54 protein-coding genes and 1 pseudogene (1 of these 55 running past the window's edge) are annotated in these 56,008 nt (G+C 71.1%); 19 read left to right on the top strand and 36 right to left on the bottom strand.

The features are described from left to right. The first annotated feature begins 518 nt into the window (after positions 1-518). Positions 519-887 (top strand): tetratricopeptide repeat protein, encoded by a 369-nt coding sequence (locus REH65_RS30855; RefSeq protein ID WP_406690255.1) that lies wholly within the window; start codon positions 519-521, stop codon positions 885-887. A gap of 113 nt (positions 888-1,000) precedes the next feature. After that, positions 1,001-1,249, top strand: coding sequence for a CorA family divalent cation transporter (locus REH65_RS30850; RefSeq protein WP_406690254.1), 249 nt, complete (start codon positions 1,001-1,003; stop codon positions 1,247-1,249). A gap of 126 nt (positions 1,250-1,375) precedes the next feature. Here REH65_RS30850 and REH65_RS30845 read toward each other — a convergent pair whose 3' ends face one another. After that, entirely contained in the window at positions 1,376-1,750 is a 375-nt protein-coding gene (locus REH65_RS30845; RefSeq protein WP_406693271.1) for an MmcQ/YjbR family DNA-binding protein, read from the bottom strand. 680 nt (positions 1,751-2,430) lie between these two features. Here REH65_RS30845 and REH65_RS30840 point away from each other — a divergent pair. Next, positions 2,431-2,871, top strand: a complete 441-nt coding sequence (locus REH65_RS30840) for a GreA/GreB family elongation factor (RefSeq protein WP_406690253.1) — start codon at positions 2,431-2,433, stop codon at positions 2,869-2,871. Between the two features lie 27 nt (positions 2,872-2,898). Here REH65_RS30840 and REH65_RS30835 read toward each other — a convergent pair whose 3' ends face one another. Further along, entirely contained in the window at positions 2,899-3,525 is a 627-nt protein-coding gene (locus tag REH65_RS30835; RefSeq protein ID WP_406690252.1) for a hydrolase, read from the bottom strand. Between the two features lie 196 nt (positions 3,526-3,721). On the opposite strand from REH65_RS30835, the gene REH65_RS30830 reads away from it, so the two are divergent. After that, positions 3,722-4,084 (top strand): hypothetical protein, encoded by a 363-nt coding sequence (locus REH65_RS30830; protein ID WP_406690251.1) that lies wholly within the window; start codon positions 3,722-3,724, stop codon positions 4,082-4,084. Between the two features lie 82 nt (positions 4,085-4,166). On the opposite strand, the gene REH65_RS30825 is transcribed toward REH65_RS30830, so the two are convergent. The 15 genes and pseudogenes from REH65_RS30825 to REH65_RS30755 form a co-directional block, all read right to left on the bottom strand. Then, entirely contained in the window at positions 4,167-4,919 is a 753-nt protein-coding gene (locus REH65_RS30825) for an SDR family NAD(P)-dependent oxidoreductase (protein WP_406690250.1), read from the bottom strand. A gap of 117 nt (positions 4,920-5,036) precedes the next feature. Beyond that, positions 5,037-6,923: a GAF domain-containing protein gene (locus REH65_RS30820; RefSeq protein ID WP_406690249.1), complete on the bottom strand. Its 1,887-nt coding sequence runs from the start codon at positions 6,921-6,923 to the stop codon at positions 5,037-5,039. A 40-nt stretch (positions 6,924-6,963) separates the two neighbouring features. Next, positions 6,964-8,235 (bottom strand): bifunctional 3,4-dihydroxy-2-butanone-4-phosphate synthase/GTP cyclohydrolase II, encoded by a 1,272-nt coding sequence (locus tag REH65_RS30815; RefSeq protein WP_406690248.1) that lies wholly within the window; start codon positions 8,233-8,235, stop codon positions 6,964-6,966. After that, the gene (locus tag REH65_RS30810; RefSeq protein ID WP_406690247.1) at positions 8,232-8,738 is read right to left on the bottom strand and encodes a flavin reductase family protein; all 507 of its coding nucleotides are present in this window, start codon (positions 8,736-8,738) and stop codon (positions 8,232-8,234) included. The genes REH65_RS30815 and REH65_RS30810 overlap by 4 nt, the downstream gene beginning before the upstream one ends. 89 nt (positions 8,739-8,827) lie before the next feature. After that, positions 8,828-9,870 (bottom strand): annotated as a pseudogene (locus REH65_RS30805) (LLM class flavin-dependent oxidoreductase). 74 nt (positions 9,871-9,944) lie between these two features. Then, positions 9,945-10,370, bottom strand: a complete 426-nt coding sequence (locus REH65_RS30800; protein ID WP_281456809.1) for a nuclear transport factor 2 family protein — start codon at positions 10,368-10,370, stop codon at positions 9,945-9,947. 107 nt (positions 10,371-10,477) lie between these two features. Next, on the bottom strand, positions 10,478-11,197 hold the full coding sequence (locus tag REH65_RS30795; RefSeq protein WP_281456808.1) for an SDR family NAD(P)-dependent oxidoreductase: 720 nt from the start codon (positions 11,195-11,197) through the stop codon (positions 10,478-10,480). Further along, a complete protein-coding gene (locus REH65_RS30790; protein ID WP_406690246.1) occupies positions 11,194-11,994 on the bottom strand; it encodes an alpha/beta fold hydrolase in 801 nt (266 codons plus the stop codon). Before REH65_RS30790 ends, REH65_RS30795 begins: the two co-directional genes overlap by 4 nt. After that, positions 11,991-13,589, bottom strand: coding sequence for a long-chain fatty acid--CoA ligase (locus REH65_RS30785; RefSeq protein WP_406690245.1), 1,599 nt, complete (start codon positions 13,587-13,589; stop codon positions 11,991-11,993). The genes REH65_RS30790 and REH65_RS30785 overlap by 4 nt, the downstream gene beginning before the upstream one ends. Continuing rightward, complete coding sequence (locus tag REH65_RS30780; RefSeq protein ID WP_406690244.1) at positions 13,586-14,611, bottom strand: LLM class flavin-dependent oxidoreductase; 1,026 nt, start codon at positions 14,609-14,611, stop codon at positions 13,586-13,588. The genes REH65_RS30785 and REH65_RS30780 overlap by 4 nt, the downstream gene beginning before the upstream one ends. Before the next feature lie 121 nt (positions 14,612-14,732). Beyond that, positions 14,733-15,764 (bottom strand): phosphotransferase family protein, encoded by a 1,032-nt coding sequence (locus REH65_RS30775; protein WP_406690243.1) that lies wholly within the window; start codon positions 15,762-15,764, stop codon positions 14,733-14,735. After that, positions 15,761-17,128: an acyl-CoA dehydrogenase family protein gene (locus tag REH65_RS30770; RefSeq protein ID WP_406690242.1), complete on the bottom strand. Its 1,368-nt coding sequence runs from the start codon at positions 17,126-17,128 to the stop codon at positions 15,761-15,763. Before REH65_RS30770 ends, REH65_RS30775 begins: the two co-directional genes overlap by 4 nt. A 101-nt stretch (positions 17,129-17,229) precedes the next feature. Beyond that, a complete protein-coding gene (locus REH65_RS30765; protein WP_406690241.1) occupies positions 17,230-17,958 on the bottom strand; it encodes a TSUP family transporter in 729 nt (242 codons plus the stop codon). Beyond that, the gene (locus REH65_RS30760; RefSeq protein WP_406690240.1) at positions 17,955-19,394 is read right to left on the bottom strand and encodes an NAD-dependent succinate-semialdehyde dehydrogenase; all 1,440 of its coding nucleotides are present in this window, start codon (positions 19,392-19,394) and stop codon (positions 17,955-17,957) included. Before REH65_RS30760 ends, REH65_RS30765 begins: the two co-directional genes overlap by 4 nt. Before the next feature lie 138 nt (positions 19,395-19,532). Then, positions 19,533-20,984 (bottom strand): MFS transporter, encoded by a 1,452-nt coding sequence (locus tag REH65_RS30755; protein ID WP_406690239.1) that lies wholly within the window; start codon positions 20,982-20,984, stop codon positions 19,533-19,535. A gap of 97 nt (positions 20,985-21,081) precedes the next feature. Here REH65_RS30755 and REH65_RS30750 point away from each other — a divergent pair, with 97 nt between their 5' ends. From REH65_RS30750 to REH65_RS30730, 5 genes are read left to right on the top strand one after another with little or no spacing between them, the layout of a single operon-like run. Beyond that, a complete protein-coding gene (locus tag REH65_RS30750; protein ID WP_406690238.1) occupies positions 21,082-23,424 on the top strand; it encodes a glycoside hydrolase family 31 protein in 2,343 nt (780 codons plus the stop codon). Beyond that, on the top strand, positions 23,421-25,154 hold the full coding sequence (locus REH65_RS30745; protein ID WP_406690237.1) for an IlvD/Edd family dehydratase: 1,734 nt from the start codon (positions 23,421-23,423) through the stop codon (positions 25,152-25,154). The genes REH65_RS30750 and REH65_RS30745 overlap by 4 nt, the downstream gene beginning before the upstream one ends. 50 nt (positions 25,155-25,204) lie before the next feature. Then, positions 25,205-26,014 (top strand): SDR family NAD(P)-dependent oxidoreductase, encoded by an 810-nt coding sequence (locus REH65_RS30740; RefSeq protein WP_406690236.1) that lies wholly within the window; start codon positions 25,205-25,207, stop codon positions 26,012-26,014. Continuing rightward, a complete protein-coding gene (locus REH65_RS30735) occupies positions 26,011-26,634 on the top strand; it encodes a bifunctional 4-hydroxy-2-oxoglutarate aldolase/2-dehydro-3-deoxy-phosphogluconate aldolase (RefSeq protein ID WP_406690235.1) in 624 nt (207 codons plus the stop codon). The genes REH65_RS30740 and REH65_RS30735 overlap by 4 nt, the downstream gene beginning before the upstream one ends. After that, positions 26,631-27,500, top strand: coding sequence for an SMP-30/gluconolactonase/LRE family protein (locus REH65_RS30730; protein ID WP_406690234.1), 870 nt, complete (start codon positions 26,631-26,633; stop codon positions 27,498-27,500). The genes REH65_RS30735 and REH65_RS30730 overlap by 4 nt, the downstream gene beginning before the upstream one ends. Here the strand turns inward: REH65_RS30730 and REH65_RS30725 are convergent. The 7 genes from REH65_RS30725 to REH65_RS30695 all read right to left on the bottom strand — a co-directional run bounded on the left by REH65_RS30725 (position 27,483) and on the right by REH65_RS30695 (position 33,237). Next, positions 27,483-28,235 carry a FadR/GntR family transcriptional regulator gene (locus tag REH65_RS30725; protein ID WP_406690233.1) on the bottom strand — a complete coding sequence of 251 codons (753 nt, stop codon included), beginning with the start codon at positions 28,233-28,235 and terminating at the stop codon, positions 27,483-27,485. The two genes, REH65_RS30730 and REH65_RS30725, sit on opposite strands and share 18 nt — an antisense overlap. A gap of 102 nt (positions 28,236-28,337) precedes the next feature. Continuing rightward, on the bottom strand, positions 28,338-29,330 hold the full coding sequence (locus REH65_RS30720; protein WP_406690232.1) for a magnesium transporter: 993 nt from the start codon (positions 29,328-29,330) through the stop codon (positions 28,338-28,340). A 105-nt stretch (positions 29,331-29,435) separates the two neighbouring features. Continuing rightward, complete coding sequence (locus tag REH65_RS30715; protein WP_406690231.1) at positions 29,436-30,293, bottom strand: universal stress protein; 858 nt, start codon at positions 30,291-30,293, stop codon at positions 29,436-29,438. Positions 30,294-30,433: 140 nt separating this feature from the next. Further along, a complete protein-coding gene (locus REH65_RS30710) occupies positions 30,434-30,937 on the bottom strand; it encodes a flavodoxin domain-containing protein (protein WP_406690230.1) in 504 nt (167 codons plus the stop codon). A gap of 158 nt (positions 30,938-31,095) precedes the next feature. Then, positions 31,096-31,359: an SHOCT domain-containing protein gene (locus REH65_RS30705; RefSeq protein WP_406690229.1), complete on the bottom strand. Its 264-nt coding sequence runs from the start codon at positions 31,357-31,359 to the stop codon at positions 31,096-31,098. Positions 31,360-31,531: 172 nt separating this feature from the next. Next, complete coding sequence (locus REH65_RS30700) at positions 31,532-32,533, bottom strand: Acg family FMN-binding oxidoreductase (protein ID WP_406690228.1); 1,002 nt, start codon at positions 32,531-32,533, stop codon at positions 31,532-31,534. A 356-nt stretch (positions 32,534-32,889) separates the two neighbouring features. Further along, positions 32,890-33,237, bottom strand: coding sequence for a hypothetical protein (locus REH65_RS30695; protein ID WP_406690227.1), 348 nt, complete (start codon positions 33,235-33,237; stop codon positions 32,890-32,892). 269 nt (positions 33,238-33,506) lie between these two features. Between REH65_RS30695 and REH65_RS30690 the strand changes: the two genes are divergently transcribed. Further along, positions 33,507-33,947 carry a universal stress protein gene (locus tag REH65_RS30690; RefSeq protein ID WP_406690226.1) on the top strand — a complete coding sequence of 147 codons (441 nt, stop codon included), beginning with the start codon at positions 33,507-33,509 and terminating at the stop codon, positions 33,945-33,947. A 127-nt stretch (positions 33,948-34,074) separates the two neighbouring features. Then, positions 34,075-34,536 (top strand): universal stress protein, encoded by a 462-nt coding sequence (locus REH65_RS30685; protein WP_406690225.1) that lies wholly within the window; start codon positions 34,075-34,077, stop codon positions 34,534-34,536. Between the two features lie 41 nt (positions 34,537-34,577). Here the strand turns inward: REH65_RS30685 and ppk2 are convergent, their stop codons facing one another. Then, positions 34,578-35,402, bottom strand: a complete 825-nt coding sequence (gene ppk2 / locus REH65_RS30680; protein ID WP_406690224.1) for a polyphosphate kinase 2 — start codon at positions 35,400-35,402, stop codon at positions 34,578-34,580. Positions 35,403-35,696: 294 nt separating this feature from the next. On the opposite strand from ppk2, the gene REH65_RS30675 reads away from it, so the two are divergent. Next, a complete protein-coding gene (locus REH65_RS30675) occupies positions 35,697-36,692 on the top strand; it encodes an Acg family FMN-binding oxidoreductase (protein WP_406690223.1) in 996 nt (331 codons plus the stop codon). A gap of 47 nt (positions 36,693-36,739) precedes the next feature. On the opposite strand, the gene REH65_RS30670 is transcribed toward REH65_RS30675, so the two are convergent. The 8 genes from REH65_RS30670 to REH65_RS30635 form a co-directional block, all read right to left on the bottom strand. Beyond that, a complete protein-coding gene (locus REH65_RS30670) occupies positions 36,740-37,120 on the bottom strand; it encodes a hypothetical protein (RefSeq protein WP_406690222.1) in 381 nt (126 codons plus the stop codon). Further along, positions 37,078-37,833, bottom strand: a complete 756-nt coding sequence (locus tag REH65_RS30665) for a Vms1/Ankzf1 family peptidyl-tRNA hydrolase (protein WP_406690221.1) — start codon at positions 37,831-37,833, stop codon at positions 37,078-37,080. Before REH65_RS30665 ends, REH65_RS30670 begins: the two co-directional genes overlap by 43 nt. 20 nt (positions 37,834-37,853) lie before the next feature. Next, positions 37,854-38,441: a hypothetical protein gene (locus REH65_RS30660; RefSeq protein WP_406690220.1), complete on the bottom strand. Its 588-nt coding sequence runs from the start codon at positions 38,439-38,441 to the stop codon at positions 37,854-37,856. Between the two features lie 369 nt (positions 38,442-38,810). After that, on the bottom strand, positions 38,811-39,296 hold the full coding sequence (locus tag REH65_RS30655; protein ID WP_406690219.1) for a hypothetical protein: 486 nt from the start codon (positions 39,294-39,296) through the stop codon (positions 38,811-38,813). A gap of 119 nt (positions 39,297-39,415) precedes the next feature. Then, entirely contained in the window at positions 39,416-40,759 is a 1,344-nt protein-coding gene (locus REH65_RS30650; RefSeq protein ID WP_406690218.1) for a TIGR01777 family oxidoreductase, read from the bottom strand. Between the two features lie 72 nt (positions 40,760-40,831). Then, positions 40,832-42,133: a mannitol dehydrogenase family protein gene (locus REH65_RS30645; RefSeq protein ID WP_406690217.1), complete on the bottom strand. Its 1,302-nt coding sequence runs from the start codon at positions 42,131-42,133 to the stop codon at positions 40,832-40,834. Next, positions 42,130-43,629, bottom strand: coding sequence for a glucuronate isomerase (uxaC, locus tag REH65_RS30640; RefSeq protein ID WP_406690216.1), 1,500 nt, complete (start codon positions 43,627-43,629; stop codon positions 42,130-42,132). The genes REH65_RS30645 and uxaC overlap by 4 nt, the downstream gene beginning before the upstream one ends. 45 nt (positions 43,630-43,674) lie before the next feature. Further along, entirely contained in the window at positions 43,675-44,670 is a 996-nt protein-coding gene (locus tag REH65_RS30635) for a LacI family DNA-binding transcriptional regulator (RefSeq protein ID WP_406690215.1), read from the bottom strand. 183 nt (positions 44,671-44,853) lie between these two features. On the opposite strand from REH65_RS30635, the gene manD reads away from it, so the two are divergent. From manD to REH65_RS30600, 7 genes are all read left to right on the top strand, one after another. Continuing rightward, the gene (gene manD / locus REH65_RS30630) at positions 44,854-46,092 is read left to right on the top strand and encodes a D-mannonate dehydratase ManD (protein WP_281458752.1); all 1,239 of its coding nucleotides are present in this window, start codon (positions 44,854-44,856) and stop codon (positions 46,090-46,092) included. A 101-nt stretch (positions 46,093-46,193) separates the two neighbouring features. After that, a complete protein-coding gene (locus tag REH65_RS30625) occupies positions 46,194-48,713 on the top strand; it encodes a TIM-barrel domain-containing protein (RefSeq protein WP_406690214.1) in 2,520 nt (839 codons plus the stop codon). Positions 48,714-48,724: 11 nt separating this feature from the next. Further along, on the top strand, positions 48,725-49,762 hold the full coding sequence (locus tag REH65_RS30620; RefSeq protein WP_406690213.1) for a TRAP transporter substrate-binding protein: 1,038 nt from the start codon (positions 48,725-48,727) through the stop codon (positions 49,760-49,762). Then, entirely contained in the window at positions 49,759-50,271 is a 513-nt protein-coding gene (locus REH65_RS30615) for a TRAP transporter small permease (protein WP_406690212.1), read from the top strand. Before REH65_RS30620 ends, REH65_RS30615 begins: the two co-directional genes overlap by 4 nt. Then, entirely contained in the window at positions 50,271-51,575 is a 1,305-nt protein-coding gene (locus REH65_RS30610) for a TRAP transporter large permease (protein ID WP_406690211.1), read from the top strand. Before REH65_RS30615 ends, REH65_RS30610 begins: the two co-directional genes overlap by 1 nt. 151 nt (positions 51,576-51,726) lie before the next feature. Next, the gene (gene ilvD / locus REH65_RS30605) at positions 51,727-53,400 is read left to right on the top strand and encodes a dihydroxy-acid dehydratase (protein ID WP_406690210.1); all 1,674 of its coding nucleotides are present in this window, start codon (positions 51,727-51,729) and stop codon (positions 53,398-53,400) included. A gap of 131 nt (positions 53,401-53,531) precedes the next feature. Next, the gene (locus tag REH65_RS30600) at positions 53,532-54,299 is read left to right on the top strand and encodes a sulfite exporter TauE/SafE family protein (RefSeq protein ID WP_406690209.1); all 768 of its coding nucleotides are present in this window, start codon (positions 53,532-53,534) and stop codon (positions 54,297-54,299) included. A 27-nt stretch (positions 54,300-54,326) separates the two neighbouring features. Here REH65_RS30600 and REH65_RS30595 read toward each other — a convergent pair whose 3' ends face one another. The 3 genes from REH65_RS30595 to tcuA form a co-directional block, all read right to left on the bottom strand. After that, a complete protein-coding gene (locus tag REH65_RS30595) occupies positions 54,327-54,530 on the bottom strand; it encodes a hypothetical protein (protein WP_406690208.1) in 204 nt (67 codons plus the stop codon). Between the two features lie 104 nt (positions 54,531-54,634). Continuing rightward, positions 54,635-55,549, bottom strand: a complete 915-nt coding sequence (locus REH65_RS30590) for an SPFH domain-containing protein (protein WP_406690207.1) — start codon at positions 55,547-55,549, stop codon at positions 54,635-54,637. 170 nt (positions 55,550-55,719) lie between these two features. After that, on the bottom strand, positions 55,720-56,008 hold the final stretch of the coding sequence (gene tcuA, locus REH65_RS30585) for an FAD-dependent tricarballylate dehydrogenase TcuA (RefSeq protein WP_406690206.1). 1,202 nt of this gene lie beyond the right edge of the window; only the last 289 of its 1,491 coding nucleotides appear in the window; the start codon falls outside the window, past its right edge; its stop codon occupies positions 55,720-55,722.

The raw sequence follows: 56,008 nt of genomic DNA, 5'->3' as shown, positions 1-56,008 counted from the left end.
ATAGGCAACGCGTATGCGAGATCTCGCGAGCGGAACCGCGCACGTGTCCCTCGATAGCCGGCACCCGCTCCCTCCACCGCGATCCATGTCTGCGACACGCAGGGACACCTAACAGCGAGCGTCCCTTCGCGCGCCAATCCGACATTTTTCGCGGCTCACACGGAAAGCCCAGCCTGCCCCGGACCATGTCCCAGGAAGACTGGTGAAGGGACGGGCGGACACCGAAACCTCCTGCCTCAACCTGTTTCGGGAAGCAGAAGGCGGATGAATAGCGCGCAAGTCCGTCCTCGGACACAACATCAACCCCAGGTCCAGTCTTTGAACTGGGGTTTTGGTCTTCGTGTCGCGTGTCCGAGGGGAAACTTGAACACGCCAGCCGAACCGACCCAGGCTCTCGGCATGCCTCCAGGGCCGCAGGTCGGCACGCCGCTGCAGATGCCCCGCACGCCAATTGGCGCTCGCAAGACCGAAGCCGCTGCGTACCTGCGGTCGAATTGATCTAGCCATCGGCCCCACTCGTGTACGCTCGCACGTCGTCCTTCCCTACGGCCGAATCCCATTGCTCCGGCCACCCAGACACCCTGACTGCGCGGCGCGAACACGCACGCTGGCGCGGGCACGCCAGGGACATGCCGGGCGCTGCAGAGACTTTCGAAGAGGTGCTGTCCGACTTCCTACGTGTGCTTGGCCACGATCACCCTGAGACGCTCGAAACTCGCCATAGCCTCGCCCGCTGGCGCGGAGAATCGGGTGACCCCGCAGCGGCGGCAGTTGACCTCACCGAGCTCCTCTCCGACTACGAACGGGTGTTTGGCGCCACCCACCCCCGCACGCTTGCCATCCACACCAGCCTCGCACGCTGGCGCTCGAGGGCCACCGAAAGCTGAAACGCCCTGCGGCTACGCAACTGGACACCCAAGAGACGAGAGCCATCAGGAACGCCCCGATCCGCGCTCTGGCGTGAATCAGGGCGCCGTTAACGCTTGAGCTGGTCGCCGAGGTGATCGCCACCGTCTTCCTCCCCCGGACGTTCATCGTCGGAGTCTTCGGCATGAACTTCGGCTGGCTCAGCGAACTAATCACGGCGCCATGGACTTTCTACGTCTTCGGCATCGCCCCACCCGTCGTGTCGAGCTTGGTTGTGGCGGTCTACCTGCGGGGAACCGGCGGCCGCATCACGAGGCAACACGACCCCAGCAGGGCGTCCCGAACTGCTTTGAAGGGGCGCACAGAAGGTGTTCTTCCCTGACGCAGACGCACTTCGGGCCTGGATCTGCTCCCTTCCCGAAACCGCTTGGGAGCCTGGTCTCGCCAGGACCGCGACCTCGCACTCCACCGAGGCCACCTCGTCGCGGGATCGTGCGGGCATCAGTGATCACTCGCCGCGGCTCAGACCCACCCAGTGGAGCTTCACCTGCTCGCGCTTGGGAAGCCCGGCGACGACGAGGTCGTAAGAGTCCTCGATCATCTCCCGCACTAGGTCTTCCGGAACGGAACCGTCGAGCACGACCGTGTTCCAATGGCGCTTGTTCAGGTGGTAGCCGGGCGTGATGGCCGGGAACGTCGCCCGCAGCTGCACCGCCAACTCCGGCTCGCACTTCAAGCTCACCCGCAGCGGAGCACCGGCCAACCGGCTGATCGCGAAGATCTTCCCACGAACCTTGAACACGCTGTTGGCCTCGTCGAACGGGAACTCCTCGCCGGCACCGGCGAAGGCCAAACACGCGTTCCTGAGCTCATCCGGGGTCATACGGCCAGCGTAAACACGCGCCCCGACAACCCCGGGCTGGTCATTGCTCTCAAGATTCAGGAGGACGAGAGACGTTGTCCTGGGCCGGGTCTTCGCGCCGTCCGGCCGTTCGGGGCCGACGTGCACGGTGAACGAACCGTCGTCAGCCCACACGAGGACGCCCAGCGCAGCCACTCGGAACCGAGGGCACCCCGAACCGCGATCCGAACACCCCGCCGCAGCCGGCACCCGCCGCGGCAGCGGGTGGTGGAGGATTCGCACACGTGCGAGGTGCTGAATTGTTCGTTTTCCACAGCGCCGTCCACGTCCGGTTCTGCCACGATCGGCGTTGAACGGTGAGGTCACTTCACGGGAGGGCTGGTCATGGGCGTCGGCATCGCAGACACCGGCCGTGCTCCGACGGTGCTCGCCCCGCCCCCGGATCATCGCGGAACCTGGCTCAGGCCGGTGCGTCCCCGGCGGCGAGAGCGCGCGAGCTGAACTTCACCTCCAGCGGTGCCCCGCCCGGCGAACGGGCCGGACGTCCAGGTGCCGCTTCGCGAAAGTCCGCGCTTTCCGGCTCGATCCGAACCTCGGACGAGAACTCCGGGCATCGTCGTGCCGGACGCGGACAACGCACTGCACCCGCCCCCACCCGCTGCCCCGGTGACCGAGCCCGATCTATCGACAAGAGGAAGCCCATGACCACCACTCAAGGCCGTTGGATGACGCAGCAGGTCCACGACCGGCTGCGGGCGGAGCTCGCCGAGCTGCTCAACCGCCGTTCTGCTGCCGACATCGACACCGAGTCCGACCCGCTGGTGGACGAGGGGCACCGACGTGCCCGCATCCGGGAGATCAGGGACCTGCTCAGCAACGCCGTGGTCGGCGAGCCGCCACCGGACGACGGTGTCGCCGAACCCGGGATGCTGCTCACCGTCCGGTTCGACGACGGCGAGACCGAGACCTTCTTGCTCGGCACCCGCGACGGAGCCGACGCCGACGGGCTCACCGTCTACTCCCCCGAGTCTCCCCTCGGAGCCGCGCTGACCGGGGCCCGGCAGGGCGAGGAGCGGACCTACGACGTGCCCGGCGGAACCGTGAGGGTCACGCTCCTGAGGGCGGTGCCGCACCGCCCGTGAACCCGGCCCGGCCGGGCGGGCCGGTCGTCAGCCCTTCGCCCTGATGTCGTCGAGCTTCGGGAAGTACCAGCGCATGATGCCCCGGAGCTCGTCGGCGTCCGGCCTGCCCCAGTCGCGCTGCAGCTCGGCGACCAGGGAGATGGCGGTGACCGGCCGGGCTCCCGCGCTGGTCATGCGGACCATGGCCTGCTCGTGCGCGGTGCTGCTGATGCCGCCGATCGCGTCGGCCACCGGGTACACCTCGTAGCCCTCGCGGAGCAGGTCCAGCGTCGGGAACGCCACGCACACCTCGGTCCACAGACCGGTCATGATGATCTTCTTCCGGCCGGTCGCCTCCACGGCGGCGCGGAAGTCCTCGTCCTCCCAGGAGTTCAGCGTGGTTCGGTCGATCTCCTTCGTCGCGGGCAGCGCATCGCGCAACTCGGTGATGGTGCCCGTGTTGACGCCGAGCTCGACACCGACGGTGCTCAGGACCACCGGCAGGTCGTAGGCCTGCGCGGCCCGCGCCACGGCGGTGATGTTGAGCATCAGCTCGTCATGCCCGATCGAACGGACGGTGCCGACCTGCTCGGGCTGGTAGTCGATGAGCACCAGCACCGCGTTGTCGGGCGTCAGCAAGTGGTCGTCAGCTCGCTTGGTGGTTTCGCCTGCCATGTCGATGACCTCCTGAAATCGATGCGATCTGCCCGCCGAGCCGCTCTGGTCCAGGATCGGCGTCACGCGCCAGGTACGCAGGAGACGCCGGATCCGGCCGATCCGCACGTCCCGCGCGCGAGTGGGCCGCGGGAGTTTGAGTCCGCCGCCCACCGGGTAGCAACGAACTCGACCAGATCGGCGAAGGCAGGAAGTCATGGCTGACCACCCCCTCGAAGACATGTACGCGGCCAGGGAATCGCTCGACAGCGCCATGCGGAACTGCGCGGCAGCCGACCTGGTCTCCTTGGACTGGCCGCCGTTCGGCGCAGCACTGCTCGGAGTGTTGGGGTCCTTGCACAACCTGGCCCAGGAGCTGACCAACAAGCTCGATCAGGTCGATCGCGACCACCTCTACCGCGAAGCGCTCCGCGACCACCCGCACGAAGCCCTGGACCGCGCGATCAGAGACCTCGAACGCATGAACGGCGTCCTCGCCTCAGCCATGCGGCACGCCGAGGAGTACTGGGAGGAAGCCCAGCACATCCACGAGGACACCCAACCCCGCAGGCCGGAGTGAACACCACGATCCGTCCGCCGACCAGGGCCGTGGCGGTGCGTGGCCCACGTCCGCTCGGAGCCGGGAACCGCTGGGAGCGGGGTCAGAAGTTGCCCTTGCTGGACCAGCCGCCGTCCACGGGGTAGGTCAGCCCGGTGAGGAACGAGCCCTCGCGGAAGAAGTAGGCGGCCATCGAGGCGATCTCGGCGGGGTCGCCGAGCCGTCGGATCATGTGCGCGTCGGCGTTGGCCCGGCGCATCTCCTCGGTGATGTCCGCGAGGATCGGGGTGTCGATGGTGCCTGGGGCGATCGCGTTGATCAGGATGTTGTGCTTGGCGTACTCGTACGCGGCCTGCCTCGTCAGGCCGGCGACGCCCGCCTTCGCCGCGGTGTAGGACGCGAGGTTCGGCAACCCGCGAAGCGCTGCGAGCGAGGAGATGTTCACGATCCGGCCGCCACCGGTGTCGATCATCCCGGGGATGACCGCGCGCATGCCCAGCCACGGCCCCTTGAGGTCGGTGTCGATGACCTGCTGCCAGGCCTCCTCGGTCAAGCCCACGACGGTGTCCTCGCTGAGCAGGTTCACAACGCCGGCCACGTTCGCGAGGTGGTCGATGCGGCCGTGCTTCTCGCGCACACCGCTCGTGGCCTTCGACCACGCGTCGGCGGAGCGCACGTCGAGCCACACCGATTCGCCGGATCCGCCCGCGTTCCCGATCTCCTCCACGGTTCCGTCCGTCGGCTGGATGTCGGCGCACACCACGTGCGCGCCGTCTTCGGCGAGCCGCAACGCGGTGGCCCGGCCGATGCCCTGCGTGGCGCCGGTGACGAGTGCGATGCTGCCGGAAAGGGACATGCTTGGCCTCCGGGTGTGCTGCGGATGCGGTGTCGTTCCCCAGTCAACGACCGGAAACCGCAGCGGCAGAAGGGCGACTTCCCGGCGTCGTTGTGCACGTCCACAATCGACGGGGGTCTAGCAGCCCGCGAGGTCGAGGATCTGGAAGGCCATCCGCGCGCACAGCAGCGAGTCCAAAGTGGTCGGATCCTGCCGGATGTGCTCGCGGATCTTGCCGAGCCGGTAGCGAACGGTGTTCTCGTGCACGTTCAGCGCGCTCGCCGTGGCCTGCGCCTTGCCCTCGGCGGCCACGAACGCCCGCCACGTCGCCAGCAGCGTGCCGTCGTCGTGCTGTTCGAGCGGCCGGATGAGCTCGTGCGCGAAGTGGACGGCTTCCTTCACCCGGCCGCTGGCCACCACCACCCGGAACAGGCCCAGCTCGTCGGCGGTCAGCACCCCGCCGCGCCAGCCGAACGAGCGCGCCAGGTCGTCGATCTCGCGCAACTCGCGGTGCGCGATCGGGAAGTCCTCGGCCTTGCGACACGTCCCGGAGATCACCGCGGTGCGGATGTTCAGCCGCGGTGACAGCGCGGAGAGCACCCCCGAAGCCGCGTCGCGCAGCGCTCCCGGCTCGGTTATGCCCTCGTCCTCGCGGCGAAGGCCGACCAGCACGATGATGACGCCGGGCAAGCTCACCGCGAGCGGTTCCGCGCTGCCCAGCTCCTTGGCCAGCTGCCCGACCACCAGTCGTCGTGCGGCCGAGCCGCTCACCTGCGGTGCGGTGCTGTCCAGGGAGAAGCGCACCAGCACGTGCGGCTCGGACAGGTCGATGCCGAACTGGGGTCCTCGGCGACCCAGCTGTTCCGCGTTCCGGGTGTTGCGCAGCAGGTCGGACAAGTAGTCCTCGCGGGCCTGCCCCTCGGCCTCGGCCTGCCGCCGCTCGGACAGGATCTGCAGCGACAGCACCGTGGCGCCGTGCTCGGCGAGCTTGGTGTCCAGACGCTGCAGGCTGCGCCCCACCTCGACGATGCCGAGGTACCCGCTCGGGGTCCCCTCGATGATGAGCCGGCACATCAGGTGCCTGCGTCCGAGGCCGATGGCGAGGGTCTGCGGGACCACGGCCGAGGGGCGGTTGGCGGACAGCGCCTGAAGGGTGTCGTGCACCGAGGGCATGGCCCGGATGTTGGCGGCGAGAACCGGGGGCTGCGTCATCTTCAGACCCGCGGGTGCCGCCCAGGCCAGCACCTCGAAGTCCTCGCCGTAGAGGACCACCGGCTTCGCGGACAGGTCGCTGAGCAGTCGGACGACGGTCTGGATGTCGGCGCCGTCGAGCACCGCGTTGGTCAGCTTCTGGTGCACGTCGGCGAGGTAGGCCAGGCTGTTCTTCTGCTGCACGACCTCGGCGGTCTGCTTCTTGAGCCGGGCGTTGAGCATCGCTTGCCGGATGAACAGCGCGCCCAGCCCGGCGAACAGCTCGGCGAGCGCGATGTCCTCGTCGGTGTAGGTGTGCTCCTGCTCCTCGTTGTCGACGAAGATCAGGCCGATCACCTCGTCGTCGAACACCAGCGGCACGCCGAGCATGGCGCGCACCCGCCAGTACTCCATGGTGCGCCGGTGCGGCCGCGAGTCCCCCGGCACGTCGCTGATCAGCACGGGCGCGGCCGTGGTGATCACTTCGCGGCTGAAGTGATCACCGGGAATGCCGGCCTCCTGGGCCTGGACGGCGGCGCTGATGTCGCCCTCGGCCTCGCTGTAACCCGCCGCACCGCGGAAGCGGTCGTCGTTGCCGCGCAGGTACACCGAGCAGCGGGTGACGCCGAGCAGGTGGCACAGCTGCTTGCCGACCAGGCACAGCAGGTCCTCCTGGTTCGCCGAGGTGATCGCCTCGTTGGTGATCTCGCCGAAGGCGATGATCACATCGCGTTCGCGGTGCGCGACGTCCACCCACGACGAGGTGCATCCGGGCTGGTCTCCGGGCCTCGGCGCGGGCGGGTCGGGCAGCGCACCGACCGTCTGCTCGTGCATGGGCTCGCCTCACCGTTGGTTGGGCACACTGTGCCCCAGGTCACCCCGCCGGGTCCATACCTCGCTCGGGCGGAGCCTGCGGTCGGCTCGTGGGCAGCGCGTGACCGAGCCGGTCGCGCTTCGTGCGCAGGTACCGGACGTTGTGCGGAGTCGGCACCGTCGGCAGGTGCACGCGGGAGACGATGTCGAGCGCGTAGCCGTCGAGGCCGCCGTACTTGGCCGGGTTGTTCGTGATCAGCCGCAGCCGGCGGATGCCGAGGTCACCGAGGATCTGCGCACCGGTCCCGTAGCTGCGCGAATCCACCGGCAGCCCTTGGGCGGTGTTCGCGTCGACCGTGTCCAAGCCCTGCTCCTGCAGCGCGTAGGCGCGGATCTTGTGCGCCAGCCCGATCCCGCGCCCCTCGTGGCCGCGGAGGTAGACCACCGCTCCGCAGCCCTCCTCGGCGATGGCGCGCAGCGCCTGTTCCAGCTGCGCTCCGCAGTCGCAGCGCAGCGAACCGAGGATGTCCCCGGTCAGGCATTCGCTGTGCACCCGCACGAGGACGCCCGCCGCCGATCGGCCTGCGTCGGCGACATCGCCCATCACCAGCGCCAGGTGCTCGGTCCCGTCCAGGGTGCTGCGGTAGGCCACCGCCCGGAAGTCCCCGAACTCCGTGGGCATCGTGGAGGTGGCGATCGGTTCCACCAGCTGCTCGGTGGCCCGGCGGTAGCGCACCAGGTCGGCGATGTGCAGCACGGGCAGGTCGTGCTCGGCGGCGAACGCGCGCAGCTCGGCACCGCGCCGCATGCCGCCGTCGTCGGACACCACTTCGCTGATCACCGCGACGTCCCCGGCACCGGCCATGCCGACCAGGTCCACGGCCGCCTCGGTGTGCCCGGCGCGCACCAGCACGCCGCCCTCCTTGGCGCGCAGCGGGAACACGTGACCGGGTCGGCGCAGGTCGGCGGGCCGGGTCACCGGGTCGGCGAGCGCGCGGACCGTCGCGGTGCGATCCGGAGCGGACACTCCCGTTCCGGTGCTGCTGTGGTCGACGCTGACGGTGAAGGCGGTGCCGTGCGAGTCGGTGTTGTCGGTGACCATCTGCCGCAGCTGCAGGGCGTCCGCCCGCTCGGGCGTCATCGGGGCGCACACGATGCCGGTGGTGTGCCGCACCAGGAAGGCCATCTGGGCGGGGGTGATGCCCGACGCGGCGGCGACGAGGTCGCCCTCGTCCTCCCGGTCGGCGTCGTCGATCACCAGGATCATCCGGCCTCGCGCGAGCGCGGCCACCGCGTGCTGGACCGCCTCGCTCGGCGGCGGACCGGCGGTCATGGCTGCCCCCGGAACGCGGTGTGCGTCCCGAACCGCCGCTGGTGGTAGGTCAGCGGCGCGCTGCCCCGAGCGTCGGCGTCCAGGATCGCGCCGATCGCGATGACGTGATCACCGCCGTCGACCAGGCCGCTCACCTCGCACGCCAGCCACCCGGACGCCCCGTCCAGCCGGGGAAGCCCGCCCGCCGGCCACCACCGGACGCCGTGGAACTTCGCGGGCCCCTTGCGCGCGAACTGCTTGGCGAGTGCGGACTGCCCGTCGGCGAGCACGTTGACGCCGAACCGGTCGCTGCGGCGCACCAAGGCGAGCAGATCGGACTCCCGGTCCAGCGCCACCAGCACCATCGGCGGGTTCAGGGACAGCGAGGCGAACGCGCTCACCGTCGTGCCGTGCGGCCGGTCGCCGTCCATCGCGGTCACCACCGACACCGGGGTGCACACCCCGGCCATCACCTCTCGGAACGCCGTCGCCCGCTGCTCCGGCGTGGTCATCACCGAATCCACGATCACTGCACCCCTTCCCGGTCGGCCGTGGTGTGCGGAGCCGCGATCCGGGACGTCCGCGCCGCGGATCCCGGATCGCGGCGAGCGGTTCAGACCGTCGCTGAAGTGCGGGCTTTCATCTTGTGCAGTTCGGGAACGACCTTCTCGCCGAACAGCTTCAGGCTCGCTTCGGCCTTCTCGAACGGCAGGCCGCCGAAGCAGAACGCGGCGTTGGCCATCAGGTCGCCGCCGAGGTCGCGGCGGTGCGCGTACTTCTCCACGATCTGCTCGGGAGTGCCGTAGGCGTTGGCCTCCACGTAGGCCTCCGCGGCCGCTTCCATGCCGGCTTCCCGGATCATGTCCGCGCCGACCTGGTACGCCTCGTAGCCCTTGGTCTCGCGCCAGTGCGAGCCGGCGAAGTCGTAGTGCTTGATGACCGACATGAAGTAGCGCGAGATGTGCTCGTGCGCCACGCGCTTGGCCTCCTCCGGGTCCTCGTGGCAGTACACGAAGTCCTGGATCAGGGGCGGGCCGGGCTCGGAACCGTGGTTCTCCCGGTGCAGGTCGCGCCACCGGTTGATGGCCTCGGCGTGCTGCTCGAACGGGTACTGCATGAAGGTCATCAGCTGCACGCCGAGCTTCGCGATCGCCGGGATGGAATCCGGCGACATGGCGACGCCGAACAGCCTGCCGTCCCAGGACCGCCCGTTCGGTCCGGGGCGGACGGTGACGCGGGGCTGGTCGTAGAACGGTCCGCTGTTCTCCACGTGACCGGTGCGCAGCCCGTTCATGATCATCGGAGCGGCCTCGTCGAAGCGTCCGCGCGCCTCGTTCATGTCCACCCGGAAGCCCTCGTACTCCATCTTCGCCAGGCCGCGGCCCATGCCGAACAGCACGCGGCCGTCCGACACGTGGTCGAGCATGGTGATCTTCTCGACGACCCGCAGCGGGTCGTTCACGGCAGGATCACCGCGCCGGTGCCCAGCTTGATCCGGGACGTCTTGCCCGCGAGGTAGGACAGCACTTGCACGTTGTCCGGGCACATCGAGTAGTCGTCGAAGTGGTGCTCGGCGGACCACACGGAATCGAACCCGTACTGCTCGGCCAACACCCCGAAGTTCAGCTCGCGGGTGAAGACCTCCTCATCGCTCATGTCTTCGTACCAGTTCTGGAACACGAGCAGGGTGCCGACGTCCATGTCAATCTCCTTTGATCGATCGGTGCGTGTCAGGCCGCGAGGAAGATCGCGCGGGTGTGCTCGGTGTCGAGGAATTCCTTGACGCTCTGGATCAGGCCGTCCCGAACCTCGAACGCGAAGTGGTAGAGGTTGTTGTAGACGCGGCCGTTGGTGAGCTCCGAATAGGACTCGGTCTCCACGGCCACCCGATCGCCCTCGGCGGTCCAGGCGTGCGGGGTCAGCCGGATCGCTCCGGTCACCGTCAGGGTGGACAGCCCGGCGAGCATCTCGCCGAACTCCTCCTTGTTCTTGGTCCCCGAAATCCCCTCGATCGTGCCGCCCACCCACCAGGTGGCGGAGTCCGAGAGGTACGACAGGATCTTCTCGACGTCGCCGGTCGAGAAGACCTCCATGAACTCGGCGACGAGTTCCTTGTTCTTCTGCGCGAGCGTTCTCTCAGCGGCCTCGGCACTCATGGACTGCTCCCTCGTCGAACCGGCGCTTCCCGATCGACGCTAATCACGGATTCGCCTGCGTGGACCGGCTCGTGAACGGGGCCGTTGGAGCTCCGCACAAACGGCGCTCATCGCATGTGCCCGCCGAACGAGGCGAGGAGCCCGCCGTCGACGGGCACGGTCGCACCGGTCATGTACGTCGACCTGGCGACCGCCACGATGACCTCGGCGATCTCCTGGGCGGTGCCGGTCCGGCCCGCCGGAATCGTCCCGATCACCCGGGCGCGCGCCCGCTCGCTGAGCCCCGCGGTCATGTCGGTGTCCACAAACCCGGGGACGACCAGGTTGACCCGAACACCGCGAGGTGCCAGCTCCACCGCGAGCACCTGCGTCAGGCCGCTGAGCCCGGCCTTGGCCGAGCCGTAGGCCACGTCGCCGGGAAATCCCCGCCAGCCCACCACCGCACCGACGTTCACGATCGACGCCCCGGCGGACAGCACCGGAACCGCGGCGCGGCACACCTCGAAAGCACCGGTGAGGTTCGTGCTCACGACCTCGTCCCAGGCCTCCCGGTCCAGGCTCTCCACCCGGCCGCCCCGGTGCACGCCCGCGCTGTTGACGATCACGTCGACCGAACCGAAGGCCTCCTGCACGGTCCGCAGGCCGTCGCGGACCGAGGCGCCGTCCGCGACGTCGGCCTTGACCTCCAGGACGCGGTCGGGATGCGCGGCAGGTTCGGCGGACGACGACCGGGCCAGCGAGGCGACGCGATCGCCGGAGGCTGCGACGTGGTCGACGACCGCCCGGCCGATGCCGCGCGACCCGCCGGTGACCAGCCACGTGCTCATCGGTTCAGGAACCCGATCAGCTCGGCGAGGTAGCGCTCGCGGTCCTCCAGGAACGGCGCGTGCCCGCACCCGTCGAAGTCCACGAGCGTCGCGTCCGGGTACAGCGAGACCGCGGCCTGCGCACCGGAGAACGGCACGAACCCGTCCTCCGTGCCGTGCAGCAGCAGCGTCGGCACGTCCAGCGAGCCGATCGTCTTGCGCTGGTCCGCGTCCGCGAGGTCGCGCAGCGACTGGTCACCGAGCGGGCCCATCTCCAGGAACATGCCCCACAACCAGTTCACCACCTGCTCCCCCACCGGCTTCGCGCACACCGCTTCGGCAACGCTGCGGAAGGTGGTGGCCCGGTCGGCGGCCAGCCCGTCCAGCACGGCCTGCACGTCGTCGTGGGTACCGCCGTGCGGCCAGTCGGAGCTGGCCGTGTAGCGCGGCGTCGCGCCGCCGGTGAGCACCAGACCACCGACGTCGCTTCCGAGCAGGGCGACCGCGTCCACGGCCACCGCGCCGCCCAGCGACCAGCCGTTGATCACCGGCTCGCGCAGCCCGAGGTGTTCGCACAACCGCGCCACGTCGGAGCCGAGCGCGGCGATCGAGACGTCCTCGAAGTCGTTGTCCGATCGGCCGCAGGTGCGCTGGTCGAGGATCACCACCTCGTTGCCGTTGGCCCGCAACGCCGGTGCGACCGTGTCCCAGCACCGGCCGGTGGCGCCCCAGCCGTGGATCAGCACGACCGGCCGCCCGTCGCCGCGGTGGTGTTCGAAGTAGATCCTGCGGGCTTCTTCCACTTCCAGGTGTGTCATGACCGCGCCTTCCCGTGTGCGTTGTCCGCGGACGGTCCGGGGACCGATCGCCTGAGCCGCTTCTTGTCGACCTTGCCCACGCTGGTCCTGGGCAGCTCGTCGGTGATCACCACGCGTTCGGGGAGCCACCAGCGCGGCACCCGTTCGCGCAAGCCGTCGAGCAGCTCCTCCGGGGTGATCTCCCGGTGGGGCACCACCACCGCCAGCGGGCGCTCCTGCCACCGCTCGTGCGGGACCGCCACCACGGCGACGTCGGCGACCGCGGGGTGCTCCAGGATCGCCCGCTCCAGCGCCGTGGAGCTGATCCACTCGCCGCCGCTCTTGATCAGGTCCTTGGCCCGGTCGACGATCTCCAGGTAGCCGTCGGGGTCGATGGTGGCGACGTCGCCGGTGCGCAACCAGCCGTCGGCGAAGCTCTCCGGGTGCGGGTCCCGGTAGTACGAGTCGGCCACCCACGGACCGCGCAGCAGCAGCTCGCCGCGCGCCACCCCGTCGTGCGGCAGATCGTTGCCCTCGTCGTCGACGAGCCGCCAGCGCAGCCCGGGCAGCAGCCTGCCCTGCTTGCGCACGTACTCGTGGCGCAGCGCCGGGTCGTGGTCGGCGGCCGGTGGCGGCCGGGAGAAGGTGCCCATCGGCGATATCTCGGTCATGCCCCAGCCCTGGAAGACCGGCACGCCCAGGTCGTCCTCGATCGCCCTGATCAGCTCCACCCCGGGTGCCGTACCGCCGAGCACCAGGGCGCGCAGGCTGGTCAGGTCGGCGCCCGCGCGGGTCGCGTGCCGAACCAGGTCGACCGCGACGGTCGGCACCATCCCGGTGTAGGTGACCCGCTGCTCCTCGATGATCGTCGCGATCTGCGCGGGAGTCGGGTGCGGACCGGGCAGCACCTGGTTCGCACCGGACATCAGCGCGGCGAACGGCACGCCCCACGCGTTGGCGTGGAACATCGGCACGACGTGCGCCACGGTGTCCCGCTCGCAGATCGCGTGCCCGTCCGCCAGGCAGGCGGCGAAGGTGTGCAGGTAGAGCGAGCGGTGCGAGTAGCCGACGCCCTTCGGCGGCCCGGTGGTGCCGGAGGTGTAGCAGAGCGCGGCCAGGTCGTGCTCCTGCACGGCCGGTGGCTCCCCGAGCTCAGGACCGTCGGCGACCAGCTGCTCGAAGTTCAGCATCCCAGGCTCGGGTCGTCCGTCGGTGCACACCACGAGCATCTGCGGGTTCCGCTGCCGGGCCGGCCCGATCAGGGGCAGCAGCGCGGAATCCGCGACGACGACCCGGTCTTGGGCATGGTCGACGATGTAGCCGATCTCGTCCGGTTCCAGCCGCAGGTTCACGGTGTGCAGCACCGCCCCGGCGAGCGGCACCGCGAGGTACAGCTCGAGGTGGCGGTGGTGGTTCCAGGCCAGCGTCGCGACGCGGTCCCCGGGCCGCACCCCCAGCCGCACCAGGGCCCCGGCCAGCCGCACCACGCGCTCGTAGTAGTCGCGGTAGGTGTACCGGTGCACCTCGGCGCCGTCGGCGTACTGCACGATCTGCTTCCCGCCGAACAGATCGCGGGCCCGGTGCAGGAACTCCGTGATCAGCAGCGGGTTGCTCATGCGCCCACCTCCGCGGACAGCCGCTCGCGCACCCGCGGCAGCACCTCGGTGGCCAGCAGCTCGATGCGCGCGGAACCGGACTCCACCGGCTCGCCGGGCAGCTGCGCCCAGAAGTGCATGTCCTTGATCTGCGGCCGTTCCCGCAGCAGGGCGGTGATCTCCTCGACCGCGGTGGCCGGGTCCCACAGCTGGAACGCACCGGCCGCGACGATCTGGTCGGCGTCGGCGAACTGCGGGACCTGGTCCGGAGGGCCGAACGCGCCCCAGGAGATGTAGTTGTTCAGCTGGTACAGCGCGTGCTGACCGATTCGCGCCCACTCGCGCTCCGGGTCCTCCGCGATGATCGTCCACTGGCCGGCGTAGATGCGGCCCTCGTCCCGGGACTTCCCGCACCGCTCCAGCGCGTCCAGGTAGGTCGGCTGGTGCGGGTTCTGGGTGCTCAGGAACCCGTCCGCGATCCGCGCGGCCCGCTCGATCGCCGGGTCCGCCAGCGCGCCGACCAGCAGCTGCGGGGCCTGCTCGGGGACCGGGGTGATCGGGCGGCCGGGGAACTGGAACCGCTTGCCCTCGAAGGGTTCCCGCGAGCCGGACCACGCTCGGCGGATCAGCTCGACGCACTCCTCCAGCATGCTGGGCCGGTTCTTCAGGCTGCGCCCGAACGCGGCGAACTCCGGCTCCCAGTAGCCCATGCCGAGGCCGAGGTCGAACCGCCCTCCGGTGAGCAGCGAGACCGTGGCGGCGTCCTCGGCGAGCCGGACCGGGTTGTGCAGCGGCGCCACGATCAGGTTGGTCCCGATCCGCATGGTGCTGGTGCGTTCCCCGATCGCCGCCGCGAGGGTGAACGGCGACGGCGTGTACCCGTCCTCGCAGAAGTGGTGCTCGGTCAGCCAGACCGAACCGAGCCCGAGGCCCTCCGCCCACTCGATCTGGTCCAGCGCCTCGCGGTACAGCGCGCTGAACGGCCGGTGCCACTGCGGCGGGTTACGGAAGTCGTACCAGAGTCCGAAATTGCGTTCGTTCACGTCGTCCCCTTCGCCCGGGTCCTGCTTCGCCGGAACGCACTGCCGGACACCATGTTGGCGACCCGGTGGGCCTGCTCAAAGGACTGAGCACCCGACTGTTTGTGGTTCTCCCCAAACGGGCTCAGCGGCGGAGCCCGGCGATCGCGCAGGCCTCCGCGAGCAGCGCGGGGACGTCATGCTCCAGCGCCGCGGCGTACTCGGTGCGCAGCTCGCCGTCCAGGTACTGGGTGTGCGCGGCCTCGGTGATCGCGGCCAGCTTGAACAGCGCCAGGCAGCGGTAGTAGTCGATGTGCCGCACGGACGTGCCGGTGACCTGCGCGTACCGGTCCAGCAGGTGTTCGCCGGTCGGAGCGCCGGGCGCCCTGGACACCGCTTGCACCCCGGGCATCCCGGGGTGCGCGAGCTCGCGCTCACCCCAGAACGCCACCAGCAGGCCCAGGTCCATGAGCGGGTCCCCGATCGTGGCGGTCTCCCAATCGATCACCGCCAGCGCGCGCGGCTCGGCGGCGGAGAACAGGCAGTTGTCCAGGTGGAAGTCGCCGTGCATCAGCGCGGGGCCACCCGCTTCCGGCCGGTGCTCCTCCAACCACGCGGCCAGCCGGGGCATCGCGGGCAGCGGCCGCCGCTCGATCTTCTGCCACTGCCGGTACCAGCGCTGCACCTGCCGCTCCAGGAACCCCTCGGGACGACCGAAGCCCTCCAGACCGGCGGCCCGCCAATCCAGGAGGTGGATCGCGGCGAGCGCGTCCACGATCTCGTCGGCCACCGCGGTCAGCGCGTTCGGGTCCGCGCCGTAGGCGGCGGGGAGCTCGTCGGTGATCGCCACCGCTCCCGGGATGTGCTCCATCAGCAGGAACGGTGCCGAGGGAACTCCGGGGTCCTCGCACAGCGCGAAGGCCCGCGGGACCGGAACGGCGGTGTCCTGCAAGGCGGCGAGCAGCCGGTGCTCCCGCGCGACGCTGTGCGCGGAGGCCGACAACGCGTGCCGCGGTGGCCTGCGCAGCACGAACTCGGTGTCGGTGTTGCGCAGCAGGCAGGTCTCGTTGGAGTTGCCCCCGGTCAGCCGGCGCAGCTCCCAGGGACCGGGCCGATCGAGGTGGTCGGACAGCCAGTGCGCCAGCGCCGGTTCGACGGTGGGGGTCTCGGTGCTCATCGCAGCACCGCAGCCACGTCGAGCTGCTCCCGGAACCGTTCGAGCGCGCTCGCTCGCCGGGTCGGGACGTGCTCGGTGGGCGTCGGTGTCGGGCTGTACTCCCGCAGAAGTCGCCGAGCCACCGACACGCGGTGGACCTCATCGGGGCCGTCGTAGATCCGCGCGGCACGCGCCCACCGGTACATCTGCTCGAGCGGCATGTCGGTGGAGAACCCGAGCGAGCCGTGCACCTGGACGGCCTTGTCGATCACGTCGTGCAGCACGGCGGCCCCGTGGTACTTGATCATCGCGATCTCGGTGCGCGCCGCGGAGGCGCCGACCTGGTCGATCTTCCACGCGGCGTGGAGCGTGAGCAGCCGCGCGGACTCGATCGCCGCGGCGCAGTCGGCCACCCAGTTCTGGACGGTCTGCTTGTCGGCCAGCGGCCCGCCGTGCACGTCGATGCTCACGGCCCGCTCGCAGAGCATGTCGAAGGCTCGGCGGCACACCCCGATCCACCGCATGCAGTGGTGGATCCGGCCGGGTCCGAGCCGCTTCTGCGCCAGCGTGAACGCCTCCCCGCGATCACCGAGCAGGTTCTCCGCGGGGACCCGGACGTCGCGGTAGGACACCTCGCAGTGCGACCACACCGGATGCTTGTGGTCCGGATCGTTCATCAGGCCGATCTCGCGGGTCTCGATGCCCTCGGCGTCGGTGGGCACGATCAGCATCGACATGCGCGCCCGCGCGGGAGCTTCCGGCTCGGTCACCGCCATCACGATGTGGAAGTCCGCCCGGGACGCGTTGCCCACGAACCACTTCCCGCCGTTGAGGACCCACTGGCCGTCGACCAGCCGCGCGGTGGTGGTGAACTGCCGGGGATCCGAGCCGGTGCCCTGCTCGGTCATCGAGAACGCGCTGAGCACCTCACCGTCCAGCAGCGGACGCATCCAGCGCGCCTTCTGCTCGGGGGTTCCGGCCAGCGCGAGGAGCTCGATGTTGCCGGAGTCCGGCGCCTGGCACCCGAACGCGAACGGCGCGAGCTCGCTGGTCCCCAGGATCTCGTGCAGCAGACCGAGCCGCAGCTGCCCGTACCCCTGACCGCCCAGCTCGGGCCCCAAGTGCGCGGCCCACAGCCCCTGCTCCTTGACCCGCTGCTGCAGCGGCGCGGCGAGCCGGCGGAACTCGGCGTGGTCGAGGTCGAGCACCTCGAGCGGGTAGATCTCGTCGCGGACGAACTCGCGCGCCCAGTCCAGCTTCGCCTCAAACTCCGGTTCGGTGGAGAAGTCCCAGCTCATCGGCACCCCGTCGGTCGACTCGCCCGCACCGGAGTTCGGGCCCGGCATCAGCGAGACCCACGCTAGGAAGCCAGGGCGAACGCGCACCAGCACACCGACCCGCGCCGTTTGTCGAACCCCACAACCGGCCTGTCTCCGATGCCGGACCACCCCGGGATCGCCACCGGAGCTCAACCAACCGGCCTTGCTCACAGCATCGTCGCGATGCCCCGGACCACTGCGGCGGCGCCGCCGATCAAGGCGACGCCGATGATCAGCCGGCGTCCCGTCTTCGGCGCGATCCGCTCGTCCAGCCGCTCCCCCGCGATCGCGCCGATCACCAGCGCCGCACCGCAGCACAGCCAGCCGAGCCAGGACACCTCCGGAATTCCCTTCGACACCAGGGAACCGAGGTTCACCATGAGCAGGTACGCCTGCGCGGTCGGGATGAGCACGCGTCGAGCCCACTGCTCGGAGAGCGCGTACACCGACACCATCGGCCCTCCGACCCCGGCGGTCACGCTCATGAAGCCCGAAATCGCTCCGGCGATCACCGCGCCCGGCACACCCCGCAGCAGCCTCTGCCGACCGGCCAGCACCGTGGCTCCCACCGCGACGATCACCATCGACCCGATCAGCACGAGCAACGACCCGGTCGGCGCGACCGCTGCCACGAACGCGCCGAGCGGGATGGCCGCCATCGCGGGCAGCGCCAGCAACAGCACGGCACGCCAATGGGTGTCCCGCCAGGTCCGGGCCAGCACGGCCCCGCACAGCACCATCGACAGGGCGTTCGACATGCTCACCCCGACGTGCGGGCCGGCGGCCGCGACCATCAGCGGCCCCCCGACCAGCCCGAAGCCGAGACCCGTCGTGCGCTGCGTGAGGGCTCCGATCAGCACCGGGATGGCCAGGAGGACCGCCGTTGCCGCGCTCACAGCGTCAGCGCTGCGTACTGGACCTCGGTGAACTCGTCGAGCCCGACGTCGGCGCCCTCCCTGCCGAGGCCCGACTGCTTGACGCCGCCCATCGGCGCGAAGGCGACGCTCGGCAGCGGCTCGTTGACACCGAGGATGCCCACGTCCAGCTGCTCACCGATCCGCCACCCCCGGCCGAGGTCACCGGAGTAGACATAACCCGCGAGTCCCATCTCGGTGGCGTTGGCGGTGGTCAGCGCCTCCTCGACGGTGGAGAACCGGAAGATTCCCGCCACCGGCCCGAACACCTCCTCCGCGGCCAGGCCGACGTTCTGCGGCACTTCGGTGAGCACGCACGGCGCGACGTAGCTACCGGCCTCCGGGAGCCGCTGCTCACCGCCGTGGACCTGGGCACCCGCTGCGACGGCCTCGTCCACCAAGCCGCGAACGGCCGCTGCCCGCTCGTCGTCGATCACCGGGCCGAGATCGGGGCAGGGATCGGCCGTGCCGTCGCCGACCGTCATCGCCTTGATCCTGGCCGCGAACGCGGTCACGAACTCGTCGTGCACGCCGTCCTGGACCAAGAAGCGGTTCGCCGCGATGCACGACTGGCCCGTGTTGCGGAAGCGGGCCAGCATCGCGCCCTCGACGGCGGCGTCCACATCGGCGTCGTCGAGGACGAGGAAGGGCGCGTTCCCACCGAGTTCCAGCAAGGGCCGCACGATCCGGTTCGACGCCTGCCGCATGATGAGCCGTCCGACCTCCGTGGAGCCGGTGAACGAGACGACGCGCACCGCGCGGTGCGCGAGCAGCGCCTCGGTGATCTCCGCGGCGGGTCCGTGCACGAGGTTGACCGCGCCCGGGGGCAGCCCGGCGTCGGTGAGGCACCGGATCATCTCGGTGACCGCGAGGGGCGCCTTCTCCGACACGCGCGCCACCACCGTGCAGCCCGCGGCGAGCGCGGGCGCGAGCTTGCGGGCCTGGATCGAGCACGGGAAGTTCCAGGGCGTCAGGCTCGCCACCACCCCGGCCGGTTTGCGGCGCACCAGGTGCCGCCGCACCGCCCTCTCCTCCTGGACCACGGCCCCGTGCGGCCGCCTCGCCTGCTCGGCGAACCAGCGGAAGTACTCCACCGAGAAGGCGATCTCGCCGCGCGCCTCGGGAAGTCGCTTGCCCGCCTCGCGGGCGAGCAGGTCGGCGAGGAAGTCGGCGCGCTCCTCGATGAGGTCCGCCGCGGCCGAGAGCAGACGGCACCGCTCCCGGACTCCGGTGCCGGCCCAGCCGGCGAAGGCCGCGGCCGCCGCCTCGGCCGCAGCGGTGGCGTCCGCGGCCGCCTGCTCGGCGTCCGTCCAGTCCAGACGGCCGACGAGGCTGCCATCGGCCGGGTTGCGGACGTCCAGGGTGGACTCGCGCGAGGTCCATCGGCCGTCGATCAGGACTGTGGGCTGGGTAGGCATTCGTTCTTCTCCTGTGATGGGTGTTCCGGGAGGACCTTCGCGGCAGGACGTCCTCCGGTTCGGCCCGGGACGGGAATCCGTCGGGGCAGGCGGTTCTGTGCGGTGGGAGCCCTCCGCCGCGCGGGGGCTCCCACCGGCTCAGCTCGAACTCGGCGTGGAGTTCGCACCGATCTCGTCGAGGTCGTGCTCGTCCCCGTGCTCTTCGACGTCCTTGCCCACGGGGTCCCAGCGGATGACCATCAGCGCGACGATCGCCACGAGCGGGGCGAGCACGATCGCTCCGATCGTGAAGCGCATGCCCTGCGCCTCGAGCAGGACCGGGAAGGCGAAGGCGCCGATCATGCCGCCGACCCGGGTGATCGCCTGCGTGTACCCGCCGCCGATCCCTCGGATGGCGGTCGGGTAGGACAGCGTTCCCATCGCGGTGCCGACGTAGCCCGCGCCGAAGTTGTGCGCGGCCGAGAACAGCGCGATCAGGACCACCGCGATCGAGGCGGCGAGAACGTTGAAGGCGCCGCTGATGATCGCCAAACATCCTGCGGTGATGGAGAACCCGATCAGACCGAGTCGTCGAAGCCCCAGTCGCTGGGTGCCGGCGACGCAGCCGAGCGCACCGATCGCGCCGATGACGTTGACCAGTCCGGAGAGCACCAGCACCAGCACGATGTCATCCGGGAACAAGGACTTGAAGATCTTCGGCATGTACAGCGAGATCGCGTAGTACTGCGCTGCCTGGCAGACCACGAGAATGCTGACCAGGATGGTCCGCGCGGTGTAGGGCGGCCGAAACAGCGCGAGCAGGCTGCCGGCGCGGGACCGCTCCTCCTGCGGAGCCGCGACCCGCCGCTCCTCCTCCACGATGACCTCGAGGTCGTAGTTCTTGCGGAGGATTTCCGCGGCCTTCTCCAGCCCTTCGTACTTCGCCGCCCACATCGGGGATTCGGCGGTGTAGATGAACCGGAGGATCAGCACGATGAGCGCGGGGATGGCGCCCAGGCCGATCGACCACCGCCACAGCTGCTCGCCGACGCCGATGAAGTGGAACGGGATGATCACGAAGAAGGCGACCGCAGCCGCAGCCGTGGACATCACCTGGGCCATCGTGACGTTGCGGCCCTTGTTGGAGATCGCGCTGTACTCGGCGACGAACGCCAACGCGACGGGCACGTCGAGCCCGACGCCGACGCCCATCAGGAATCGCCAGAGGCAGAACAGTTCCGGGGTGGGCGCCGTCGCCGCCAGCACCGTGGCGCCGACCAGCAGGAACAGCGTGATCAGCAACATCTTCGTGCGGCCGACCCGGTCGGTGAGATAGCCACCGAAGAGCCCGCCGAACATCGCGCCGAGCAGGATGATCATCGAGATGACCGGCAGCGAGTGCAGGCTCAGCCCCGAGTTCGTGAGGTTGAACTCCGAGGTGATCTGCACGGTGCCGAGACCGAAGCTGCTCAAGTCCCAGCCGTCCACGAAGATGCTGCCGAGCGCGACGATCTTGACCAGACCTGGGTGCTTGGGACGGATCCGGCCTGTGTCGATCAGGCGCAGGACGTCGTCCGGTTTCCGGAGCACGACGGCGGCGTTGCCTGTCATGGGGTTTCCTTTGCATGGGGGAAGTGGTAAGACCTCTTGCCAGAAGTTAAGCTAGGCGGGACACCGCGTCAAGGTCGCGGTCGACATGGGAGAAGAGATGTCAGCGTTGACGGAGCGGTACATGTTGCGCGAGGTCGAGGAGGTGAGAACGCACCCCGACACGACCGCCGGACCCGGTGTGACCGCGCGAGTGCGCGCCGTCCTCCACCGACCGGGAGCCGACGGTTTCGGTTTCCTCACCGGCGAAACGCTCGCCGAGCAGGGCATCGAGACGACCATGCCGAACCTCCCCGAGCTCGACACCCCTCCCCTGCGCACCCGGGACGTCGCGGTGGACGTCCGCTGGGCCGGACCCGAGGCAGTGCGCATCACGATCGGGGCGGCCGACGCACCGCGTTCGGCGCCGACCGGAACCGAACACGGCATCCTCGTCACCCCCGAGTACGCCGAGACCAGCACGACGGTCGAGGAGGACGAGCACACCATCATCGTGACCGGCGGCCGACTGCGCGTCACGCTCGGCCGGCGCCCCTTCTCGCTGGAAGTCCAGGACACCACCACGGGCGCCACGCTGATCAGCACCGCCGGGAAGCTCCGCCAGGTCGCCGGGCTGCCCATCGCCCCCGCCGCGACCGTGGGTGACACGACCGCCGTCAACCTCGAACTCGGCCCCGACGAGGAGATCCTCGGCTTCGGCGAGCAGTTCGGCCGCTCGATCAAGAACGGGCAGCGACTGCGCCTGCGCGTCGAGGACGCGCTCGGCACCGGGACCGGCATGGCCTACAAGCCGGCCCCCGTCTGGTACTCCACGGCCGGCTACCTCGCGCTGGTCAACACCGGGGCCGTCGTCCACGCCGACGTCGGCCACTCCCGCAACGGCGTGTTCGGCATCGAGGCCGAATGCGGCGAGCTGGACCTCTACCTGATCGCGGGCCCCGAGCCCAAGCAGGCGCTGACGACCTACACACGGCTGACCGGGCGCGGAGCGGTCCCGTCGGTGTGGGCGTTCGGGTACTGGCTCGGCCGCTGCAGGTACCACTCCGCCGCTCAGATGGAGGAAGTCGGCCGCACGCTGCGGGAGCTGGGCATCCCGTGCGACATCCTGCACCTGGACCCCGACTGGCTCGTCGTGGACCGGCTCAACTGCGACTTCATCTGGAACACCGACCGCTTCGGCGATCGGGCGGAGTTCCTCGCCGCGCTGGAGCGCCTCGGCCTGCGGCTCTCGGTCTGGGAACTGCCCTACCTCGATCCGGCATCGCCCCGCTACGCCGAGGCCGCCGAACGCGGCTACCTGGTGACCGACGCCGACGGGGAGATCGCGACGATCGCGGGCACGCCCGTCCCCGACGGACGACCTCGGGCGCTGGTGGACTTCACCTCGCCCGAGGCCCGCCGCTGGTGGCAGGACCTGCACGGGCCGTTCCTCGACGACGGCGTCGCCGTGTTCAAGACCGACTTCGGCGAGGGCCTGCCCGACGACGTCCGGCTCGCCGACGGAACCGGAGCCGAGCACGCGCACAACCTGTACCCGCTGCGCTACAACGGTGCGGTGAGCGAGGCCATCGCCGAGCGGACCGGTCGGGCGCCCCTGGTGTGGGGTCGCTCCGGCTGGGCCGGATCGCACCGCTACCCCGCGCAGTGGGGCGGAGACGCGGAATCCACGGTGTCGGGCATGCGCGCGACGCTGCGCGGCGGCCTGTCGCACGCCATGAGCATGCCCGGCTTGTGGGGGCACGACATCGGGGGTTTCTTCGGCCCCGAGCTCACGCCCGAGCTCTACGTGCGCTGGACGCAGTTCGGCGCGCTCTCCCCCCTCATGCGCGCTCACGGACTTCGTCCGCGCGAGCCGTGGGAGTTCGGCGAGCACGCCTCGGGCATCGCGCGCGAGTGGATCCGGCTGCGCTACTCGCTGCTGCCCTACCTGTGGCAGGCCGCGCACGAATCCGCCGCTCACGGCTGGCCGATGCTGCGCCCGCTGGCCCTGGAGTTCCCCGACGACGACCTCGCCACGACGCGCGACGACGCGTTCCTGCTCGGCTCGGACCTGCTCGTCGTCCCGGTCTTCGACGACGGCGGCGAGCCGGTGCGGCGTCGCTTCTACGTCCCGCGCGGCGGGTGGACGGACCTCGTGACCGGCGATCGGTACGAAGGTCCGGCGATGCACGAGGAAACCGTTCCGCTGGAACGCATCCCGGTTCTGGTCCGCGACGGGGCGCTGCTCCCGAGGTTGGCGGTGGACGAGCACGTCCGCAACACCGACGACCTGCTCGACGCCCCGTGGGAACTGCACGCCTACGGCGACGTGCCCACCCCCGCCACGTTGCTCGACTTCCACTCCCGCCCGTTCACCGTCGAGGTGAACGGCGACCAACCGACCACAAGCTCGTCGACGCAGGTGAGCCTGGTCCGCCACACCCCGCAGGAGGCACGGTCATGACACCGCCCGAACCCGCACGACGCAGCACCTCCTGGTTCGGCGCCGAAGGCAAGATGGGCTTCGTCCACAGGTCCAAGCTGTACAACTCCGGCCGTTCACCGGAGATGTTCGACGGCAGGCCCGTCATCGGGATCTGCAACAGCTGGTCGGAGCTCACGCCCTGCAACCGGCACCTGCGCGACGTGGCCGAGGCCGTCAAGCGCGGCGTGCTGCTGGCCGGTGGCTTCCCGCTGGAGTTCCCGACGATGTCGCTGGGCGAGACGCTGATGCGCCCGTCGGCGATGCTCTACCGCAACCTGATGGCGATGGAGGTCGAGGAGAACCTCCGCTCGTACCCGCTGGACGGCGTGGTGCTGCTCGCGGGCTGCGACAAGACCGTTCCCGCTCAGCTCATGGGCGCGCTCAGCGCCGATCTCCCGGCGATCATGCTGACCGGCGGGCCGATGCTCAACGGAAAGTTCCGGGGCGCCGACGCCGGTTCCGGCACGCACGTGTGGCAGTTCGCCGAGGAGGTCCGGGCCGGCCGGATGAGCCGCGCCGAGTTCGGCCAGGCCGAGGCGTGCCTGTCCCGCAGCGCGGGGCACTGCACGACCATGGGCACCGCCTCCACGATGGCCTGCCTCGTGGAGGTCATGGGCCTGTCGCTACCGGGCAGCGCGGCTGTGCCCGCCGTGGACGCGGGCCGGTCCGCGCTCGCCGAGCAGTCGGGCCACCGGATCGTGTCCATGGTGGAGGAGGACCTGCGGCCCTCGACGGTCCTGGACCGGCGGTCGTTCGAGAACGCGGCGCGGCTCAACGCCGCGATCGGCGGCTCCACCAACGCCATCGTGCACCTGAGCGCGCTGGCCGGGCGCGCCGAGGTCGACTTCCCGCTGGAGGAGTTCGACCGGCAGGCCCGCGACATCCCGCTGCTGGTCGACCTGCTGCCGTCCGGCCGTTTCCTCATGGAGGAGTTCAGCTACGCGGGCGGCGTGCCGGCGGTGGTGACCGAGCTGGCCGACCAGCTCCACGGCGACGCCCGCACGATCACCGGCCGGAGCCTCGCCGAGAACTGCGCCGGAGCTCAGAACTGGAACGCGGAGGTGATCCGCACGCGGGCGGAACCGGTGCAGCCCGCGGGGTCGGCGACGGCCGTGCTCACCGGAAACCTCGCCCCGAACGGTGCGGTGATCAAGCTGTCGGCGGCCTCCCCGGAGCTGATCGACCACACCGGTACCGCGCTGGTCTTCGACACCGTCGAGGAGTACTACGCGCGCTGCGACGACCCGGACCTCCCGGTGGACGCCGACACGGTGCTCGTCGTGCGCGGCGCCGGGCCGCGCGGTTACCCGGGCATGCCCGAGATCGGCAACCTGTCGATCCCCAAGAAGCTCCTGGACGCGGGCGTGCGGGACCTGGTGCGGATCACCGACGGCCGGATGAGCGGCACCTCCTACGGCACGATCGTCCTGCACGTCGCTCCGGAGTCCGCCGCGGGCGGCCCGCTGGCGCTGCTGCGCACCGGCGACCGCGTGCACCTGGACGTGGCGGCGCGCAGGCTCGACATGCTCGTCGACGACGCCGAGCTGGCCCGGCGCTCGGCCGAGCCCACCGCCGATGAGCGGCCCGCTGACCGGAACGGCGGCTGGAGCGCGTTGTACCGGGAGCACGTCGGACAGGCCGACACCGGGGCCGACCTGGACTTCCTGCGCGGACGACGCGGGCACGCGATCCCCCGGCGGCACCTGTGACAGCGGCGACACCTGTGACAGCGGCGGCGACGAGGACTGGAGACGAAGGCATGAACGAGCTCAGCGGGCGCCGAGCGCTCGTGACGGGGGCGGCGACCGGGATCGGCCGGGTCGTGGCGCGCGACCTGGCCCGTCGCGGCGCGACGGTCCTCGGTGTCGACCGCGACGCGGCCGTGACGGACCTCGCCGACGGGTCCGGAGACCCGACCACCGCGCGGCTGGAAGGGGTCACCTGCGACCTCGCCGACGCGGCCCAGCTCGAAGCGCTGGCCGAACGCGCCGAGGCGGCACCCGGTTTCGACGTGCTGGTCAACTGCGCGGCGGCCTACTCCCCGAAGGGAGGGTTCCTCGACGCGTCCCTCTCCGACTGGACCCGCGTGCTCGCGGTCAACGTCACCGCCACGGGCGTGCTGAGCACCGCCGTGGCGCGGGGACTGCACGCGGCGGGCAGGGCCGGTGGCTCGATCGTGAACTTCTGCAGCCTCCAGGAGTCCATGCCGCTGCCCGGCTACGGTCCCTACGTCGCCAGCAAGGGCGGCGTGCGCGCAGCGACGAAGGCGCTGGCCGTGGAACTGGCCCCGTGGGGCGTGCGGGTCAACGCGGTGGCGCCGGGGGTCGTCAACACACCGTCCACTTTGGCCACCCTGGACGGGAAGAGCTGGGGTGACGACGGCGCCCCGCCCACGCTGCTGGGCCGCGCGGGCACCCCCGACGAGGTCGCCGACGCGGTCGCCTTCCTCGCCTCGGACGCCTCGTCGTTCATCACCGGCACGATCATCCCCGTCGACGGTGGCCGGCACCTCAGCCGCCGTCACGATCCGACGGGTGATCTCGACGTCACCGCGGGGAGGAACCGATGACCGACATCGAACTCAGCCCGCTCACCGTGGTCTACCGCGGCCTGGCTCCGCGGCAGGCGCTCCGGCTGAGCGCGGCGCTGCACGAAGCCGGGATGCGCTCGTTCGAGGTCACCATGACCGGTGACCGTCCGATGGAGACGATCGAACTGCTGTGCCGGGAGCTCCCGGGGGATGCGCTGATCGGAGCCGGCACGGTGAGCACTCCCGAGCAGGTCGCGGCCTCGGCCGCGGCCGGGGCGCGTTTCGCGGTATCACCGCACTTCGACGCCGAGGTCGTCGACCGCACGCGCCGCGAAGGGCTGCTCTCGGCGCCGGGGGCGCTCACCCCGACCGAGATCATGACGGCCCGGAACGCGGGCGCGGACGTGGTCAAGGTGTTCCCCATCAACGCGGTCGGCGCCGACTACCTCCGGCAGCTGCGCGGCCCGATGCCGGACCTGGAGGTGATGGCCAGCGGAGGCGTGACGCCGGCGCTGGCCGCCGAGGTCGTGGCGGCGGGGGCTAAGTGCGTGGCCGTCGGCCACCACCTGCTGGGCGCGCGGCCCGACGGCGGCTTCGACCCGGCCGAGTTGCGGGACCGCACCGCCGAGTTCCTGCACGCCGCGGGAGGGACCGCATGAGCTCGGTCGCCGTCGAGCCGGTCGGCGACGTCCGCGCGCGCTTCGGCGAAGGAGCGTTCTGGGACGCGAGCACCGAAACCCTGCTGTGGGTGGACATCACGGGCGGCGCGGTGCACCGGACCTCGTCCCCCGACGGCGCCACCGAGCGGTGCGTGCTGGGCGGAGAGGTCGCCGCCGCGTTCCCGACCACCCGCGGGACCGTCGTCGCAGCGCGGGACAACGCGCTGCTGGAAGTCGTCGGCACGGAGATCGTCGGGGAGATCGCGGGGGTCCCGCGACATCCCAGGATGCGGTTGAACGACGGCGGCCCCGATCCCCGGGGCAGGCTGCTGATCGGCACGCTGCACGCCGACAAGGATCCGGGCACCGCGTCCCTCTACCGCCTCGACGACCGGCTGGTTCCGGTGGTCACCGGGGTGACCGTGTCCAACGGTCTGGGCTGGAGCCAGGACGGTCGGCTGCTCTACTACGCCGACACGCCGACGCTGCGCGTGGACGTGTTCGACTACGACGTCGGGACGGGCCTGCCGGGTGCCCGTCGAACCCTCGCGGACGTCTCGGACTCCCCGGGCAGACCGGACGGACTGACCGTCGACGCCGAGGGCGGCGTCTGGGTGGCCATGGTCAGGGGCGGCGAGCTTCGCCGGTACGCACCGGACGGGAAGCTCGATCGCGTTGTGCCGCTGCCGGTTTCGCATCCCACGAGCGTCGCCTTCGGCGGCGCGGACCTGGGTGACCTGTTCGTGACGAGCGCTCTGGACCCGTTGTCGGCGGCCGAACGCGAGCAACAACCGCTGGCGGGGCGGCTGCTGCGGCTCGATCCCGGTGTCCGGGGCTCACCCGCCCCGTCAGTGCTCCTGCCCTGACACCTCCTCCGCCGGGTGCCCGTCGCGCAGGTGCTTGAGCGCCGCGCGGCGGGCCCCGTCGATGTGCGCTTTGGCCGCCCGTCGGGCCGCGACGGGATCACCCGCGATCACGGCTTCGTGGATGCGCGCGTGATCGCGGCGGGACCTCTCCAGCCGGCCCGGCAACCGCAACGTGGACTGCATCCCGCGCGCGAGGATGTCTTGCAGGACGGTCTCGGTGCGGGTCAGGAAGCGGTTCCCCGCGGCCTCGACGATCCGGAGGTGGAAGGCGGAATCGAGCCCGCGGAGCTCGGCCCAGTCGATCTCGGCGGCGCGGGCGCAGCGGTCGAGGGCGTGGAACGCCTCCGTCACCTTCGCCAGCAGCTCGCGGTCCTGGTTGCGCGCGGCCCACGCCGTGGCGGGAACTTCGAGCACCTCGCGCATGTCGAACAACTCGGTGAGGGTGAGTTCCTCGGCGAACTTCGCGTCGCGCAGCGCGTGGGACTCGCTGGGGTCCGCGACGAACACGCCGCTGCCGTGCTTGATGTCGACGTGCCCGCTCTGCCGCAAGGACCGCAGCGCCTCCCGCAGCGAGGGCCGGCTCGTACCGAGGCGACTCGCGAGCTCGCGCTCCGAGGGCAACCGATCCCCCGGCTTCAGCTCCTGGGACTCGATCGCCTGGAGGATCCGTTCCGCGATCAGATCGGACACCGATCCCTGACGCAACGGCACCCAGGGGTCGTCCGCGACGCTCATGTGCAGCTCCCCGCCCTGAAGACGTAGTGGTATGACCACTTTACCAGCCAAGCGTTCATGGCCGACGAGCCGGCGGGTTCGCTGTGATGATGCGAGCCTCCTTCAGGTGGCGAGCGCGGTCGCCACCCCGAAGTAGATGCTCACCGACAGCAGGTCCTGCACCACGGTGGCCAGCGGCCCCGAGCCGAACGCGGGATCCTCGTGCAGCCGGTGGAACAGCCACGGCAGCACCATCGCGACGAGCGTGGAGACCGACGCCGCGGCCAACAAGGCCACCGACACCGCCAGCGCCACGTCGGAGTTGCCCCAGATCACCGCCACCAGTGGAAACGCCAAGACCGCCAGCAGCAAACCGAGCAGGACACCCGTGATGAACTCGCGGAGCGCCACCCGAGCGATGCTCACACCGACGGACAGGCCGCGGATGATCAGCGCCTCCGTCTGGGTCCCGATGGCGTCGGCCAGGTAGACCACTCCGGGGACGAAGAACGCGATCAGCACCTGGCGCTCCATCTGGCGCTCGAACGCGCTCACGATCAGCGCGGCGAACAGCGCACCGGCCAACCCGAGCAGCAGCCAGGGCAACCGGTGCCACAGCCGATGCCCCACGCCCTCGGTGGAGGCGCTGCGCGCCGACTCCGACGAAGCCAGGAACCCGCCGAGCCGCGCCATGTCCTGGTCGTGCTCGTCCAGCAGGACCGACAGCAACCGGTGCGGGGGGATCACCCCGACGAACCGTCCGCCCGGGCCGACGACCGCCAGGCCCGGCTCGCCGTGGCGCACCGCCTCCCACGCCACCCGCTCCTGATCAGTTCCCGGAGCCACCACCGGCGGACGCTCATCCATCACCTCGACGACGCGCGAGCCCTCCGGGGCCGCCAGCAACCGCTCCACGGTCAGCAGACCCACCAACCGACCGGCATCGCAGACGGCTACGACGGCCGCGCTGTCGAACTCCCGCACGCGCAAGCCCGCGAACACCTCGTCGACGGAGTCGCCGGGAGCGGCGATCGGCACCTCGCTCGACGCGTGCTGCACCGCGATCCCCAACGAGTCCCGGGCCGCGGTCGGTGCCTCGGGTTCCAGGTCGGCCATCGCTCACCCCCGGTGCGACCAGCACAACATGAAGCCGACGTCGCCGCACTCCGCCAACACCGGCCGCAGCGGGGCGAGCACCGCCCCACACCCCTCGTCGTGCGCTCACGGCTCATGAGCGCGCACCACCAGGACGGGGCACGGGGCGCAGTGCAGGAGCGCACGGCTGGTGGACCCGATCAGCATTCCGGTGATGCCGCCGCGTCCACGGCTGCCCACCACGAGCAACTGCGCCCGCGCACCGTGCTCGACCAGGAAGCGGACCGGTCGATCGCGGGCGACGACGCGTTCCACCGCGACGTCGGGGTACTTCTCCTGCCATCCCGCGAGCCGCTCTCCGAGCACTCGTTCCTGGTCGTCCCTGATCAGGTCCCAGTCAGCGCTTCCTGCCGCGAACCACCCGTCGGTGGCCACATCGCTCCACACGTGCACGGCGACCAGCGGCGCCGCCCGCACCGATGCCTCCTCGTAGGCCGCCGCGAGCGCGGGTTCGCCCACCTTCGACCCGTCGACGCCCACGATGATCGGGCCCGTGCGCGGGCGGCCGCGACCGGCCGATTCGGGGACGACCACGACCGGACATCGCGACCGCATGGCCACCAGTTCCGCCGTCGAGCCCAGCACGAGCCGCACCCCGGTGAACTCGTTGAGACCTCGCGCGCCCACGACGAGCCGCTGCGACCGCTGGGATTCCTCGAGCAGCACCTCACCGGGCGAACCGTGGCGCAGCTCCTGCTCGATCTCCACACCGTCGGCAGCGGCGCGCGCGGCGGTCACCGCGCGTGCCAGCCAACCCGGCCGTTCGGCCACGATCGCCTCCGAGCCCGCTTCCGCGAGCTGCGGAGCCCGAGGAACCGCGCACACCAACCGCAGCGGGCGGCGGTGCGCGCGGGCGTCCACCGCTGCCCAGCGGGCGGCCTCCAGCGCGGGCTCCGAGCCGTCGATCCCCACGACCTCCCGCATACCGCCACCTCGCTCCTCACGGCATCCACGCCGACCGTACGGCGGCGTGCCGACGCCGCAACCGGATGCGGGTGAACGCGGCCGCTCCGGTCGGGAAGGTCCGCGCGGCGGCAGGGCGGGCCACCGCGACCCGACGCCGGTCAGTCCACGTGCGCGGTAACGATCTTGAGGGCCCAGTCCGCGATCTCATCCCAGTCCCGCAGGTCCCTGAACGCCGGATCGATCGACTTCGCCATGTTCCGGCGGAGGAATCCGCCGCCCTGCTCGGAAACCGAGCCGCCGAACACCACGTGCTCGTGCGCGCCGATGTGCTCGCCGCGTCGGGTGATGCGCGCCGGCTTGGTCCACTTCTCGCTCTCCCCGCTCTGGGCCTGCTCACCGACCGGTCCACTGCTGAACAACCAGACGTCGCGCCCGACCAGTTCTGGGCGGTTCAGCAGCCGACGCGCTTCGCGCAACCACCGTCCCATGTAGACGGCACTGCCCAGGACGACGAGGTCGTAGTCCTCGACACCGCGGACGTTCCGAGCCCGGCGCACGTTCACGTCGAAGCCGGAGCGCGACAGGACAGCGCCGATCTCCGCCGCGATCTCCCCGGTGGCACCGGACTTGGAGCCGTACGCGACGAGTGCTCGCTTGCCCATGGTCGTCCCCTCAATCAGCGCGGCAGGGCACCGCCGAGTGCGCGACGTCGAGCAGACGATCCGCACGCCGTCGCCACGAACACCGTCGAAAACCACCACCGCGATCGGAAAACGCGGGACGCCGTTCGAACGGATCAAAGACCTCGCGCCTCACGGTGCTACCGGCGTCGCGCTCGCTCGCCCAGCACCTGAAGGCGTCGTTGATATTCGTCCTCGTCGATCTCGCCACGCGCGAACCGATCGGCCAGCAAGCGCTGCGCACTGCTGGTCGGCTCCTGCGATCCCCCGCCGTGCGCGTCCGTCCGGGAGAGGTACCGGACCAGGGCGATGATGCCCAGAACGATCACCACCCAGAACAGCACGGTGTTCGCGGTCATGAACGCGAACCCCCACACGCCCATGCCGCCATCGCCGAACATCATGGCAATCCCCCTCCGCGGTGCGCATCAGGACGATCCTGCGACATCTGACGGCGCCCCGGGGGTTCCCCTCCGAGCGCTCCCGCTCAGCCATCGTCAGGGCGTACCCGCTGTTGAGTCGAGGGCCGTTGGGCCCTAGCTGACGAAACCCGAGCGCCACAACGCCGGTGCCGACCTATCGCGGGTCGTCGTCGAAGATCTCCTCCAGCGGACGCCGCGCGCTGCGCGGAACGGGTGCGACCGGGTGCCCGAAGCGCATCAGCACCTGGACCGAGTCGGGCCCACCACCACGCCGTGCGAGTCCTCGCCTGATCTCGCCGAGTTGCAGGCACTGGGTCATCACGGAGGCGCCCAAGCCGCGGTGAGTGGCCTCCAGCCACGCGTTCTCCAAGGCGGCACCGGCATCGAGGTGGGCACGGAGGCCGTCCTCGGGCGTGCTCAGCAGCAGCACGGATTCCGACTCGACGCGTGCCGCCAGCCAAGCCTCGTCCGGCGCCCGGGTGGCGTCGCTGACCAACCCGACCGCACCGAGGCCCTGCTCCCCGAGCGCCTCCGCCGGGACTCCGCTGGGCTTCGAATCGGCCTGTTGAACGATCCAGCTCGCCAGTTCCCGCTGATAGGTCTGGTCGGCGTGCTGGACGCGGGCTGCGTAGGTCAGCAAGCGCGCCAGATGGAGCGCTTCGGCGTCGCCGGTGATCCACCGAGCCCGTACGGGCGGGAGTTCCTCTGCCGCGCTGCGCAGCGCTCGCTCGTCAGGACCGGAGACCGGGCGCGGCTCGAAGGGCCGGCGGTGGCTGGCGCGGTCCGCTATCGCCTCGTACCGCTGGATCTCGGCCGGGCCGGGCTCCAGTCGCCTGCTCGCCGCCACGGATGCCAGGTGCTCGGGGTCGTCCCGGAACGCGATGTCGGCCCGCCAACCCAGCTTGCGGACCGCGAGGACGAGGTTGGTCAGCGCAGCTCCGCACGAGATCGTGCGGTCGCGCCCCTCGGGGTCGTGCTGGGAGGGTGCGGTGTCGTCCCGTTGGTGCAGGTCGACCACTCGGTCGTGCATCGACAGCGACCACGGTTGCGTGTTGTGCACCGACGGCGCGCGGTTGACCGCGCGGGCGATGCTCGCGGCCTCTTCGGGCGACCACGGCCGGTCGTCGCCCGGGGCGAGGTGCTCGACGTCGTTCATGCGGCTCGCTCGACCTTTCGCGTTGCCTCGGCAGACTGCTCCCCGGGTACCCGTCGAGGAGCGTCCACTCCGGCCGCGCACCGGGTGGATGTGGTCATCCGCGACCGGGGCGAGACCATTGCGGCTCGACCTGCGCCCACTCCCACTCCCAACGGCGCCGAGCCCACGCGTCGGCGACCGAGCGAACGGCTTTCATGAGCGCGGCGCAGCCGAGGACCCCCACACCGAGCACGCCCACCGCAGCGCCCGCCGCGGAAACGCGGATGGTCGTCTCCGCGGGCGGTGCCGGCACCACGTGGCCAGCGGCGTCGACCCACAGCGGGAACCGACTGCCCGGGTGGCTGCCGGTGGGGAGCTCAGCCCGCTCGGCGCGCGGGAGACCGTCGTGACCGGTCCACCCCACATCGGCGCGCACGCTCGCGCCTCCCCCCGGGTTCGGAGCCGACCAACTCCGGGTCGCTGAGCACCACGGCGTCGACCACGCGCCGGCTGCTCGCCATCACGGCCGCCTCACGTCGTTGCGCAGCGTATTCGGCCTTGCCCGCGGACAACGCCAGCACGGGCACGACGGTCAGGGCCGCGACGAGCAGTCCGAACAACGCCACGCCCACGAGCCGGTCCACCCGACGTCGCACCGGGTTCCGGCGCACCCCGAGCGCGTGGACGAGCCAACTGATGCCCGCGGACCGGTAACGCTCCCTCATTCACCTGCCCCCGTCGCGAACCTGCCACCCGGGAACCACGGTGGACGCCGTCGCGCCCGACCACCACGGCATTCCTTCCCCTTTCGCCCGCGTGATCGCGAAAAATGCTGGCAATCATGGACTTTTGACCGTGCCGTCAGAGCGGGGAAGCCCCACCATCACAGCTGGGCCCCTGTGCGAGCAAACGCAGGCGACTCGAAACCGGTGCCGGCGCGAACTGATGTTCGTCGACAACGCGGGCCGGCATCGGATACGTCTGGGAGGCTGTGATGGACCAACGGCACCAGTACACGATCGTGGTCGGCGTGGACGGCTCACCGGCCTCGAAGTCGGCGCTGCGCTGGGCGGCCTGGCACGCCGAACAGCTCGGCGGCACGCTCGCCACCCTCATGGCCTGGGAGGTCCCGCTGATCTACAACTGGGAAGTCCCCGAGAGCGACGACATCACGCGACGCACCGCCGCGGGCCTGGACGAGATCATCGCCGAAGTCCTCGACCCGGACTCCGACCTCGCGGTGAGCAAGAACGTCGCCAACGGGCACCCGGCCCGCGCCCTGCTCGACCTGGCCGAGGAAACCGGAGCGGACCTGATCGCGGTCGGCAACCGCGGACGCGGCGGGATCACCGAAGCGCTGCTCGGCTCGGTCAGCCAGCACGTCGTGCACCACGCGCGCTGCCCAGTGGTCGTCGTCCGCGACACCTCGCGATGACCGCACGGCGCCCGAGGTTCGAGAGATCCGACCCGACGGCGTGCGCCGCACCCCCAACGGTCGGGTCGTCCCCCGGAGCCGATCCAGCGGTGCGCGAGCGGCACCGCACGACATCGCGGAGCACGACATGAACTCTCCGTCAGAACACCTCATCGTCGTCGGGGTCGACGGCTCCCCCGCTTCGCTGGCGGCGCTGCGCTGGGCGGTCGACCAAGCGCGACGCACCGAGGCCGCCATCACCGCCGTGATGGCCTGGACCGTGCCCGAGCTCTACGACTGGCCGATGCCCACGGCCGAACAACTCGATCTCGCCACCAAGAACGCGCTCCACGACATCGTCCGGGCCGCAGTGCCGGAAGACGATCTCCCGCGCATCCGACAGCGCACCGCGGGCGGCCATCCCGCCGAAGTGATCCTCGACCAGGCCGCGACGGCTGACTTGCTCGTGGTCGGACACCGGGGCACGGGCACGTTCGCACGCGCTCTCATCGGCTCCACCGCCCGCTACTGCATCGACCACGCCGCCTGCCCCGTCGTCGTCATCCGCGAACTCGGAACGGGCTCGCCGCGCCCGCGTCCCCGGACCTAAGCCCCCATCGCTCGACGCAGCACAGCGGTCGCCGGCACCCTTCAGAGCAGTGCGGCGTGATCGGGCACGTAGGTGTGATGGGCACGAGGGGGCCGCCGGCGTTCGGCCGGAGGCGCCACAGCGGGCAGCTCGAACCGGGGGCGTGGCACGTCGCGGTACGGCACGGTCGACAGCAGGTGCGCGATCACGTTGATCCGCGCGCGACGCTTGTCCTCGCTCTCGACCAGGTACCAGGGGGACAGCGGGGTGTCGGTCGCCGCCAGCATCTCGTCCCGCGCATCGGAGTACTGCTCCCACCTGGTCACCGACTCCAGGTCGAGCGCGGACAACTTCCAGCGCCGCATCGGGTCCTCGCTGCGGCGCTGCAACCGGCGCCGCTGCTCCTCCCTGCTCACCGAGAACCAGTACTTGCGCAGCAGCACACCATCCTCGACCAGCAGCTGTTCGAACACCGGGCACTGCCGCAGGAATCGCTGGTGCTCCTCCGCGGTGCACAGGCCCATGACGTGCTCGACACCCGCGCGGTTGTACCAACTCCGGTCGAACAGTGCGATCTCACCGGCCGCGGGCAGGTGCGCCACGTAACGCTGGAAGTACCACTCCCGGCGCTCGCGCTCGGTCGGAACCGGCAGGGCAACGATGCGCGCCACCCGAGGGTTGAGGTACTCGGCGACGCGCTTGATCGCGCTGCCCTTGCCCGCCGCGTCCCGCCCTTCGAACACCACGACCAGCCGGACCCCCTCCCGCCGGACCCATTCCTGCAGCTTGACCAGCTCGGCCTGGAGGCGGAACAGCTCCTTCTCGTACGTCGCGCGCGGCACGCGCTGCGCGTCGGCGCCCGCACCGCGATCCCGCTCATCGCTCATGGTCACCAGCTGTCGACGACAGCGAACCTCCGGTTCGTGAGTGCTTCGGTGGCGACGCGGCCCCGGTGCCTCGATCCCCACGCCCGCAGCGTCCCCGTTCCACCAACCCAAGCCGACCGGGTCTGCGAGGACGACGGAAGGGCCGTGCGACCTGGATCCGATGACGCCGTCACCGCGGGCCGCCCCCGGCGGTGAGCCACCGCCGCTACGGACGTTGGACCCTGGCGCCGCCGATCGGGCTCGGCCACGGTCACCACATCCCATCGGAATGCGCACCCGACCAGGAGGCGGCACGTGCCCCGGATTTCCACCGCACTCGATCTGCCACCCACCGAGATCGAGCAGATCATCAGACACGCGAGCTTCGCCCCGTCGCTGCACAACACGCAGCCGTGGCGGTTCCGGCTCCTGCCACAGGTGATCGAACTGCACTACGACCCGGCACGCCTCCTGCCAGCCGCCGACCCGGCGGGACGTGAGCTCCGCCTCGCCTGCGGGGCCGCGCTGTTCAACCTGCGGCTCGCGCTCGAGAACGCCGGGACGAGGCCGAACGTGACCTTGCTCCCGCACTTCGCCGGGCCCACGGTGCTCGCGGAGGTCCGCAGCGGCGGCCGCACCGACCCCCGCCCGGAAGCACGTCGACTGCACGCCGCGATTCCGCGGCGGCACAGCCACCGCGCCCCGTTCCGCGACGTGCCGGTGCCGACCGCGGAGCGAAGCCACATGCTCCACGCCGCGCAATCCGAGCAGTGCCGACTGCACATCGTCACACCGGGAGAGCTCGGCACGCTCGAAGGCTTGGTCCACCGGGCCCACCGCATCCAGGAGGCCGATCCGCGGTTCCGCACCGAGCTGGCAGCGTGGACCGGCCGACCTGCCGAGACCTCGGAAGGCGTGCCCACCTCGGCCGCAGGGCCCAGGCCAGGGCCGCAGGACCAGTGGGTTCACCGGGACTTCTCGGCCGGGGTGTCACCGCGCCCCGAAGGGGTCGAGTACGAGTCGTACCCGCTGCTGGCGGTGCTCTGCACCCCTCAGGACACCCGCTACGCCGAACTGCAGGCCGGGCAAGCGGTTCAGAACGTCTGGTTGACGGCGACCGCCCGCGGCCTGGCCGCCTCGATGATCTCGGAGGTCATCGAGGTGCCGGACACCCGCGATGAGCTGCGCGACCTGCTGGGCGGGACGCTCCAACCCCAGGCGTTGCTGCGGATCGGCTACGGCGGCCCCACCGTCCCGGCACCGCGCAGAGCGGTCGACGACCTGATCCTCGACGAGGGCAGGACCACCTGACCGGTCTCCCGCACCGAACTGGGACCGCCCCAACGACCGGGTGACCGTCAGTAGCGGAGCATCGCCGCGACGCCGTCCGCGCATTGGGTTCCGGGCAGGAGTTCGGTGAACTTCGCGTTGCCGTGCACGGCCGAGCGCAGCAGCAGCGCGCTCGCGGGGGCGGTGAACGTCGTGGCGTCGTCGCCGAGCGCGGTCGCGTCGCTGACCACCGCCATCGGGTCACGACGCGATCCCACGAGTTCGGGGTCGTCCGCCCGGTCCGCGGCCAGCAGCGTCTCGACCCGGCCCTGCGACAGCGCCTCCATCACCGGTGCGAGCCCTTGGAGCCCGTGACCGCCGGCGAGGGTCGCTTCGAGCTCGTCGAGCACCGCGCGGTGGCTCTCGATCATGGCCTCGTGCATCGCCTCGTCGACGCTCGCCCGCAGCACGTCGATCGCCGACTGGTCGGTTCGGCCGCCCTCGACGTAGACGGTCCGACCCCCCGGGGCGGGCGTGTGCTGAGGTGGTCGCGCAGCAGTCCGATCGCCTTCGGGTCTCCCGCGATGAGGATGACCGCGGCCTCGACCTCGGCCGCCGCCTCGCGGACGTCCTCGGCGACCTGCTCGGTGTTCTCCGACCACAGGTTCACCGAGCGGCGGTGGTACGCGGCGTGCGAGACCGCGCCCGCCCGCACCCGCGTGATGTGCAGCGTGGAACCGTTGAAGGTCCGCTGGAACGACGGTGCCGCGGCGGCGGCCGGGTAGGCGTCGACGTCGGCTCCCTCGCGGTCCACCGCGACGACCACGTGGGCGAGCTGGTGGTCACGGTCGAGAGCGAGCGGCAGCGGGTCGGCGACCGGGAGGTTGACCGCGGTGTCGCCGCTCGGCGGCTCGGACATGGTGTGCACGGCGAGGACCCGGCCGCCCGAGGCGAACAGCGCTTCCCCCTGCGGGCCCGGCACGTCCCTCGCTCCCCCGACCACGCCGTCCAGAGCCGCGAGCGCGTCCGCGTCGGCGCCCTGCTCGGCGAGCGCGCTGCGGGCGGCGCGCCACCGGAGCTCGATCTGCTTGTCCGAGTCCGCGGTTCCGCGGCTGGTGTCGAGGTGGACCGAAGCGACGTCGCCATCGCCGTCGAAGAGCGGCCGCAGGAACTGGAGATCCATCACTCACCTCACTGATGTCGTCACGTGGCGCCCGGAGAAGCCGCGGCGTCCCGACCGGCGCGACGCCACGCACGCCAGGCCAGGTGGGCGAAGGCGACGATCACGAGCAGGTCCACCACGTAGGCGACCCACTCCAGGCGCAGGACGCGGCCGAGCGGGAAGGCCACGGCGGCCAGGCAGATCAACGCCGCGTCCCACCACGGCGCCGACCGCGTCCACACCAGGAGCACGCCGAAGACCAGCATCGCCGCGGGGAACGCCGGCCCCGGCAGCCACAGCACGAGCACGCTCTCCGGCGGCAGGTCCGCGAAGCTCCCCACCCCGATCCGGCCCGGCGCTCCGAGGGCCGCTTCGAAGAATCCCTGCAGCCCGAAGGAGATGCTGCCCAACATCCCCACCAGCAGCAGAACCAGCCACAACGCCGCGATCACCGGAACCCGTTGCCGCAACCGGTCGTACTCGCCGGTCAACCCGAAAACCCAAGGGATCATGGACAAGGCGATCAGCACACCACCGGTCACGCCGTAGTGGCCGTCGACCCAGAACAGGGGCGACGCGGCGAACACCACCGGCCCGAGGACCAACGCGACGGCTTGCAACCGCTGCACGACCACCACCGCAGGCTAGAGCCGCCCTCCGAGGCCCGCAAAAACGAATCCGGGTCGAACCACCCGAGTTCTGAGCCTTGACCCCGGTGAGGATGCCGGTACGCCAGCAGGGCGCAGCACGTTCTTCCACCCTTGCCCCGTTCGGCAGGTCCACATCGGACCGGTTCGTCACGACGAGGGCTGTTCGTGGGAGCAGGAGGCGACTTTCCGCAGATCACGGCACCGTGCTCCGGGTAGCGGCGTTCTGGCTGGGCGTCGCCCTCCTGGGGCACACCTACATCGTGCGCGCGCTACTTCTCGTCACCGCCGCGTCGTGCGTCGTCTCGGCTTCTCCCGGCTGTGCGGTTTCGCCGTGAGGCAGGTCCTCGTTCAGGCCGCGGCGTCCTTGTCCGGAACGACTAGCGCGTAGATCACCAGCACGGACAGCGCGATCAGCATGAGCTCCCAGACCGGGAACGCGGCGAGGAACGCCACGTGCGCGATCGCGGCCAGCCCCGCCAGGCCGATTCCGGCGATCCGCGCCCACGCCTGCCCGCTCAGGCAGCCGGCACCGGCCAGGACCTGCACCAGGCCGACGGCCAGCCACACCCAACCCCAGACGCCGAAGTCGAAGATCAGCAGCTCCCCCGCCCCGACGACGTAGTAGTCGGGCCGGAACAGCGCCGCCAGACCGGCGATGAGGTTGAACGCGCCGACCAGGATGAGCATCCAGCCGCCGAAGGCCAACCAGTTCGCGTCCCTGGAACTCGATCGTGCGTGCGAGACCGCCCACTCGCGGCCCTGTTCGGGAGCCCGCCGTTGTTCCGCCCGTTCAGCACCACTGGTGCTGCCCTGCTCCCCCGTAGGACTGGACATCGTCCACGCCTCCTCCGTCGAGGTGCTGTTCGGACCAGCATCACCCTCTCCGGTGCAGGTCGCAGTCCGGATCAGCGGCACGGGAGCCGACCCGAGCAGGAGGCGTGCGGTCGCCGGGATCACCCTCCGGGTGCGGGTCGGCCGAAGACGTGCCGCAGCGCGGTTTCCAGGTGCGGGTGGCGGAACCGGTGCCCGGCTCGCCGCAGCCGCTCGGGGTGCACTCGTTGATCGGCGAAGGCGAGTTCGCGGGCGCCCCGCTCCCCGAGCAGCAGGCGAGGGCCCAGCTCGGGCACCGGCAGCAGGGCTGGGCGGGAGAGCACCCGCGCCAGCGTCGCGGCGTGGTCGGCGTTGCGCACCGGGACGGGGGCCACGGCGTTGACCGGACCGGACAGGCCGGGGTCGAGGACGCAGCGCAGGTAGATGTCGGACAGGTCGTCGATGCCGATCCACGGCGTCCACTGGTGGCCGTCACCGAGCCGACCGCCCAGTCCCGCGGAGAACAGCGGGTGCTGCAGCGCGAGGGCGCCGCCGCGCGGGCTCTGCACGATGCCGGTGCGCACGTTCGTCGTGCGCAATCCGGCTTCGGCGGCCGGTGTCGTGGCCGCTTCCCAGTCGGCGGCCACCTCGGCGAGGAAGCCGTCGCCGCGCGGGCTGGACTCGGTCAGGATCTCGTCGCCCCGGGCGGTGCCGTAGTAGCCGACCGCGGAGGCGGAGACGAACGCGCTCGGACCACCGGTCGCCGCCAGCTCCGCCAACCGGCGCGTGGGGCGGACCCGGCTGTCGCGAATCGCCGCCTCGTGCGCGTCGGTGAAGCGACCTGCGATCGGGGACCCGGCCAGGTGGATCACCGCCTCCACGCCGGCGAGCAGGTCCGGCGCCGGGTCCTCGGGCCGCCACTGGCGCTCGTCGCGGGATCGGGCCGGGCGGCGCACCAGCCGGATCACCTGGTGGCCTCCCGTGGTCAGCAGCGCGGTCACGGCGCGCCCCACCAGTCCGGAGGAACCGGTGACCGCCACGGTCCTCGGCGACGACGTCCACGCTCGGGCGCGGGCGTGGGCGGCGAGGTCGTCGCGGAGCTGGGCGTGCCGGTAGGTGAACATCGCTCGCAACGCGCGCTCGGGCACGGCGGTCTCGACGGTGTCGGTCACCCGCGTGCTGCGCTCGTCGAGGCTCGTGAACTCGTGCGTGTGGCGCCACGACAGCACCGCCGACAGCGGGAGCGAGGTGAGCTGGTCGACGAAGCGGTGCGGTGGCCGGTAGCCGTCGGGCCGGTGCGAGGCCACCCACCGCAGTCCACCCGGGAAGCCCAGCACCGCGCGGCCGTCGCGCAACGAGGTCGCCTCGCCGAGCACGCGGACCGGTTGCCAGGGCGGTGTCAGCCGCGTGATCGCACCCGGGCGCGCGTGCCAGGCGAACACCTCCTCGACCGGGAACTCGACGACGCTGCTGCACCGCAGGCTCATCCACCCATTGTCGCTCCCGGGGCGGCACCCCTGCCGGACCGGCGGAGCCGACCCGGCCGGGCCCTCCCGGTGCTAGGCGATCCGGCCGGTGGCCGCGCGCAGGCGTTGGACGTGGTCCTCCACCGCGGCCACCAGCTCGCGGTCCTCGGCGAGGCTGCTGTCCACAGCGGACAGAACCCCGCGGACGGCGTCCGCCGAGCGGGCCGGCGGGACCAGCTCGTCGGCGCACGGGTCGGTGACCGGGTTCTCGCGCAGGTGGATCAGCCAGCCGGCCAGCGCCGCGACGGGTGCTTCGGGCATCCGCTGCGCGGCGCGTTCGGCGCGCAGCACCGGCAGGACGCGGGCCGGGATCTTCTGGGACCCGTCGGATGCGATCTGCAGCAGGTTGTGCCGCACCCCGCGCGAGGAGAAGCGCAGCAGCAGGCGCTGCCGGTAGTCGGCCAGCTCCTGCGCCCGCAGCGACGCGTGGCGCGATGCGACGTCCCACCACAGGGCGGTCAGCCGGGCCAGCACCGGGTGCCGGACGGCCTCGTCGACGGTCGCGCATCCCAGCGCCAAGCCCGCGTAGGCCAGCAGCGTGTGCGCACCGTTGAGGAACCACAGCTTGCGCTGCTCGTAGGCGGCGAGGTCGCCGACGAACCGGGCACCGGCCTCCTCCCACGCGGGCCTGCCGAGCGGGAAGTCCCCGGCCAGCAGCCACTCGCTGAAGGGTTCGGTCACCACAGGAGCGCGGTCTTCGAACCCGGTCAGCTGCGCGGCGGTGGCGAGGTCCTGCTCGGTGGTGGCGGGCGTGATGCGGTCGACGACGGTGTCGACGAACGACACCTGGTCCTCGACCCAAGCGCGGAAACCCGCGTCGTCCCGCGCGGCGGCGGTGCGGATCGCCTCGCGCAGCACGCCGCCGTTGCCCGGCAGGTTGTCGCACGGGACCAGCGCGATGGGGGCGCCGCCCGCGCGGTAGCGCCCGCGCAGCCCGGCGAGGACGCGGCCGATCGCGGTCCCGTCCGGATCGCCGGACACCCGGTACCCGGCCTCGGTGATGGTCAGCGTCAGCAGCGCCACCTCGGGCGAGGCGAGATCGCCGAGCCACCGCTCGGAGTCGCAGCCGGGGTGGGCGCGGCTGATCGCATCGACGATCACGGCTTCGGTGTCGCCGTCGTCGCGCACCTGCAACGAGAACAGCCCGTCCTGCTCGGTGAGGGTGCGCGGCAGCTCGGTGTTGCGGAAGGTGTAGGCCGCGACGCCCCAGTCCGGGTCGGCCATCGTGTAGGCGGCCTGGTGGGCCCGGTGGAACGCGCCCAGCCCCAGGTGGACGGCCCGCACCGGGGCCGGTGGGCGGACACCGGCGGAGGCGCGGGTCAGTCGTGCCGTCACAGTCGGAACGCCCTCCTCGGCTGGAGGTCGTGAAGATCGCGGATGACGACGGCGGCGTCGTCCTCGCTGATGACGTGTTCGGCGACCAGTCCCGCCAGGTGGGCCGCGTCGACCCGGCGGGCCGTGTCGTGGCGGGCCGGGATGGAGCAGAAACCGCGGGTGTCGTCGATGAAGCCCGCGTTGCGGTAGAAGCCCGCGGTCTCGGTGACGGCGTCGCGGAAGCGGTGCATCGCGCGGGGCGCGTCGAGGAACCACCACGGCGCGCCGAGGTAGACCGAGGGGTAGAACCCGGCGAGCGGGGCGAGTTCGCGGGAGAAGACCGTCTCGTCGAGGGTGAACAGCACGGTCTGGAACCGCGGGTTCGTGCCGAAGCGCTCCAGCATCGGTTGCAGCGCGCGGGTGAACTCGGCCTGCAGCGGGATGTCGTGCCCGGTGTCGGGACCGAAGCGGCGCGCCGTCTCCGGGTGGTGGTTGCGCCTGCTACCGGTGTGCAGCGCCATGACCATGCCGTCCTCGCTGGACATGCGCGCCATCTCGCCGAGCAGCTGCTGCGACAGCAGCCGGGCGTCCTCGGCGCTCGCCGTCCCGGCTTTGACCTCGGCGAACAGGCGCTGCGCGCGGTCGCGGTCCAGGAAGGCCATGCGCGCGTCGGGGGCGCTGTGATCGGTGGCGGTGGCGCCGTGCGCGCGGAAGTGCTCGCGCCGGTTCTCCAGCGCCCGGATCAGCCCGTCGTAGTCGCCGGTGTCGATGCCGCTGGCGGCTGCCAGGTCGTCCAGCGCGGCGCTCCAACCGGGCGCGGTCGCGTCGAGGTGGCGGTCGGGCCGGAAGGTCGGCAGCACGCGGCCCGACCACGACGCGTCGTCGGCCAGGGCCGCGTGGTGGGACAGGTCGTCGGCGGGGTCGTCGGTGGTGGCCAGCGCGGCGATCCCGAACGAGTCGTGGAGCGCGCGGGGCCGGAACTCGGGTTCGCGCAGCCGGGCCGTGATCTCGTCGAACAGCTCGTCGGCGGTGTCGGCCGAGGGCTGCACCGTCACGCCGAGCACGTCGTGCAGCTCGGCCTCCAGCCACCCCCGGGACGCGGTGCCCAGGAACAGGTGCCAGTGCTCGCAGAAGGTCCGCCACACCTCCCTGGGTGCGGCCGGAGCGGCGCCGTCCGCGCTGTCGCGCAGACCGAGGCGGGGCAGCGGCACGCCGTGGGCGTGCAGCAGCCGGGTGATGTAGTGGTCGGGCGTGACCAGCAAGGACGCCGGATCGGTGAACGGCTCGTCGGTCGCGAGCAGTCTCGCCTCGACGTGCCCGTGCGGGCTGATCAGCGGGAGGTCGCGGACGCCGTCGTAGAGCCGCCGCGCGATGCCGCGCCGGGTCGGGTCGGGCGGGAGCAACCGGTCCGGGTGCGGGGTGAGCGCCACCCGGCCCGAACCCCGGGAGGGCGGTGGGGTGCTCGTGCGCTCGTGGTCGTGCGGGGTCCCAGGAGATGCTGCCGTGCCACGGTCCATGCGGGCAGCGTGCTCATCACGAACAACGGATGCAACTAGTTGCCATCAGTTGTCATCCCGCGGGGCGGCGGTGGAGCCGCGCGTGACGAGGTGGGCGTCGAAGAGCGTGGACTCGACCCGCGCGCGGTGGGTGAGCTGGGCGTGCAGCGCGTCGACGGCGGACCTGCCGAGCCGTTCGGTCGGCCCGGCGACCGTGGTCAGGCCCGGTGCGGTCAGGTCGGCCCCGAAGATGTCGTCGCAGCCGATGAGGCTGAAGTCCGCGGGCACGCTGACACCGGCCGCTTGCAGGCGTTGCAGGGCGCCGATGGCGATGAGGTCGTTGTAGGCGATGGCGGCGGTCGCGCGCTCCAGCATCAGCGCGTCGGCCGCCTCGTGCCCGCCCCGCAGGTTGGGCACGTGCGGGCCCACGAACGCCGCGTCGATGCCGAGCGAGCGGGATTCCTCCTGCACCGCGCGCCATCTCGCGCTGTTGATCCAGGAGTTGCGGGGCCCGGCGAGGTAGGCGATGCGGCGATGCCCGATGGCGGCCAGGTGGCGGACGGCCTTGCGCATCCCCCCGGCGGTGTCCACCACGAGGCTGGGGACCCCCTCGATCTCGCGGTTGACGATGACCAGCGCGCGGTGCTGGGCGATCTGGCGGATGACCTCGTCGGACAGTCGGGAGGTGGCCAGGATGGCACCGCTGGTGGTCGCGAGCAGCTGCCGCAGGTTGCTGACCTCGACGTGCGGTGACTCGTCGCTGTCGGTCAGGGCCAGCGTGTAGTCCTTCTCCAGCGCCTGGGACTGGGCCGCCTTGATCAGCGGGACGTAGTACGGGTTGGCGATGTCGGTGACCACCAGGGTGATCGTCCGCGTGCGGCCGGGCGCCTCCGCGCGCGCCAGCGGGCGCGGGAGGTAGCCGATCTCCTCGGCGGCGGCGCGGACCTTCTCCCGGGTGGCGGGGTTGACCCGGCTGGGATGCGAGAACGTGCGCGACACGGTGGAGGCCGCGACGCCGCAGTGCTGGGCGACGTCGTAGATGGTCGGCCGGGGATGGTCCACCGCGCACCTCCGTGGTCGGAGCGCCGCCGAGGCGGTCGCTGTTGATGTTGGCAACAAATGGCAACTGGTTGTCAGCATACGCGGTCACTCCTACGTTGAACCGACCACGAGCCGCACGGCCACCGCAGCGGTCACGAGCCCGCGGACCGGCGACCGCTCGTCGTTCCCAGTCAAGGAGGACCAGTGCTCATCGAGCGCGCAGACGTCATCGTCACCAGCCCGGGGCGCAACTTCGTCACGCTGAAGATCACCACGGACGACGGGGTGGTCGGCTACGGCGACGGCACGCTCAACGGTCGCGAGCTGGCGGTGGCCAGCTACCTCACCGACCACGTCGTGCCGCTGCTGATCGGGCGCGACGCGCACGCCATCGAGGACACCTGGCAGTACCTCTACCGCGGCGCCTACTGGCGGCGCGGCCCGGTGACGATGGCCGCGATCGCGGCCGTGGACACCGCGCTGTGGGACATCAAGGCCAAGGTCGCCGGCCTGCCGCTCTACCAGCTGCTCGGCGGCGCCTCCCGCGAGCGCTGCCTGGTCTACGGCCACGCCAGCGGCAAGGACATCCCCGAGTTGTTCGACTCGGTGCGACAGCACCTGGAGGAGGGCTTCCGCGCCATCCGCATCCAGACGGGCGTGCCCGGGCTGGACTCTGTGTACGGCGTGGCCTCCAGCGCGGCCGCCTCGATCGGCGACGACACCCGCTACGACTACGAGCCCGCCCGCCGATCGGCGCTGCCCGCCGAGGAGAACTGGGACACCCGCGCCTACCTGCGGCACGTGCCCTCGGTGTTCGAGGCCGTGCGCGGGGAGTTCGGCGAGGACATCGCGCTGCTGCACGACGCGCACCACCGCCTCACCCCGATCCAGGCCGCCAAGCTCGGCAAGTCGCTGGAGCCCTACGACCTGTTCTGGCTCGAAGACGTCACCCCCGCCGAGAACCAGGAAGCGCTGCGCTGGGTTCGTCACCACACCACCACGCCGCTGGCGATCGGCGAGGTGTTCAACTCCGTGTGGGACTACCAGCACCTGATCCGCGAGCAGCTCATCGACTACGTGCGCTCGCCGATCACGCACGCGGGCGGCATCAGCAGCGTGCGGCGGATCATGGACTACGCGGCGATGTACCAGGTCAAGTCCGGCATGCACGGGCCGACCGACGTCTCGCCGGTCGGCCTGGCCGCCGCCGTGCACCTGGGCACGGCGCTGCACAACTTCGGCATCCAGGAGTACATGGTCCACAGCGAGCAGACGCGGGCGGTCTTCGGTCCGACCTACGAGTTCGCCGGCGGTGGCCTGCGCCCCGGTGAGGAGCCCGGTCTGGGCATCCACTTCGACGAGGAGCTGGCGGCGCAGCACCCCTACGAGCGGGCGTACCTGCCGGTCAACCGGCTCCAGGACGGCACCGTTCACGATTGGTGAGCCGCGCACCGGCCGCGTCACCGCGGCCGGTGCCGCACCATCGTCATCGCCGGTGCTGCCCCAACGTCGGCGAACACTTCGCCAGATCGAGAGAAGTTCACGTGCGCGTCACATCACGAGTCGAACGAGTGGAACGGGCCGGTGACCGGGTCCACGTCCGCACCGACGGCGTGGAGATCCGGCTCGTCGTCCTGAGCGACGGCGTCCTGCGGATCCGCGCCGGTTTCGACGGCGACTTCGCCGAGGAGTCCTACACGCTCACCACGACGGCGTGGCCGGACCGGCTCGACGAGTTCATGGCCGACGAGCGCACCCGCGTGACACCGCTGCCGCTCGACGTCGAGGACCTGGGCGAACTCGTCCGCGTCACCGGCGGTGGCCTCCGGGTGGACATCGACAAGGACCCGTTCCGGATCCGCGTGCACGACGACGAGGGAGCGCTGCTGCACTCCGACGTGGTTGGGCTCGGTTACCGGGAGGATTCCAACGGCCGCCGCATCCACTCCAGCGAGATCTCGCGCGACGACGCCTTCTACGGTTTCGGCGAGACCACGGGGCCGCTGAACAAGGCGCAGAAGCTCATCACGATGAGCCCGAAGGACGCGCTCGGCTACGACGCGCGGGAGACGGACCCGCTCTACAAGCACATCCCGTTCTGCCTCAAGATGAACCGGACGAGCCGCAAGGCGGTCGGCTACTTCTACCACAACACCTACGACTGCGACCTCGACCTCGGCCGGGAGCGCAGCAACTACTGGCCCCCGCACAGCCGCTACCGCGCCGACGGCGGCGACATCGACCTCTTCCTGATCGCCGGCCCGGCGATCCGCGACGTGGTGCGCCGCTACACCGCGCTGACCGGCAGGCCACCGCTGCTGCCCAAGTACGCGCTGGGCTACCTCGCCTCGTCGATGTACTACTCCGAGCTCGACGCCGACAGCGACCGCGCCATCACCGATTTCATCGACATCGCCAGGGCCGAGGACATCCCCGTCGACGGCTTCCAGCTCTCCTCCGGCTACACCACGCAGCAGACCGAGGCCGGGCCGAAGCGCTGCGTCTTCACCTGGAACGAGCGCCGATTCCCCTCCCCCGAAGGCTTTTTCGCCTCGATGGCCGAGCGCGGCATCACCGTGTCCCCGAACGTCAAGCCCGGTGTCCTCGACGTCCACCCCCGCCTGGACGAGTTCGCCGAAGCGGACGTCTTCGTCACCCGGAGCGCGGACGCGGTCGCGACGGCCGGTGCGGGCCCGGCCGCCGGTGCCTGGTGGGGCGGGCCGGGTCGCTTCGTCGACTTCACCAAGCCCGACGCTCGCGCGGCGTGGCAGCGCTGGCTCACCGAAGCGGTCCTCGACAAGGGCACGACCTCGGTCTGGAACGACAACTGCGAGTACGACGGCATCATCGACACCGATTCCGGCGTCGACTTCGACGGCGCCGGTGCGACCGTCGCCCGGCTGCGCAACGTCATGTCGAACCTGATGTGCCGGGTGACCCGCGACGGCATCGCCGCGACGAACCCGTCGGCGCGCCCCTACATCGTGTGCCGCTCCGGTCACGCGGGGATCCAGCGCTACGCCCAGAGCTGGGCGGGCGACAACTCCACCTCGTGGGAATCGTTGCGGCACAACATCGCCACGATCCTCGGCATGGGTCTGTCCGGCTTCCCGCACCACGGCTGCGACATCGGCGGTTTCCACGGTCCCGCCCCGGAGCCCGAGCTGCTGGTGCGGTGGGTGCAGCACGGCATCTTCCAGCCCCGGTTCTCCATCCACTCGGTCAACTCCGACAACACCGTGACCGAGCCGTGGATGTACCCCGACCACACCCATCACGTCAGGGACGCGATCAAGCTGCGCTACCGGCTGTTCCCGTACCTGTACTCGCTCGCGGCGCGCGCCTCGGCGACCGGGTGGCCGATCATGGAGGCCCTGGTCAGCGCCTTCCAGGACGACCCGGGCGTGGACGACAGCGCCGAGGAGTTCATGCTCGGCGACGCGCTGCTCGTCGCCACCGTGCTCACCCCCGGAGCGCGCACCCGCTCGGTCCGGCTCCCGGCGGGCGAGGTGTTCTACGACGCCTGGACCCGGCAGCGCCACCAGGGCGGGCAGGTCGTGGAGGTGCCGGTGGACCTCGGCTCGATCCCGCTGTTCCTGCGCGGCGGCGGCATCGTCCCGGTCGCGGAGAACCAGCTGCGCAGCCTCACCCACGACGAGGTCACCGACCTGCGCCTGATCTGCGTCCCCGACCGCGACGGCCGGTTCACCCTCTACGAGGACGACGGCCTCACCCGCGCCCACGAGGACGGCGCGTTCCGCGAGACCGAGATCCGGATGACGGCGGGCGAGCAGGTGCGCCTCGAGCTGACCCGGCGCGGCGAGCACCGCAGCACCGTGCGACGACTGCTCTTCGACGTCGTCCGGCCCGGCCAGTGCCCCCACCGGGTCGACCTCGACGGCCGGCGGCTGCCGCAGTTCCTGCACCGCGCTCGCTTCGACGAGGCGGAGGCGGGCTGGTACTACGACATCGCGCTCGGCTCCGCGCTCGTCAAAACCCCCGACCACGGCGGCGATCTGGTCGCCACGATCTCCTTCGAGCCGGTCGACATGATCGGCATGTGAGAAAGGCAGGCATGAGGAAACGACTGATCAGCGGCATCGTCGCCCTGGTCCTCGTTGCGGCCCTCGCCGCGTGCGCGCCGGCGTCCGGCGCGCGGACGAGCGCTGAGGCGACGCCGGAGAACCCCTTGGTGCTGACCCTCGCCAACAACCTCGGCGACGATCACGTCACCTCGAAGGCGCTCGCGTCCTTCGCCGAGGACGTGAAGCGTCGAAGCGGCGGACGCATCGCGGTCAAGATCTACGGCAACGGCCAGCTCGGCGACGAACCCGAGGTGCTGGGACAGCTGCACCAGGGCATCGTCGACATGACCCGGGTCAGCGCGCCGGGACTGGCGACCTACGACCCCGGCTACAACACCTTCGGCCTGCCCTACCTCTTCGACTCCGAGCAGGAGTTCTACGAGGTGATGGACTCACCTCAGATGGCCGACTACCTGCGCTCGACCGCCGACGAGGGTTTCGTCGGCCTGACCTACTACAGCTCCGGGGCGCGGTCCTTCTACACGGGCAACAAGCCGATCAGGACCCCGGAAGACCTGCGCGGGCAGAAGATCCGCGTGCAGGACATGCGGTCGCAGACCGACTTCGTCGGAGCGCTGGGCGCGGCCCCGGTCGTGATGGCCTTCAGCGACACCTACACCTCGTTGCAGACCGGCCTGATCGACGGCGCCGAGAGCAACGAGACTGTGCTCACCGACAGCGCCCACGGCGAGGTCTCCCACGCCTTCTCGATGACCGAGCACACCCGCATCCCGGACATGCTCGTGATCAGCACCGAGACCTGGGATCGGCTCGCCCCGGCCGACGAGCAGCTGCTCACCGAGGCAGCCCGGGCGTCGACCGAGCGCCAGAAGGCCGACTGGGCCCGGACGACCCAGGAGGCCATCGCGGAGGCGAAGGCGATGGGCGTCGAGTTCATCACCGACGTCGACACCAACGCCTTCCGCGCGGCGACCAGGCCGGTGATCGACCAGTACGCGAAGCGGTACCCGCAGGTCGCCGAGCTCCTGTCCGTCATCGGCTCGGCTGGGAAGCGAGGAACTCCATGACCGCGCTCGACCGTCTCGCCCGGGTGCGCCAGGGGCTCGGCGCCGCGCTCGCGGGCTTCGCCGGCGTCCTGCTGGTGATCATGACCCTGTTAGTGCTCTTCCAGGTCTTCACCCGCTACGTGCTGGGATCGCCCGCCGCCTTCACCGAGGAACTGGTGCGCTACGCGCTCATCTGGACCTCGATGATCAGCGCCGCGTACGCGTTCCTGCACCGCAAGCACATGTCGCTGGTGGTGCTGCTGGACCGCTTCACGCCCGCGGTGCGCCGCGCCCTCGTGCTCGGCTCGGACGTCCTGGTGCTGGCCTTCGCCGTGATCGTGCTGGTGATCGGCGGCGCGATGCTGGCGTGGAGCGCCAGCGCCGACTACTCGGCGCTGCTGGGGATCCCGCGCGGCCTGGTCTACGCGATCGGGCCGGTCGCCGGTCTGGCGATCGCGTTCGCGCAGGTCCTCAACATCTGGGAAGACCTCCTCCGCGAGGTCACGATCGAGACGGAGGGAACGGACTGATGGGTGCTCTCACCGCCGTCGCGATCCTGTTCGCCGCGTTCTTCGTCCTGCTGTTCGCGGGCGTGCCGATCTCGGTGTCGCTCGGGGTGGCCTCGTTCGTCACCGCACTGGTCTTCCTGCCGTGGGACGACTCCACCTACATCATCGGCCAGCAGATGAACGTCGGCATCGAGAGCTTCTCGCTGCTGGCCGTCCCGCTGTTCATCTTCGCGGGCAACATCATGAACACCGGTGGCATCGCGCGGCGCCTGGTCGACCTCGCCCTGGTGGCGGTGGGCCGCGTGCCCGGGGCGCTGGCGCACACCAACGTGCTGGCGAACATGCTCTTCGGCGCCCTGTCGGGCTCCGCCGTGGCCTCGGCCGCCGCGATCGGCAGCACGCTGCACGACCGCCAGCGGAAGGCCGGTTACGACCCGGCTTTCAGCGCCGCGGTCAACATCGCCTCCGCCCCGACGGGTCTGCTCATCCCGCCGACGACGGCCGCGATCGTCTACTCGACGGTGGCCGGTGGGGTGTCGGTGTCGGCGCTGTTCATGGCGGGCTACGTGCCGGGGATCCTGATGGGCCTGGTGATCATGGTGATCGCCTACGTCTTCACCCGGCGGCAGCGCTACCCCAAGGTCGAGCGCGTCACGGTCGCCGAGGGCTTCCGCTGCCTGCTGCGGGCGCTGCCCGGCCTGCTGCTGATCGTCGTGGTCGTCGGCGGGATCGTCTTCGGGATCTTCACCGCGACCGAAGGCGCCGCGGTGGCCGTGCTGTACACGCTGGTGCTGTCGCTGGCGTACCGGAGCATGTCGTGGGCGTCGTTCACCGACGTCGTGACCCGGACGATCGTCTCCACCGGCATCGTCATGTTCCTGATCGCCGCCTCGGCGGGCATGTCGTGGGTGATGGCCTACACCGGCATCCCTGGGGCGATCACCGACGCGCTGCTGTCGGTGTCCGACTCGCAGGCGATCATCCTGGTGATGATGCTGCTCCTGCTGCTGGTGGTGGGCACGTTCATGGACATCACGCCGGCGATCCTGATCTTCACGCCGATCCTGCTGCCCATCACCGAGGAGATCGGGATGGACCCGGTCCAGTTCGGGATGGTGCTCATCCTCGCGATGTGCATCGGCACCATGACGCCGCCGGTAGGTTCGGTCCTGTTCGTCGGGACCGGGGTCAGCGGGGAGTCGATCGAGCGGGTCGTCCCGAAGCTGGTCCCGCACTTCGTCGGGCTCGTCCTGCTGCTCGTCGCCGTCACCTTCATCCCCGCGCTGTCCCTGGGGCTGCCGGGCGTGATGGGTCTGCTCGAATAGCGCTCGCCCTCCGGGAGGAGCGCCCTGCCCCGCGCAGGGCGCTCCTCCCATGTCCGCATCATCAACGCTCGCGTGTCCAAGCGTGCCTGCGCGGCCGCGGGCTGCCATCGTGAGGTTCGTCGTCCCGTCCACTCCGCGCCGAGGAGCCGTGATGTCCGACCTCGAACTGCGCTCCCGCCAGGTCACGCAAGGCATCGAGCGCACCGCCGCGCGCGGCATGCTCCGCGCCGTCGGGATGCGCGACGCCGACCTCGCCAAGCCGCAGATCGGCATCGCGTCGAGCTGGAACGAGATCACGCCGTGCAACCTGTCCTTGCAGCGCTTGGCGCAGGCCGCGAAGGAAGGCGTGCACCGCGCGGGCGGTTACCCGATGGAGTTCGGCACGATCTCGGTCTCCGACGGCATCTCGATGGGTCACGTCGGCATGCACTACTCCCTGGTCAGCCGCGACATCATCGCCGACTCGGTGGAGACGGTCGTCGAGGCCGAACGGCTCGACGGCACCGTCCTGCTCGCCGGGTGCGACAAGTCGCTGCCCGGGATGCTGATGGCCGCCGCCCGGCTCGACCTGGCCGCCACCTTCGTCTACGCCGGGACGATCCTGCCCGGGCACGTCGACGGGCGCGAGGTCAACATCGCCGATGCGTTCGAGGCCGTCGGCGCCTGCGCCCGCGGGCTGATCAGCCGCGACGAGCTCAGCGAGATCGAGCGCGCCATCTGCCCGGGCGAAGGCGCCTGCGCCGGCATGTACACGGCGAACACGATGGCCAGCGCCGCCGAGGCGCTGGGCATGGCGTTGCCGGGCTCGGCGAGCCCGCCCGCCGTCGACCGGCGGCGCGACGGCATCGCCCGCGCCTCGGGCGAGGCGGTGATCGGGATGCTGGAGCAGCGGATCACCGCCCGGCAGGTCCTGACCCGCGAGGCGTTCGAGAACGCGATCGCCGTCGTGCTGGCGTTCGGCGGGTCGACGAACGCCGTGCTGCACCTGCTCGCGATCGCCGCCGAGGCGCAGGTGCCGCTCACGCTCGACGACTTCGACCGCATCGGCGACCGGGTCCCGCACCTGGCCGACGTCAAGCCCTTCGGCGCGCACGTGATGAGCACGGTCGACCAGGTCGGCGGGGTGCCCGTGGTGATGAAGGCGCTGCTGGACGCCGGTCTCCTGCACGGCGACGCGCTCACCTGCACCGGCCGGACCGTCGCCGACAACCTCGCCGAGATCGACCCGCCGGACCTCGACGGCACCGTGATCCACGCGATGAACGACCCCATCCACCCGACGGGCGGGATCACCGTCCTGCGCGGCTCGCTGGCGCCGGACGGCGCCGTGGTCAAGTCCGCGGGCTTCGACGCCGCCGAATTCCGCGGCCGCGCCAGGGTTTTCGACGGCGAGCAGGGCGCTCTCGACGCCGTCGCCGACGGCACCGTCGTCCCCGGCGACGTCGTGGTGATCCGCTACGAGGGCCCGCGCGGTGGACCCGGGATGCGGGAGATGCTCGCCGTCACCGGCATGATCAAGGGTGCGGGCCTGGGCAAGGACGTGCTGCTCGTCACCGACGGGCGCTTCTCCGGAGCGACGACCGGCCTGTGCATCGGGCACGTCGCGCCGGAAGCCACCGACGGCGGCCCCATCGCGCTGGTGGCCGACGGCGACCCGATCGTGCTCGACATGGCCGCCAAGACCCTCGACCTCGACATCCCGCAGCACGAGCTGGAGAAGCGGCGGAACGACTGGACCCCGCGCTCCCCGGGGCACCGCACGGGCGTGCTGGCCAAGTACGCGAAGCTCGTCGGCTCCGCCGCGAACGGAGCGGTCTGCTCCTGAGCACCGGTGCGCGCCCCGCGTTCTCGACGCACCCGACCCGGCATCGTCGGCCTTGACCGCACCCGGCCGAGGAAGTGAGCTGTGCCGGTGAGCTACGCCGTGCACTCCCCCGACCGATCGGCGGCCGCCCGATGATGGCCGCGCTCCCGCTGCCCGTGCTGGTGCTGCTCGGGCTGCTGGGTCTCGCCGGAGGGATCGGGATCACCGCGGTCGGCCCCGGCGGGGTGCTGCCCACGATCGGGCTGTTCGCCCTGACCGACCTCTCGCCCGCCGAGGTCGCGGGCACCGCGATCGTCACCCACGTCGCCACCGGCGTGCTCGGGACCGCCGCCTACACCCGCTCCGGGCAGCTGCGCGAGCCCGAAACCCGCCGCACCGCACTGATCCTGGCCTGCACGGCCGTGGTCGGCACACCCATCGGCGTGCTGCTGAACACCCTGGTGTCCCAGCGCGCGTTCGGGGTCGTGCTCGGCGTGCTCCTGGCGGCCGTCGCCGCGCTGGTGTGGTACCGCGAGCACCACTCGTCGGCGGAACGGCTGGCGCACCCGCCCGCGCCGCTGGTAGTCGGGCTCGGCTTCGCGGTGGCACTCGTCTCGGGCGTGGTGGGCATCGGCGGCCCGATGCTCACCGTTCCCCTGCTGGTGGCGCTCGGCGTGCCGGTGCTGGAATCGTTGGCCTCCGCGCAAGCCCAGTCGGTGGTCATCGCCACCGCGGGTTCGCTCGGCTACCTCGCCCACGGCGCCATCGACTGGCCGCTGGCCGCGCTGGTCGGCATCCCCGAGCTCGCCGGGGTCGTGCTCGGCTGGAAGATCGCCCACGCCCTGCCCACCCGCAGCCTGAAGCTCGCGCTGATCGCCACCCTCCTCGCGCTCGCGCCCTACCTCGCCCTGCACGGCTGACTCGGGTTCCGGTCCGGAGCGGCTCGGTCAGTCCGCGGTCGGTTTCGGGGGTCTGCCGCGCTTGGCCGGTCCACCTGCGTCGGAGGGGAGCCGTCCGGCGTCGGCGAGAGCTCGCCGCAGCAGGAACTCGATCTGCGCGTTGGTGCTGCGCAGCTCGTCCCGCGCCCACACGGCGAGCGCGTCGTGGATCGCCGGGTCCAACCGGAGCAGGAAACCCTTCCGCGCGGCCATGCCCTCACCGCCTCTCTCGACCGTCGCGACGGTCTTCCGCCGTCCTGCCGGTCCTGCTCTTCCGGCAGGAGCCGTGGACCGCTCGCCACGATGTCACGACCCGATCAGTGGTAGAGCGAGCCCGTGTTGACCACGGGCTGGGTGCCCCCGCAGAGCACGACCAGCAGGTTGCTGACCATGGCCGCCTTGCGCTCCTCGTCCAGGTCGACGACCTCGCGCTCCGAGAGCTTCTGCAGCGCGAGGTCGACCATGCCGACAGCTCCTTCGACGATGCGCTGCCGGGCTGCGACGACGGCACCGGCCTGCTGGCGCTGCAGCATGGCCTGGGCGATCTCGGGGGCGTAGGCGAGGTGGGTGAGCCGGGACTCGACCACGTCGACGCCGGCCGCCCGCACCCGAGCGGCGATCTCGGCGGAGAGCTTGCCGGTGATCTCGTCGGCGTTGTCCCGCAACGAGAAGGGCTGGTCCTCGTCGCCGTCGTAGGGGTAGCTGGTGGCGATGTGCCGGACCGCCGTCTCGGTCTGGGTCTCGACGAACTCGACGAAGCTGTCGACGGCGAACGTGGCCTGCGCCGTGTCGGCGACCTGCCACACCACCACGGAGGCGATCTCGATGGGGTTGCCGTCCGAGTCGTTGACCTTCATGACAGCGGTCTCGTGATTGCGGATCCGGGTGGACACCTTCGTCTTGCTGCTGAACGGGTTCACCCAGTGCAGGCCGGTCGAGCGCACCGTGCCGGTGTAGCGGCCGAGGAACTGCAGCACGCGCGCCTCGCCGGGCGCGACCGCGATGAGCCCGCCCAGCAGCACGAGTCCGGCGACGCCCGGCACCAGCCCGAGCCCCATCAGCAGGACCGCGTCGACGACGATCCCGGCGAACAGCACCCCGCCGCCACCGAGCACGAGCACGAGCGCCACCACGGCCATCAGCACGCCCGGCAGCCGGAACGCCTGCTGTTCGACGACCGGCGATTCGGGCATCCGCACCGGCTTCGCGTCGGTGTCGCGTTCCGCGGTCATGAGCTCTCCTGACGGTCGGTGATCGGCCTACTAGCAGGAGTCTAGCAAAGTGATATCACTTTGAAGCCGGCCGCCTCGAACGGCGACGGCATCCCCCGGCAGCGGAGGCCCCCGGCCGGGTCACCACCGGCCGGGGGCCTCCGCTGCTGCGCTGCACGCGCGCCGCCGGGTCAGGCGAGGGCGCCCGCCCTCCTCCCGAAGACCGCGCCCGAGGTCAGGCCCGTGCCGCCCGGGTAGTTCCCGCTGAACAGGCCGCCGAGCATCTCACCGCAGACGAGCAGGCCCGGGATCGGCGCGTTCGCGTCGTCGAGCACCCGACCGCTGGTGTCGGCTCGCAGCCCGCCGAAGGTGAAGGTGATGCCGCACGTCACGGGGAACGCGTAGTACGGGGCGGTTTCCAGCGGGATGGCCCAGTTCGACTTCGGCGGTGTCACCGCTGCGCGGCGACCGTCCAGGACC

The sequence above is a fragment of the Saccharopolyspora sp. ID03-671 genome (assembly GCF_045278815.1).
Lineage (GTDB): Bacteria > Actinomycetota > Actinomycetes > Mycobacteriales > Pseudonocardiaceae > Saccharopolyspora > Saccharopolyspora ipomoeae.
This window is presented reverse-complemented; position numbering and strand designations above follow the sequence as displayed.

Excerpts from the sequence above, each read along its gene's own strand:
- REH65_RS30820 (WP_406690249.1), bottom strand. The coding sequence starts at position 6,923 with ATGCACGAGCAGACGGTCGGTGCGCTGCCCGACCCGCCCGCGCCGAGG.
- REH65_RS30615 (WP_406690212.1), top strand. The coding sequence starts at position 49,759 with ATGACCGCGCTCGACCGTCTCGCCCGGGTGCGCCAGGGGCTCGGCGCC.
- REH65_RS30755 (WP_406690239.1), bottom strand. The coding sequence starts at position 20,984 with ATGACAGGCAACGCCGCCGTCGTGCTCCGGAAACCGGACGACGTCCTG.
- REH65_RS30655 (WP_406690219.1), bottom strand. The coding sequence starts at position 39,296 with ATGTCCAGTCCTACGGGGGAGCAGGGCAGCACCAGTGGTGCTGAACGG.
- REH65_RS30610 (WP_406690211.1), top strand. The coding sequence starts at position 50,271 with ATGGGTGCTCTCACCGCCGTCGCGATCCTGTTCGCCGCGTTCTTCGTC.
- REH65_RS30745 (WP_406690237.1), top strand. The coding sequence starts at position 23,421 with ATGACACCGCCCGAACCCGCACGACGCAGCACCTCCTGGTTCGGCGCC.
- REH65_RS30840 (WP_406690253.1), top strand. The coding sequence starts at position 2,431 with ATGACCACCACTCAAGGCCGTTGGATGACGCAGCAGGTCCACGACCGG.
- REH65_RS30800 (WP_281456809.1), bottom strand. The coding sequence starts at position 10,370 with ATGAGTGCCGAGGCCGCTGAGAGAACGCTCGCGCAGAAGAACAAGGAA.
- REH65_RS30790 (WP_406690246.1), bottom strand. The coding sequence starts at position 11,994 with ATGACACACCTGGAAGTGGAAGAAGCCCGCAGGATCTACTTCGAACAC.
- REH65_RS30695 (WP_406690227.1), bottom strand. The coding sequence starts at position 33,237 with ATGAGGGAGCGTTACCGGTCCGCGGGCATCAGTTGGCTCGTCCACGCG.
- REH65_RS30685 (WP_406690225.1), top strand. The coding sequence starts at position 34,075 with ATGAACTCTCCGTCAGAACACCTCATCGTCGTCGGGGTCGACGGCTCC.
- REH65_RS30725 (WP_406690233.1), bottom strand. The coding sequence starts at position 28,235 with ATGAGCGTCGCGGACGACCCCTGGGTGCCGTTGCGTCAGGGATCGGTG.
- REH65_RS30700 (WP_406690228.1), bottom strand. The coding sequence starts at position 32,533 with ATGAACGACGTCGAGCACCTCGCCCCGGGCGACGACCGGCCGTGGTCG.
- REH65_RS30705 (WP_406690229.1), bottom strand. The coding sequence starts at position 31,359 with ATGATGTTCGGCGATGGCGGCATGGGCGTGTGGGGGTTCGCGTTCATG.
- REH65_RS30600 (WP_406690209.1), top strand. The coding sequence starts at position 53,532 with ATGATGGCCGCGCTCCCGCTGCCCGTGCTGGTGCTGCTCGGGCTGCTG.
- REH65_RS30740 (WP_406690236.1), top strand. The coding sequence starts at position 25,205 with ATGAACGAGCTCAGCGGGCGCCGAGCGCTCGTGACGGGGGCGGCGACC.
- REH65_RS30620 (WP_406690213.1), top strand. The coding sequence starts at position 48,725 with ATGAGGAAACGACTGATCAGCGGCATCGTCGCCCTGGTCCTCGTTGCG.
- REH65_RS30775 (WP_406690243.1), bottom strand. The coding sequence starts at position 15,764 with ATGAGCACCGAGACCCCCACCGTCGAACCGGCGCTGGCGCACTGGCTG.
- REH65_RS30735 (WP_406690235.1), top strand. The coding sequence starts at position 26,011 with ATGACCGACATCGAACTCAGCCCGCTCACCGTGGTCTACCGCGGCCTG.
- REH65_RS30595 (WP_406690208.1), bottom strand. The coding sequence starts at position 54,530 with ATGGCCGCGCGGAAGGGTTTCCTGCTCCGGTTGGACCCGGCGATCCAC.
- REH65_RS30690 (WP_406690226.1), top strand. The coding sequence starts at position 33,507 with ATGGACCAACGGCACCAGTACACGATCGTGGTCGGCGTGGACGGCTCA.
- REH65_RS30785 (WP_406690245.1), bottom strand. The coding sequence starts at position 13,589 with ATGAGCAACCCGCTGCTGATCACGGAGTTCCTGCACCGGGCCCGCGAT.
- REH65_RS30750 (WP_406690238.1), top strand. The coding sequence starts at position 21,082 with ATGTCAGCGTTGACGGAGCGGTACATGTTGCGCGAGGTCGAGGAGGTG.
- REH65_RS30760 (WP_406690240.1), bottom strand. The coding sequence starts at position 19,394 with ATGCCTACCCAGCCCACAGTCCTGATCGACGGCCGATGGACCTCGCGC.
- REH65_RS30830 (WP_406690251.1), top strand. The coding sequence starts at position 3,722 with ATGGCTGACCACCCCCTCGAAGACATGTACGCGGCCAGGGAATCGCTC.
- ilvD (WP_406690210.1), top strand. The coding sequence starts at position 51,727 with ATGTCCGACCTCGAACTGCGCTCCCGCCAGGTCACGCAAGGCATCGAG.
- REH65_RS30715 (WP_406690231.1), bottom strand. The coding sequence starts at position 30,293 with ATGCGGGAGGTCGTGGGGATCGACGGCTCGGAGCCCGCGCTGGAGGCC.
- REH65_RS30815 (WP_406690248.1), bottom strand. The coding sequence starts at position 8,235 with ATGACCGCCGGTCCGCCGCCGAGCGAGGCGGTCCAGCACGCGGTGGCC.
- REH65_RS30710 (WP_406690230.1), bottom strand. The coding sequence starts at position 30,937 with ATGGGCAAGCGAGCACTCGTCGCGTACGGCTCCAAGTCCGGTGCCACC.
- REH65_RS30845 (WP_406693271.1), bottom strand. The coding sequence starts at position 1,750 with ATGACCCCGGATGAGCTCAGGAACGCGTGTTTGGCCTTCGCCGGTGCC.
- uxaC (WP_406690216.1), bottom strand. The coding sequence starts at position 43,629 with ATGGACCGTGGCACGGCAGCATCTCCTGGGACCCCGCACGACCACGAG.
- REH65_RS30590 (WP_406690207.1), bottom strand. The coding sequence starts at position 55,549 with ATGACCGCGGAACGCGACACCGACGCGAAGCCGGTGCGGATGCCCGAA.
- REH65_RS30730 (WP_406690234.1), top strand. The coding sequence starts at position 26,631 with ATGAGCTCGGTCGCCGTCGAGCCGGTCGGCGACGTCCGCGCGCGCTTC.
- REH65_RS30720 (WP_406690232.1), bottom strand. The coding sequence starts at position 29,330 with ATGGCCGACCTGGAACCCGAGGCACCGACCGCGGCCCGGGACTCGTTG.
- REH65_RS30835 (WP_406690252.1), bottom strand. The coding sequence starts at position 3,525 with ATGGCAGGCGAAACCACCAAGCGAGCTGACGACCACTTGCTGACGCCC.
- ppk2 (WP_406690224.1), bottom strand. The coding sequence starts at position 35,402 with ATGAGCGATGAGCGGGATCGCGGTGCGGGCGCCGACGCGCAGCGCGTG.
- REH65_RS30795 (WP_281456808.1), bottom strand. The coding sequence starts at position 11,197 with ATGAGCACGTGGCTGGTCACCGGCGGGTCGCGCGGCATCGGCCGGGCG.
- REH65_RS30650 (WP_406690218.1), bottom strand. The coding sequence starts at position 40,759 with ATGAGCCTGCGGTGCAGCAGCGTCGTCGAGTTCCCGGTCGAGGAGGTG.
- REH65_RS30825 (WP_406690250.1), bottom strand. The coding sequence starts at position 4,919 with ATGTCCCTTTCCGGCAGCATCGCACTCGTCACCGGCGCCACGCAGGGC.
- REH65_RS30665 (WP_406690221.1), bottom strand. The coding sequence starts at position 37,833 with ATGGATCTCCAGTTCCTGCGGCCGCTCTTCGACGGCGATGGCGACGTC.